Source organism: Microbacterium sp. UBA3486, assembly GCF_002377845.1.
GTDB classification, from domain to species: domain Bacteria; phylum Actinomycetota; class Actinomycetes; order Actinomycetales; family Microbacteriaceae; genus Microbacterium; species Microbacterium maritypicum_A.
The window spans coordinates 115,344-157,539 of the sequence record NZ_DFQP01000083.1 but is presented as its reverse complement, the minus strand read 5'-3'; the positions used below and the strand labels follow the sequence as shown (position 1 = coordinate 157,539).

The 42,196-nt window shown below is 67.6% G+C and carries 42 protein-coding genes, 1 other RNA gene and 1 pseudogene (1 of these 44 running past the window's edge); 31 read left to right on the top strand and 13 right to left on the bottom strand.

The genetic code is table 11. The annotated features are described in order from the left end of the window. Positions 1 to 1,172: iron uptake transporter deferrochelatase/peroxidase subunit (gene efeB, locus B2869_RS12720; protein WP_292767157.1), on the top strand; the 1,172-nt coding region annotated here is incomplete at its 5' end. Positions 1,173 to 1,176: 4 nt separating this feature from the next. Here the strand turns inward: efeB and B2869_RS12715 are convergent. Continuing rightward, positions 1,177 to 2,052, bottom strand: a complete 876-nt coding sequence (locus B2869_RS12715; protein WP_292767154.1) for a serine hydrolase domain-containing protein — start codon at positions 2,050 to 2,052, stop codon at positions 1,177 to 1,179. A 10-nt stretch (positions 2,053 to 2,062) separates the two neighbouring features. Continuing rightward, complete coding sequence (locus B2869_RS12710; protein WP_292767151.1) at positions 2,063 to 3,205, bottom strand: acyltransferase family protein; 1,143 nt, start codon at positions 3,203 to 3,205, stop codon at positions 2,063 to 2,065. Between the two features lie 110 nt (positions 3,206 to 3,315). Here B2869_RS12710 and B2869_RS12705 point away from each other — a divergent pair, with 110 nt between their 5' ends. Genes B2869_RS12705 through B2869_RS12695 form a run of 3 tightly spaced genes read left to right on the top strand, consistent with a single transcriptional unit; the run spans position 3,316 to position 6,592 of the window. Then, positions 3,316 to 4,542: an LLM class flavin-dependent oxidoreductase gene (locus B2869_RS12705; protein ID WP_029265542.1), complete on the top strand. Its 1,227-nt coding sequence runs from the start codon at positions 3,316 to 3,318 to the stop codon at positions 4,540 to 4,542. A 1-nt stretch (position 4,543) separates the two neighbouring features. Then, positions 4,544 to 5,188 (top strand): FMN reductase, encoded by a 645-nt coding sequence (locus tag B2869_RS12700; RefSeq protein ID WP_292767147.1) that lies wholly within the window; start codon positions 4,544 to 4,546, stop codon positions 5,186 to 5,188. 51 nt (positions 5,189 to 5,239) lie between these two features. Further along, the gene (locus B2869_RS12695) at positions 5,240 to 6,592 is read left to right on the top strand and encodes an FAD-binding oxidoreductase (protein ID WP_292767144.1); all 1,353 of its coding nucleotides are present in this window, start codon (positions 5,240 to 5,242) and stop codon (positions 6,590 to 6,592) included. A gap of 3 nt (positions 6,593 to 6,595) precedes the next feature. Here the strand turns inward: B2869_RS12695 and B2869_RS12690 are convergent, their stop codons facing one another. Both B2869_RS12690 and B2869_RS12685 read right to left on the bottom strand, forming a co-directional pair. Further along, on the bottom strand, positions 6,596 to 7,285 hold the full coding sequence (locus B2869_RS12690; RefSeq protein ID WP_136023728.1) for a response regulator: 690 nt from the start codon (positions 7,283 to 7,285) through the stop codon (positions 6,596 to 6,598). Beyond that, the gene (locus B2869_RS12685; RefSeq protein ID WP_292767139.1) at positions 7,282 to 8,562 is read right to left on the bottom strand and encodes a sensor histidine kinase; all 1,281 of its coding nucleotides are present in this window, start codon (positions 8,560 to 8,562) and stop codon (positions 7,282 to 7,284) included. Before B2869_RS12685 ends, B2869_RS12690 begins: the two co-directional genes overlap by 4 nt. 145 nt (positions 8,563 to 8,707) lie before the next feature. On the opposite strand from B2869_RS12685, the gene B2869_RS12680 reads away from it, so the two are divergent. Continuing rightward, the gene (locus B2869_RS12680; RefSeq protein WP_292767135.1) at positions 8,708 to 10,147 is read left to right on the top strand and encodes a cation:dicarboxylate symporter family transporter; all 1,440 of its coding nucleotides are present in this window, start codon (positions 8,708 to 8,710) and stop codon (positions 10,145 to 10,147) included. 71 nt (positions 10,148 to 10,218) lie between these two features. On the opposite strand, the gene B2869_RS12675 is transcribed toward B2869_RS12680, so the two are convergent. Together B2869_RS12675 and B2869_RS12670 are read right to left on the bottom strand one after the other, a co-directional pair. After that, positions 10,219 to 10,395: a DUF5302 domain-containing protein gene (locus B2869_RS12675; protein WP_017830923.1), complete on the bottom strand. Its 177-nt coding sequence runs from the start codon at positions 10,393 to 10,395 to the stop codon at positions 10,219 to 10,221. Between the two features lie 31 nt (positions 10,396 to 10,426). After that, positions 10,427 to 11,011 carry a DedA family protein gene (locus B2869_RS12670; RefSeq protein ID WP_292767130.1) on the bottom strand — a complete coding sequence of 195 codons (585 nt, stop codon included), beginning with the start codon at positions 11,009 to 11,011 and terminating at the stop codon, positions 10,427 to 10,429. A 140-nt stretch (positions 11,012 to 11,151) separates the two neighbouring features. On the opposite strand from B2869_RS12670, the gene B2869_RS12665 reads away from it, so the two are divergent. Beyond that, a complete protein-coding gene (locus tag B2869_RS12665) occupies positions 11,152 to 13,092 on the top strand; it encodes a GDSL-type esterase/lipase family protein (protein WP_292767127.1) in 1,941 nt (646 codons plus the stop codon). 47 nt (positions 13,093 to 13,139) lie between these two features. On the opposite strand, the gene B2869_RS12660 is transcribed toward B2869_RS12665, so the two are convergent. Beyond that, entirely contained in the window at positions 13,140 to 14,450 is a 1,311-nt protein-coding gene (locus B2869_RS12660; protein WP_292767124.1) for a UDP-glucose dehydrogenase family protein, read from the bottom strand. Positions 14,451 to 14,810: 360 nt separating this feature from the next. Between B2869_RS12660 and B2869_RS12655 the strand changes: the two genes are divergently transcribed. The 5 genes from B2869_RS12655 (at position 14,811) to B2869_RS12635 (ending at position 20,270) form a co-directional block, all read left to right on the top strand. After that, on the top strand, positions 14,811 to 17,087 hold the full coding sequence (locus B2869_RS12655) for a polyribonucleotide nucleotidyltransferase (RefSeq protein ID WP_021198619.1): 2,277 nt from the start codon (positions 14,811 to 14,813) through the stop codon (positions 17,085 to 17,087). 219 nt (positions 17,088 to 17,306) lie between these two features. Then, positions 17,307 to 18,335: an aldo/keto reductase gene (locus tag B2869_RS12650; RefSeq protein WP_029265534.1), complete on the top strand. Its 1,029-nt coding sequence runs from the start codon at positions 17,307 to 17,309 to the stop codon at positions 18,333 to 18,335. A gap of 69 nt (positions 18,336 to 18,404) precedes the next feature. Further along, a complete protein-coding gene (locus B2869_RS12645; protein ID WP_021198621.1) occupies positions 18,405 to 19,007 on the top strand; it encodes a histidine phosphatase family protein in 603 nt (200 codons plus the stop codon). Positions 19,008 to 19,089: 82 nt separating this feature from the next. Continuing rightward, on the top strand, positions 19,090 to 19,830 hold the full coding sequence (gene dapB, locus B2869_RS12640; RefSeq protein WP_021198622.1) for a 4-hydroxy-tetrahydrodipicolinate reductase: 741 nt from the start codon (positions 19,090 to 19,092) through the stop codon (positions 19,828 to 19,830). Next, positions 19,830 to 20,270, top strand: coding sequence for a hypothetical protein (locus tag B2869_RS12635; protein ID WP_021198623.1), 441 nt, complete (start codon positions 19,830 to 19,832; stop codon positions 20,268 to 20,270). The genes dapB and B2869_RS12635 overlap by 1 nt, the downstream gene beginning before the upstream one ends. An 8-nt stretch (positions 20,271 to 20,278) precedes the next feature. Here B2869_RS12635 and B2869_RS12630 read toward each other — a convergent pair whose 3' ends face one another. The 3 genes from B2869_RS12630 to B2869_RS12620 form a co-directional block, all read right to left on the bottom strand. Then, positions 20,279 to 20,704: an OsmC family peroxiredoxin gene (locus B2869_RS12630; RefSeq protein ID WP_021198624.1), complete on the bottom strand. Its 426-nt coding sequence runs from the start codon at positions 20,702 to 20,704 to the stop codon at positions 20,279 to 20,281. A gap of 81 nt (positions 20,705 to 20,785) precedes the next feature. Next, positions 20,786 to 21,364, bottom strand: coding sequence for a DUF4395 family protein (locus B2869_RS12625; RefSeq protein WP_292767108.1), 579 nt, complete (start codon positions 21,362 to 21,364; stop codon positions 20,786 to 20,788). A 21-nt stretch (positions 21,365 to 21,385) separates the two neighbouring features. Beyond that, on the bottom strand, positions 21,386 to 21,799 hold the full coding sequence (locus tag B2869_RS12620) for a thioredoxin family protein (RefSeq protein ID WP_021198626.1): 414 nt from the start codon (positions 21,797 to 21,799) through the stop codon (positions 21,386 to 21,388). Between the two features lie 118 nt (positions 21,800 to 21,917). On the opposite strand from B2869_RS12620, the pseudogene B2869_RS12615 reads away from it, so the two are divergent. The 3 genes and pseudogenes from B2869_RS12615 to B2869_RS12605 all read left to right on the top strand — a co-directional run bounded on the left by B2869_RS12615 (position 21,918) and on the right by B2869_RS12605 (position 23,917). After that, positions 21,918 to 22,683, top strand: a pseudogene (locus B2869_RS12615) (thymidylate synthase). Then, positions 22,680 to 23,156 (top strand): dihydrofolate reductase, encoded by a 477-nt coding sequence (locus tag B2869_RS12610; RefSeq protein ID WP_292767105.1) that lies wholly within the window; start codon positions 22,680 to 22,682, stop codon positions 23,154 to 23,156. The pseudogene B2869_RS12615 and the gene B2869_RS12610 overlap by 4 nt, the downstream one beginning before the upstream one ends. After that, the gene (locus B2869_RS12605) at positions 23,156 to 23,917 is read left to right on the top strand and encodes an SDR family NAD(P)-dependent oxidoreductase (protein ID WP_292767102.1); all 762 of its coding nucleotides are present in this window, start codon (positions 23,156 to 23,158) and stop codon (positions 23,915 to 23,917) included. Before B2869_RS12610 ends, B2869_RS12605 begins: the two co-directional genes overlap by 1 nt. A gap of 28 nt (positions 23,918 to 23,945) precedes the next feature. On the opposite strand, the gene B2869_RS12600 is transcribed toward B2869_RS12605, so the two are convergent. Further along, complete coding sequence (locus tag B2869_RS12600) at positions 23,946 to 24,512, bottom strand: NUDIX domain-containing protein (RefSeq protein ID WP_292767099.1); 567 nt, start codon at positions 24,510 to 24,512, stop codon at positions 23,946 to 23,948. A gap of 77 nt (positions 24,513 to 24,589) precedes the next feature. Between B2869_RS12600 and dapA the strand changes: the two genes are divergently transcribed. From dapA to dapF, 14 genes are all read left to right on the top strand, one after another. Next, the gene (gene dapA / locus B2869_RS12595; protein ID WP_029259018.1) at positions 24,590 to 25,567 is read left to right on the top strand and encodes a 4-hydroxy-tetrahydrodipicolinate synthase; all 978 of its coding nucleotides are present in this window, start codon (positions 24,590 to 24,592) and stop codon (positions 25,565 to 25,567) included. Positions 25,568 to 25,620: 53 nt separating this feature from the next. Next, the gene (locus B2869_RS12590; protein WP_021198632.1) at positions 25,621 to 27,297 is read left to right on the top strand and encodes a ribonuclease J; all 1,677 of its coding nucleotides are present in this window, start codon (positions 25,621 to 25,623) and stop codon (positions 27,295 to 27,297) included. A gap of 72 nt (positions 27,298 to 27,369) precedes the next feature. Continuing rightward, a complete protein-coding gene (locus tag B2869_RS12585; protein ID WP_031206761.1) occupies positions 27,370 to 27,864 on the top strand; it encodes a GNAT family N-acetyltransferase in 495 nt (164 codons plus the stop codon). Positions 27,865 to 27,936: 72 nt separating this feature from the next. Then, on the top strand, positions 27,937 to 30,672 hold the full coding sequence (locus B2869_RS12580) for a DNA translocase FtsK (RefSeq protein ID WP_136023725.1): 2,736 nt from the start codon (positions 27,937 to 27,939) through the stop codon (positions 30,670 to 30,672). Then, complete coding sequence (gene pgsA / locus B2869_RS12575) at positions 30,672 to 31,247, top strand: CDP-diacylglycerol--glycerol-3-phosphate 3-phosphatidyltransferase (protein WP_292767090.1); 576 nt, start codon at positions 30,672 to 30,674, stop codon at positions 31,245 to 31,247. The genes B2869_RS12580 and pgsA overlap by 1 nt, the downstream gene beginning before the upstream one ends. After that, a complete protein-coding gene (locus B2869_RS12570) occupies positions 31,244 to 31,729 on the top strand; it encodes a CinA family protein (RefSeq protein WP_292767087.1) in 486 nt (161 codons plus the stop codon). Before pgsA ends, B2869_RS12570 begins: the two co-directional genes overlap by 4 nt. Before the next feature lie 141 nt (positions 31,730 to 31,870). Then, positions 31,871 to 32,179, top strand: a complete 309-nt coding sequence (locus B2869_RS12565; protein ID WP_017830901.1) for a helix-turn-helix domain-containing protein — start codon at positions 31,871 to 31,873, stop codon at positions 32,177 to 32,179. Positions 32,180 to 32,197: 18 nt separating this feature from the next. Further along, a complete protein-coding gene (locus tag B2869_RS12560) occupies positions 32,198 to 32,422 on the top strand; it encodes a DUF3046 domain-containing protein (protein WP_021198637.1) in 225 nt (74 codons plus the stop codon). 269 nt (positions 32,423 to 32,691) lie between these two features. Further along, positions 32,692 to 33,741, top strand: a complete 1,050-nt coding sequence (gene recA / locus B2869_RS12555) for a recombinase RecA (protein WP_021198638.1) — start codon at positions 32,692 to 32,694, stop codon at positions 33,739 to 33,741. Continuing rightward, positions 33,741 to 34,610, top strand: a complete 870-nt coding sequence (locus B2869_RS12550; protein WP_292767080.1) for a regulatory protein RecX — start codon at positions 33,741 to 33,743, stop codon at positions 34,608 to 34,610. Before recA ends, B2869_RS12550 begins: the two co-directional genes overlap by 1 nt. 49 nt (positions 34,611 to 34,659) lie before the next feature. Beyond that, positions 34,660 to 36,207, top strand: a complete 1,548-nt coding sequence (gene miaB / locus B2869_RS12545; protein ID WP_292767077.1) for a tRNA (N6-isopentenyl adenosine(37)-C2)-methylthiotransferase MiaB — start codon at positions 34,660 to 34,662, stop codon at positions 36,205 to 36,207. 26 nt (positions 36,208 to 36,233) lie between these two features. Further along, positions 36,234 to 37,145 (top strand): tRNA (adenosine(37)-N6)-dimethylallyltransferase MiaA, encoded by a 912-nt coding sequence (gene miaA / locus B2869_RS12540; protein ID WP_292767166.1) that lies wholly within the window; start codon positions 36,234 to 36,236, stop codon positions 37,143 to 37,145. A gap of 34 nt (positions 37,146 to 37,179) precedes the next feature. Next, positions 37,180 to 37,728, top strand: coding sequence for a dihydrofolate reductase family protein (locus B2869_RS12535; RefSeq protein WP_292767074.1), 549 nt, complete (start codon positions 37,180 to 37,182; stop codon positions 37,726 to 37,728). Positions 37,729 to 37,737: 9 nt separating this feature from the next. After that, positions 37,738 to 38,610 (top strand): diaminopimelate epimerase, encoded by an 873-nt coding sequence (gene dapF / locus B2869_RS12530; protein ID WP_292767071.1) that lies wholly within the window; start codon positions 37,738 to 37,740, stop codon positions 38,608 to 38,610. 37 nt (positions 38,611 to 38,647) lie between these two features. Here dapF and B2869_RS12525 read toward each other — a convergent pair whose 3' ends face one another. Further along, on the bottom strand, positions 38,648 to 39,289 hold the full coding sequence (locus tag B2869_RS12525) for a class I SAM-dependent methyltransferase (RefSeq protein ID WP_021198644.1): 642 nt from the start codon (positions 39,287 to 39,289) through the stop codon (positions 38,648 to 38,650). A gap of 68 nt (positions 39,290 to 39,357) precedes the next feature. Between B2869_RS12525 and hflX the strand changes: the two genes are divergently transcribed. Continuing rightward, complete coding sequence (hflX, locus tag B2869_RS12520) at positions 39,358 to 40,869, top strand: GTPase HflX (protein WP_029259029.1); 1,512 nt, start codon at positions 39,358 to 39,360, stop codon at positions 40,867 to 40,869. Positions 40,870 to 40,875: 6 nt separating this feature from the next. Here the strand turns inward: hflX and B2869_RS12515 are convergent, their stop codons facing one another. Further along, positions 40,876 to 41,541 (bottom strand): SIMPL domain-containing protein, encoded by a 666-nt coding sequence (locus B2869_RS12515; RefSeq protein ID WP_292767065.1) that lies wholly within the window; start codon positions 41,539 to 41,541, stop codon positions 40,876 to 40,878. Positions 41,542 to 41,682: 141 nt separating this feature from the next. Between B2869_RS12515 and ssrA the strand changes: the two genes are divergently transcribed. Both ssrA and B2869_RS12505 read left to right on the top strand, forming a co-directional pair. Then, positions 41,683 to 42,052, top strand: a transfer-messenger RNA (tmRNA) gene (gene ssrA, locus B2869_RS12510). A gap of 114 nt (positions 42,053 to 42,166) precedes the next feature. After that, positions 42,167 to 42,196 carry the 5' portion of an HAD-IC family P-type ATPase gene (locus tag B2869_RS12505; RefSeq protein ID WP_292767062.1) on the top strand. It continues 2,841 nt past the right edge of the window, so the window shows 30 of its 2,871 coding nt (coding positions 1-30); its start codon is at positions 42,167 to 42,169; its stop codon lies off the right edge, out of view.

The window sequence follows — 42,196 nt, the reverse complement described above, 5'->3', positions numbered from 1 at the left end:
CCGGTGCGGGTCTCGCCGGCGGCGTCGCGCTCGGGCGGGCGCGTGCGGCGGAGGACGCGCATTCCGCATACGCGTTCTTCGGCGATCACCAGGCAGGCATCACCACTCCGGTGCAGGACCATCTGCATTTCGCCAGCTTCGACATGATGCCGCGCACGGATCGCGACGACCTCATCTCGTTGCTGCAGGACTGGTCGTACGCGGCCTCCCGCATGGCGCAGGGCCTCGAAGTCAGTGCGACGGGTGCGGTCGGTGGGCCGGCCGAAGCGCCGCCGGACGACACGGGGGAGGCGCTGGGGCTTCCCGCCGCCGGGCTCACGATCACGTTCGGCTTCGGGCCGGGGCTCTTCGAGAACGAGGACGGCGACCGCTACGGGATCGCCGCGCGGCGCCCCCCGGGGCTGGAACGGCTCCCGGCGTTCCTCGGTGACGATCTCGATCCGCAGACCTCTCACGGCGACCTGTGCATCCAAGCCTGCGCCGACGACCCGCAGGTGGCGGTGCATGCGATCCGCAACCTCAGCCGCATCGCCTTCGGCCGGGCTCGGCTGCGCTGGTCGCAGCTGGGATTCGGCAAGACGTCGCGCACGACGGCGACGCAGGCGACGCCGCGCAATCTCTTCGGGTTCAAGGACGGCACCGCGAACATCCTGGCCGATGACACCGAGGCGCTCGGCGATCACGTCTGGGTATCGGAGAAGGACGACCCGGCGTGGCTGGCCGGCGGGTCCTACCTCGTGGCCAGGAAGATCGCGATGCTCATCGAGACCTGGGACCGCGTGCGCCTGTCGGAGCAGGACACCATCATCGGTCGGGACAAGGGCGAGGGTGCACCGCTCTCCGGCGGAGACGAGTTCACGGCACCGGACTTCCACAGCAAGGCGATCGACGCGAACAGCCACGTGAGTCTCGCGCATCCGGAGAAGAACGACGGCATCCGCATCCTCCGCCGCGGCTACAACTACGTCGATGGGAACAACACGCTCGGACGCCTCGATGCCGGGCTCTTCTTCCTGTCGTACCAGCGCGATCCTGCACAGTTCATCTCGCTGCAGCGTCGGTTGTCGACAGATCTCATGAACGAGTACATCCGCCACGTCGGTTCGGGCATCTGGGCGGTGCCGGCGGGGGTGAAGCCGGGGTCCTTCGTGGGGGCCGGGCTGTTCGCCTGAGCGGTCACGGCTCGTGTGTGCTCGTGAGCGCCTCCACCGCGAACGCGGCGATGGCATCGGCGCCGAAGTGATCGTCTGCCGTGATCGTGACCACCGCGTCGTCGAGGAAGATGAGCAGCTGGCCGTAGGCGCCGTGAAGTCTCCACGCCGGCCCCGGCCCGCCCCATCCTGCAAGGGCGTAGCGATCGTAGTCCGCGCTCTCGCCGGCGACCCGCCATTCCGTGTGCATCGCGTCGATCCATCCTGGGGCGATCAGCTGTCGGCCCTCCCACACCCCGCGATCTCTGATCAGGAGTCCGAGACGGGAGAGCTCTTCGGTGCGCAGAGAGAGCCCGCCTCCGGCGACGATGCGACCCTGAGGGCTGCGCTCCCACTCCACGTCGATGATGCCGAGCGGGTCGAAGAGACGGGGGACGAGATAGTCGCCGATGTCTCCGACTAGCGCGGCCAGCGCCGTCATCGCGGTGTACGTGCTCGCGTTCGAGTACTGGAACGACCGTCCGCCCGACGGGCGTCGCAGGAACTCGCGGGCGAGGTCCGGCCAGTCCGTCATCAGAGTCTCCGACCAGGGCAGATCGATCCCGCTGGTCATCGAAAGCAGGTGCCGCAGCGTGACGTCCTCGACGCCAGCTCCCAGCTCGAAGTCGGGGAGGTACCTGCCGACGGGCATGTCGAGCGACACCGCACCCTCGTCGGTGGCCAGTCCCGCAGCCAGAACGCAGACGCCTTTCGCGACGGAGTGCACGTCCTCCCGCACGTCGTCGGTCCAGCGGTGGTCGGCGGTCTCGGTGGCGACGCGGACGTGCAGCCCGTGAGCGCCGAACCCCGTCTCCTCGATACGTTCGACGATGCGGTCTCGAACGGTCTGTGCGCGGCTCACACCTTCGAGGTTATCGTCCGGTCTGGCGCGGGCGCCGCGAGCCCGTCGGGTCGTTCCGGCGCCCCTCCTTGGAGGCCAGCGCCGGGTCGGCGAAGAGCCACCCTGGGCGGGGTTCCACCAGCGGGCGGAAGACCCACCTGACCGGCTTCGTCGCCAGCGCGAGGGCGATCAGCACTGACGCCACGGTGACGAGGGGGAGCCAGATCCAGGTCGGCTCGAGGCTCTGCAGGATTCCGCTCTCGCGGAAGGGGTACAGCACGAACGAATGCAGGAGGAACACGTACATCGTGTACTGGCCGAATGCCGTCCACCAGTGGGCGCCCCGTGGGATGAGGGCGAAGAAGGCGGCGCTGAGCACGACGGCGAGCAACATCAGGAGTATCCGCACCCCGCCGGCCCACCACTGCTCCCCGCCCAGGTCGGCATAGGAGTCCTCGTAGAAGAGCCAGTGCCGCAGGTCGGACGCCTGCCACAGCGGAAGCCAGTTCCAGGCCGCAAAGCCGGCCAGAGCGAAGATCGCGACGGCGCCGCCCCGGATCCACCAGGGGCGGAAGTCGAGGAGGCGGAACCTGTCGACGATGTCGTGCTCGCGCAGCCACCAGCCCAGCGTGAAGAAGGGAAGGAGCCCCAGGGTGCGGGACAGCGAGAACGTGCTGTCGACGTTCGGCAGGTATCCCACGCCGACCGAGATGATCACGGTCCACAGCAGTGGCCACCGAAGCAGTGCGAGGTACGGGAGCACGAGTCGGAAGATCCCGAGCGCGAGGAGGAACCACAGCGTCCAGCTCGGTTTCGTGATGTTCGGATCGACCTGGCCCTCGACCAGCCATTTGGTGAGTGTCCACAGCGTCTCGAAGATGACGTAGGGGAGCAGGATGTCCGTGACCACCCTGGCCATCTGCGTCTTGGAGGGCGAGCCGGACTTCGAGAAGTAGCCGGAGATGATGGCGAACGCCGGCATATGGAACGCGTACAACGCGAGGTAGAACGCGAAGGCGATGTCGGAGTCGTACGTCAGGCGCTGGATCGCGTGACCGAGCACGACGAGCACGATGCAGACGTAGCGCGCGTTGTCCCAGAACGGCACACGTCTCCGCCTGCGGGGAACCGATCCTGTGGTGGGCCCTGAGATGTCGGCGCCGGCACTGCTCATCGTTCGAGGCTACAGGCCGGGAATAAAGTTGAAGTGAGCGCGTTGACACAGATACATTCAAATGAATAGAACGGGATGCGAGTCGTCCGGTTCGGAGACACGGAGCAATCATGAGCGAGCAGTCAGGCGCGCAGGCGATGCAGTTCGGCATCATGTCGGTCAGCGACATCACCCGCGATCCCACCACCGGGATCACCCCCAGTGAGCAGGAGCGCATCAAGGCGACCACGGCGATCGCCGTACACGCCGAAGAGGTCGGACTCGACGTCTTCGCGATCGGTGAGCACCACAACCCGCCGTTCTGGTCCTCCAGCCCCACGACCTTCCTCGCGGCGCTTGCTGCGCAGACCGAGCGCCTGATCGTCTCCACGTCGACGACGCTCATCACCACGAACGATCCCGTGCGCATCGCCGAGGAGTACGCGATGCTGCAGCATGTCTCGGACGGCCGCATGGACCTCATGCTCGGTCGTGGCAACACCGGTCCGGTGTATCCCTGGTTCGGTCAGGACATCCGTCAGGGACTCCCGCTCGCGATCGAGAACTACGCCCTGCTGCACAAGCTGTGGCGTGAGGACGTCGTCGACTGGGAGGGCAAGTTCCGCACGCCGCTGCAGGGCTTCACGTCGACTCCGCGCCCCCTCGACGGGATCGCGCCGTTCGTATGGCACGGATCCATCCGCACCCCGGAGATCGCCGAACAGGCCGCGTACTACGGTGACGGCTTCTTCGCGAACAACATCTTCTGGCCCAAGGAGCACTACCAGCGCCTCATCGAGCTGTACCGCCAGCGCTTCGAGCACTACGGCCACGGCACACGGGAACAGGCGATCGTCGGTCTGGGCGGACAGGTGTTCATGGCCGCGAAGTCGCAGGACGCGGTGGACCAGTTCCGTCCGTACTTCGACAACGCGCCCGTCTACGGTCACGGTCCGAGCATGGAGGACTTCACCGAGATGACTCCGCTGACGGTGGGTTCCCCGCAGCAGGTGATCGACCGGTACGCCGCGATGCGCGAGCACTACGGTGACTACCAGCGGCAACTCTTCCTGATCGATCACGCGGGTCTGCCGCTCAAGACGGTGCTGGAGCAGCTCGACATCCTCGGTTCCGAGGTCGTGCCGGTGCTCCGCAAGGAGCTCGCGAAAGACCGCCCCGCCGCCGTGCCCGACGCGCCGACCCACGCGGCACGCGTCAGGGCCGAGTTCGGCGACGGTCCGACCCGTCAGGCGCGCCCCGGTGCCAACCGCGGTGACAACCTGACAGGCGATTCGCCCTACCAGGACAGCCCGGCCCCCGCAGGCGCAGCCTTCGGGCTCGGCCGCACGGAGGCGTGACATGGCCGTGCGTCGTATCGCCGTGGTCTCCGCCGGCCTGTCGAACCCGTCGTCCACGCGGATGCTCGCGGACCGACTCGCGGCCGAGACCGTGAAAGCCCTCGCCGAGCACGACATCGAAGCGAGCGTCGACGTGATCGAGCTGCGGGACTATGCGCACGACATCACGAACAACCTGCTCACCGGGTTCGCGCCGCCGGCCCTGGAGACGGCGATCAACACGGTGGTCTCCGCCGACGCGCTGATCGCGGTGACACCGATCTTCTCGACGAGCTACTCGGGGTTGTTCAAGTCCTTCATCGACGTGCTCGACCCGGATGCCCTCACCGGCACGCCTGTGCTGATCGGTGCGAACGCCGGCACCGCGCGGCATTCGCTGGCGATCGACTACGCGATCCGCCCGCTCTTCGCCTATCTGCATGCGGAGCCCGTCTCGACCGGGGTGTTCGCGGCATCGAGCGACTGGGGTGGGGCGGGAGACGACGTCGCGCCGCTCGCCAAGCGCGTCGAGAAGGGGGCCAGGGAGTTGGCGGAGGCGATCGCCCGACGCGAGGCGGCCGCCGTCGCCGACCCGTACGATCCGGCGACGTACCTGGGAGAGGGGCGTTCCTTCGGCCACATGCTCGGCGGTCTCGCGGGCGAGTGAGCGGCGCATGATGCCATCGACGATGTCCGAGGGATATCGTACGGTGGCGTCATGCCCACACACCCCGCGCTCGTCGCGCTCCAGGAACGACTCACCGGCACCTTCCTCCTCCCCGAAGACGACGCTTACGATGCAGCGCGACAGCCGTGGAATCTCGCGATCGAGCAGCGGCCGGATGCGGTGGCGATACCTGCCGACGTCGACGACCTCCGTGCACTGCTGAGTGCGGCACGCGAGTCCGGCACGCCGCTCGCGATCCAGCCGAGTGGTCATGGCGCCTCCGGATCCCTGGCCGGCACCGTGCTCGTGCGCATGGGTGCTTTCGACGATCTGGAGGTCGACCTCGAAAGCGGCATCGTCAGAGTGGGTACCGGCGTGCGCTGGGGAGCTGTCGTCGAGGCACTCGAAGGCACGGGGTGGGTCGCTCCTGCCGGAACCAGTCCCGTGGTGAGCGTCGCGGGGTACACACTGGGCGGCGGACACTCGTGGTTCAGCCGTACGGCGGGTCTCGGGTCCGACAACCTGCGCGCGGCGTGGGTGCTGCGCACCGACGGCACGCACGAGCGCGTCGACGACGACACCGATGCCGACCTCATGTGGGCGCTGCGGGGCGCCGGCGGCCTCGTCGGGATCGTGACCGCGACCGAGATCGATCTGGTGCGGGCACCCGCCGTCTGGGGGGCGAACCTCACCTTCGACGTCGCTGATGCCCCAGCGGTGGTCCGTGCCGTCCGCGACCTCGCAGCCTCGGCTCCGTCGACGCTCAACGTCTTCCTCAACTCGATGCGCATGCCGGACTCCCCGCAGCTTCCGGAGGAGATCAGGGGAAGGAGCTTCCTCACGGTCCAGGCGCTGTCGGCCGACGGGCCGCAGGAGGAGCTGATCGACACCATACGGCGGGCAGGGACGGTGCGCAGGGAGTTCACCGGGCCGACGTCGCCGGCGGCACTCGCGGCCGCCTCGAACGAGCCGACGGATCCCACGCCGGGGCGTGGGGCATCGATGGCGCTCAGCGTGCTCGACGATGCGACCATCGACGCCCTCCTCGAATTCCGGGAGCTGCCGGAGCAGTGGCCGATCATGGGCATCGACATCCGTATGCTCGGCGGTGCTCTCGATGCACCGCGGCGTGAGGGCTTCGCCTCGCTCGAATCCGTGGGCTGGCTGTTGCACGCGCTCGTGCCGGTGATCCCGGGAGTGCCCGCAGAACCGGGAGAGATGAGTCTCGAGGCCTTCCGAGAGCTGCTGGGACCGAACGAGGCATCGCAGACCGTGGCGACCTTCCTCGAACCGGAACAGACCCTCGAGCGCTGCGGGTCCGACGACGAGATCGCCCGGCTTCGTGATCTGCGTGCGCGCTTCGATCCGCACGCGGTGCTGCACGACGGACGGCTGCCGCGCTGACGGTCAGGTCCCCGGGCCGGGTCGCCTCTTCCAGTCGTACTCGGTCTCCGGCCGTCCGCGGGTCCCGTATCGCGCAGACCGCGTGAGCACGCCTTCGGCGACCAGGTGCTCCAGGTAGCGACGCACGGCGACCCGCGACATGCCGAGACGCTCGGCGGCCTCGCTCGCCGAGAGCGGCCCGTCGGTGCGCAACTCGGCGGTGACCCTGTCGAGCGAGGCCGCCGAGAGCCCCTTGGGGAGGGGGATCGTCGCGGTGGAGCGCCCGAGCAGGGCGTCGATTTCCGCCTGCGTCGCTTCGCCCTCGGTGCTCCGCGCCTGTTCACGGTGCGCACGGTACTGCTCCATCCGCTCGCGGAACACCGCGAAGGGGAACGGCTTGATCAGATACTGGAAGACACCGAGTGCGGCCATCTGTCGAACGGCGTCGGCGTCGCGGACGCCGGTGATGGCGATCACATCCACGGCCGCGGATCGCCCGCGAAGCGTGCGGAGCACGTCGATGCCGGAGCCGTCCGGCATCGTGATGTCGAGCAGAACCAGGTCGAAAGCATCGGGGCGCTCGAGCACGGCCCTCATGGCGGCTCGAGCCCCCGTGCACTCGCCGGCGACGACGAACCCGTCGAGGCGGGCCATGTAGTCGCGATGCAGTTCGAGGGTCAGAGCATCGTCATCGACGATGAGTGTGCGGATCATGCCGGAGACCTCCGTGGCCCTGCTGCGGGGAGGACGACCCGGAACGTCGTCGGATCGTCGCTCACGGTCACGGAACCGCCGGCGCCGGTGACCACGGAATGGACGAGCGCGAGCCCGACGCCGCGACCCTGCGCGTCGGCGGGCTTCGTGGAGTAGCCCTGGTCGAAGATACGCTCCCGCAGGGAAGGCGGGATGCCGGGGCCGCTGTCCGAGACCTCGAGCATGATCCCGGCACCGTGCGGGCGGAGCGAGACCTGAACCCAGCGGTCGTCGGACTCAGCGGCCGCGTCCATGGCGTTGTCCACGAGATTGCCGAGCACCGAGACGGCGTCCACCGGGGACAGCGGTGTGCGAGGTGTGTCGGGTTCGATGCGCACCCGCCAATCGATGCCGCGTTCCTTGGCCTGGGAGGCTTTGCCGAGAAGGAGAGCACCCACGGCGGGATCCCCGTGTCGTCGTGCGGTCACCTGGTCGACGAGCGACTGGCTCTGTCGAGAAGTCTCGGTGAGGATCTCGATCGCCTCGTCCCGGCGCCCGAGTTCGAGCAGAGCGACGGCGGCGTGCATCCGATTCCCGTGCTCGTGGGTCTGCGCGCGCAGGGCTTCGCCCAGAGTGCGGATCGATTCGTAGGAAGAGACCGCGTCGCGCACCTGACCGGGCGGCAGATCGCCCGCGATGCGGCGGGTCACGCGTCGGGCGATCACGGCACCGCTGGCACCGAGGGCGACGAGGCCGATCGTGATGCCGAGGGTGAGAGGCAGGCGGCGGATCAGGGTGTCGGTGATCGACTCTGTCGTCACGCCGGCCGAGACCCAGCCGATCAGCGCGCCGTCCGTCGTCGTCACCGGCGCGATGGTGCGCACCGAAGGGCCGAGAGTGCCGGTGAACTCCTCGGTGAGTGGAATGGGCGACGACGGGATCGTTCCCAGGTAGTGTCCGCCGATCTGGTCGGTGTCGGGGTGCGTGATCCGCGTGCCGTCCGGCGTCATGACCGTGATGAAGTCGAGTCCTGCACTGGCGATCACCGCGAGCGAATAGGGCTCGAGCACCGGGGTCGCGGAGCCTGGATCATCCCCGCGCAGGCCGTCGACCACCAGGGGCGAGGAGGCGAACGCGGCGGCGGTGGCCGCCGTCACCCGTTCGGCCTCGGCGCGGATCGACCGCTGCGCCTCGACCACCAGGTAGACGGCCACCAGCGCGCCGATCACGACGGCCGCGACGAGCAGCACCGCGAAGACTCGGGATGCGGCGCTGCGTGCGCGGGAGGTATGCGCCATCGCTTCCTCCGATCGTCGATGCTCCGGTGCCGTGACCAATACGACCACAACTCGCCTCCGTGCGCGAAGTCGGAGACCGTGAGATCTGATCGGCGGCGACGCAGCCGCCCACCAGACGAAGACGTCGATGATCGAGGAGGACGCGATGGCGCTCACAACAGGATTCTCACTGCCGAAATTCAATTGGCGGCGAGGGAAGCAATCGTGGGACCGGCACACCTGGCTGTATGTGTCCGTGCTGCTGGCGGTCGTCCTCGGCGCCGTCGTCGGTCTCGTGTGGCCGGAGGTCGGCCAGGCGTTCGAGCCGCTGGGCAAGGGGTTCGTCGCTCTGATCAAGATGATGATCGCGCCGATCATCTTCTGCACGATCGTCGTCGGGGTGGGATCGATCGCCAAGGCGGCCACCGTCGGCAAGATCGGCGGACTGGCGCTGTTGTATTTCATGATCATGTCGACCTTCGCACTCGCGATCGGCCTCGTCGTCGGCAACATCATCCACCCCGGTGCCGGTCTCGACATGGCCTCCTCGACCTACGATGCGGTCGAGACCGAGGCCAAGACCACGCAGGAGTTCATCCTCGGCATCATCCCGACGACGTTCTTCTCGGCCTTCACGGGGGAGAGCGTGCTGCAGGTGCTGTTCATCGCGCTGCTCGTCGGCTTCGCCCTGCAGGGGCTCGGCGATCGCGGTGCCCCGATCATGGAGGCTGTCAAGCAACTGCAGAAACTGGTCTTCCGCATCCTCGGCATGATCCTGTGGCTTGCGCCTCTCGGAGCCTTCGGCGCCATCGCCGCGGTGGTGGGCAAGACCGGTGTCGCCGCCATCTGGAGCCTCGGAACGCTGATGGTCGCGTTCTACATCACCTGCATCCTGTTCATCGTCGTGATCCTCGGAGTGCTGCTGTGGACGGTCACGCGGGTGAACATCTTCACCCTCATGAAATACCTCGCCAGGGAGTACCTGCTCATCGTCGGCACCTCGTCGTCGGAGTCAGCGCTGCCTCGACTGATCGCGAAGATGGAGTTCGTCGGCGTCTCCAAGCCTGTCGTCGGCATCACCGTACCGACCGGATACTCGTTTAACCTCGACGGCACGGCCATCTACCTGACCATGGCCTCGCTGTTCATCGCCACCGGTATGGGGCAGCCGATGACGATCGGCGAGCAGATCGGCCTGCTGGTGTTCATGATCATCGCCAGCAAGGGTGCAGCGGGTGTCACCGGTGCCGGTCTCGCCACCCTCGCCGGTGGTCTCCAGGCCTACCGCCCCGATCTGGTGGACGGTGTCGGCGTGATCGTCGGCATCGACCGGTTCATGTCCGAGGGCCGCGCGCTCACGAACTTCACCGGCAACGCGGTGGCGACGCTCCTGATCGGCACCTGGACGAAGCAGATCGACCGCGACCGTGTGCGGCGCGTACTCAGCGGCGAGCTGCCGTTCGACGAGTCCCTGCTCGACGGCGTCGACGCCCACGGAAACGCGGACGCTCCGCAGGCTGCGGACATGCAGGAGCTGCGTGAGGCGGCGGTCACCGAGATGGCGGCGAAGGAGGAGCGGGCCAGGCTTCGCGCCGATCGCGCCTGACGCGAGATCGCGCACGACGAGAGGGTGAGGGATGCGGGAGGCCGGCCGAGCCGGCTCCCGCATCCGCGCGGTCAACCGCTCTTGCGTCGGAACTCGCGCCGGGTCTGCGGGGCGTTCGCACTGTGCACGGCGGAGTCGCCGTCGAGGTGTGCCTCGCCCTGCCGGTGGTGCGCGTTCTTCTTCTCGAGCGCTTCCTTGAACTTGCGCTTCATCTCCTCGGACGAGGAGGCGCCTTCTTCGGTGCTCATGCCCCGAGCCTAGAGCAACCGGTCCGGCCGGTCATCCTCTGGTGCGGCGCACGCACAGGTCGATCACCGCTCCGAGTCCGATCGCGAGCACGATCGACACCGGCACCGCGACAAGGGGGCTGCCGGGAAGGATCGCCGCAACGGCTGCACCGACCGCCGCCTGGTAGAGCGCCCACCCGGTCGCGGCCAGGGCGACGAGAGCGAGATAGCGGGGAGGATGGATGCGCGATGCTCCGGCGACCAGGTTGATCGCCAGGCGCGCGAACGGCACGAACCGGGCGGTGAACAGCACCGTCGCCATCCCGCCGTCCAAGCGGCGTCGGGCCCACACCAGAGCCTGCTGCACACGGGGCATCCTCATCCACCGCCAGCGCTCGGTTCCCACCGAACGCCCGATGAGGTAGCAGCAGGCGTCTCCGACGGCCGCGGCGACGGCGGCGCAGATGACCACGGCCCAGAGCGGCGGGGAACCCGTGGTCACGGCGACGGCGCCGAGCGCCGTCACCGCGACCTCACCCGGCACGACGACGAAGAAGGCATCGCCGACGACGAGCAGACTCATCACCGCCAGGCTCCACGGGCTGGCGAGCGATGCGGTCAGCAGATCCGTCGGCACGTCGCCCACTGTGCCCGCGACGGGTGAACGGGAACCAAAGACCGGATAGCCGGTGACCCGTTCTCCAGCATCCGGTGAACATCTGGTGCAGGGGAGCGTCTCCGGCGCATGGAGCTCCCGAGTCCCGTCATCCTGGTGCTGTGAGAGTAGCGATCGTCACGGAATCCTTCCTTCCGCACATGAACGGCGTCACCGGCTCGGTGCTGCAGATCCTGCGGCACCTCGAGCGGCGAGGGCATGAGGCACATGTCGTCGCCCCCGCTGCGGTCGGCGTCCCCGCCGAGGTGAGCGGGGCACGCATCGACGCGATTCCGAGCCTCGCGCTGCCGGGGTACCGTCATGTGCGGGTGGGTACGTCGAGCGCTCGCCGGGTCGCGTCCTCACTCGCGCGCTTCCAGCCCGATGTCGTGCACCTCGCCTCCCCGTTCGCTCTGGGATGGCGGGGGGTGCTCGCAGCCGAACGCCTCGACCTGCCTGCCGTCGCCGCCTACCAGACCGATGTCGCCGCATACACCCAGCGCTACCGGATCGCGGCGACCACCGGCATCGCCCAGACTCACATCGCCCGCTTGCACAGGCGCGCGACCCTGACCCTGGCGCCTTCGGCTGACTCGGCCGGGCAGCTCGCCGCGCTCGGCATCGATCGCGTCCGGCGGTGGGGGAGAGGTGTCGATGCCGAACGCTTCCAGCCCGCGCGGCGCCAGTATGCGCTCCGCTCCGAGTGGGGCGCCGACGTCGTGATCGGCTATGTGGGACGCCTCGCTCCTGAGAAGCAGGTCGAAGACCTCGCCGCGCTCCGCGACATCCCGGGCACGCGACTGGTGATCGTCGGAGAGGGACCCAGCAGGGCACGGCTGCAGGGCCTGCTCCCCGACGCCCTGTTCCTCGGCCACCTCGACGGCGGTGAGTTGGCCGCGGCGATGGCGTCGTTCGACCTCTTCGTGCACCCGGGCGAGAGTGAGACCTTCGGGCAGACCCTGCAGGAAGCGCACGCGAGTGGCGTTCCCGTCGTAGCCACGGGGCGTGGCGGCCCGCTCGACCTCGTACGCATGGGAATCGACGGTTGGCTCTATCGGCCGGGCGACCTCGACGATCTGCGGATGCGCGTGGCCGATCTCGCCGGAGATGCGCGCAAGCGACGCGCGTTCGGCGATGCGGGGCGCGAAGCCGTGCAGGAGCGCAGCTGGGAGAGCGTGTGCGATCAGCTCCTCGGCCACTTCGACGAGGCTCGGATGCTGCAGAGGGCCGATTCCGGGGCGCGCTCCCGCCGCGTCGTGCGACCGGAACCGTCCGCGCCGGTCACCGCCCGTCGATGGCACCGCTACGTCGCTCTCGGCGACTCCCTGACGGAAGGACTGTGCGACCCGGCACCCGACGGTGCCCTCCGCGGGTGGGCCGACCGCCTCGCCCTGCTGCTCGCCGCCAGAGGAGGCCTGCACTACGCGAACCTGGCGGTCCGGTCCAAGCGCGTGCGCGACCTCACCGGCCAGCAACTGACGCGAGCACTCGAACTGCGCCCCGACCTCGCGTCGATCCTGATCGGGGCGAACGACCTCGTGAAGCGCCGTGTCGACGTCACAGCGCTCGCCGCGGAGCTCGAGGGGGCGGTGCGACAGCTGCGGGGGATCGGTGCCGACGTGCTTCTGGTGACGCCGTTCCTTCCCGGGCGCCGCGCGGCATCGCTCTACACGAGGAGGTTCTCCGCCTTCGCGACCGCATTGACCGGTATCGCGGCTCGCACCGGAGCGATCCTGATCGACACGGACCTGTATCCCTCATTGGGCGAGCGCCCGAACTGGGGCGAAGACCTGGTGCACCTCAGCAGTCGAGGGCACCGTTTCCTCGCCTATCGCGCCGGCGAGATGCTCGGAGTGCCCGATGCGGACACACTGGGAGTGCTCGATGCCGCGATGCACGAGCATGAGCCCATCGGCGCGGGGGTATGGTGGCGCCGTCACGCGCTGCCCTGGGTCTGGCGTCGGCTGCACGGGCGGGCGGCGGGCGACGGGCGGCTCGCGAAGCACGACGACTACGTCTACCTCGGTCGCTCGTCCGCAGCGAGGACGGCCTTCGTCCGCTGACCTCGTGCTCCGGTGGACTGTTCGGTGCCGCCCCTGCCGTGGGTGCCTCAACGCCGCCCCATGCCGTGGTACTGCCAACCGGCAGCACGCCAGGAGAGGGAGTCGAGACAGTTCCGTCCGTCGATGATGATCCGTCCCCGCACGAGTGCGCCGGCGTGCTCGGGCGAGAGGTCGCGCCGGTACTCGTCCCATTCGGTGACGACGACGACGGCGTCGGCCTCCCGCAGCGCCTCGTCGCGGTCACGCGCGTAGCCGAGCTGAGGGTGCGCAGCCGCGGCGTTGTCGACGGCAGCCGGGTCGGTCACGACGACATCCGCGCCCAGCCCGCGCAGTCGCACGGCAACGTCCAGGGCCGGTGAATCGCGGATGTCGTCGCTGAACGGTTTGAAGGCGGCGCCCAGCACGGCGATCCGCCGGCCGAACACGAGCCCGCCCAGCGCGTCGACCGCGAGCTGCACCGCCCGATCACGGCGACGGAGGTTGATGCTGTCGACCTCGCGCAGGAACCCGACCGCTTCGCCGCGTCCCAGCTCTTCGGCCCGTGCGGCGAACGCGCGGATGTCCTTGGGAAGGCACCCTCCGCCGAAGCCGATGCCCGCGCCGAGGTAGCGTCGGCCGATGCGGGTGTCATGCCCGAGCGCGTCGGCGAGCAGGGCCACATCGGCACCGGAGGCCTCGGCGATCTCGGCCATCGCGTTGATGAACGAGATCTTGGTGGCCAGGAACGCGTTCGCCGCGCCCTTGACCAGCTCGGCCGTCGCGAGATCCGTGACGAGGAAGGGCGTCCCCGCGTCGAGGGCCGGCGCGTACACCTCTCGCAGGACTCCGACCGCGCGCTGACCCGCCGCATCGGCCTCGGCGCCGACCACGAGGCGGTCCGGGGTCAGAGTGTCGTGCACGGCCCAGCCTTCGCGCAGGAACTCGGGGTTCCACACGAGCGTCGCTCCCGTGACGGCGATGCGCCCGGCGACCGCGACGGCTGTACCGACCGGCACGGTGGATTTGCCCGCGACGACGTCGCCGACGCGCAGATGGGGGAGCAGCCCGTCGACTGCCGCATCGACGTGACGCAGATCCGCGGCATGCCCACCCGGCATCTGCGGAGTGCCGACGGCGAGGAAGTGCACGTCCGCACCCGCGGCGTCCGCCATCCGGTCGCTGAATCGGAGCCGCCCCGAGCGCAGGCCATCCGCCAGCAGCTCCGGCAGCCGTGGCTCGAAGAACGGTGCGGTGCCGGAAGCGAGGGCCGCGATCTTCTGCGCGTCGACGTCGATGCCGATCACGTCGTGTCCGATGGAGGCCATGGCGGCGGCGTGCACGGCACCGAGGTAGCCGCAGCCGATCACTGACAAGCGCATGGACTCCACCACAGCGGACGCCCGTCGCTTCGCGGAGTCCGCACGGTGAACGGGCTGTGGACGCGAGATGTCGGATCCGCGATGCGCGACGAGACGCAGGATTCGAGGTCAGCGCTGGTAGGGTGGATGAGGTTGACGTGTGTCAACCGCACAATTTCATATCGACTCATGGAGCGATCGGCGGAGAAGCTGGTCCCCTGTGGTGGGTTCCTCGGCGGATGTCGGGTGGCTTTCTACTGGTGGCCAGCGCAGGCGAGATTCGCGGGAGTGCCCGCGCGCCCGAACCCCTCTGTTCCGCTCCTTTGAACACGCTCGCGCGTCACATGGATTCGCGAGTCTAAACAAAGAAGGAGAGACCTCTTGGAAGGTCCTGAAATCACCGCCACCGAGGCCGTTCTCGACAACGGCCGCTTCGGCACCCGCACCATCCGCTTCGAGACCGGCCGCCTCGCGCAGCAGGCTCAGGGCGCCGTCGCCGCGTACCTCGACGGCGAGACCATGCTCCTCTCGGCCACCAGCGCAGGCAAGCACCCGCGCGAGGGCTTCGACTTCTTCCCGCTGACGGTCGATGTCGAGGAGCGTTCCTACGCTGCCGGCAAGATCCCCGGTTCGTTCTTCCGCCGCGAGGGCCGCCCCTCCACCGAGGCGATCCTGGTCTGCCGTCTGATCGACCGCCCGCTGCGTCCGTCGTTCGTCGACGGCCTGCGCAACGAGGTCCAGATCGTCATCACCGTCCTGTCGATCGCACCGGGCGAGTTCTACGACGCTCTCGCGATCAACGCCGCTTCCGCGTCGACGCAGATCTCGGGTCTGCCGTTCTCGGGTCCCGTCGCCGGTGTGCGCCTCGCGTTCATCCCCGGCCAGGGCGAGCACGCCGACCAGTGGGTCGCGTTCCCGACCGCCGAGCAGGTCTCGGAGGCCGTGTTCGACCTGATCGTCGCCGGTCGCGTCGTGACCAAGGCCGATGGCACGGAAGACGTCGCCATCATGATGGTCGAGGCCGAGGCCACCGAGCACAGCTGGAACCTGATCAAGGCCGGCGCCACCAAGCCGAACGAGGATGTCGTGGCCCAGGGCCTCGAGGCCTCGAAGCCCTTCATCGCGCAGCTCGTCAAGGCTCAGGCTGAACTCGCAGCGACCGCCTCGAAGGAGCCGGGCGTGTACCCGGTCTTCCCCGCGTACAGCGACGAGGTCTACAGCTTCGTCTCGGAGCGCGCATTCGCCGAACTCAGCGACGTGTACCAGATCGCGGACAAGGTCGAGCGTCAGACCGCTGACGATGCGATCAAGGACCGCGTCAAGGCAGAGCTGATCGAGGCCACCGAGGCGGGTTCGCTCCCGGCCGCGGCGCCGCTCGAGTTCTCCGCCGCGTACAAGTCCGTCACGAAGAAGATCGTGCGCGGACGCATCCTCACCGAGGGCGCCCGCATCGACGGTCGTGGTCTGGCGGACATCCGTCCGCTCGACGCCGAGGTGCAGGTCATCCCGCGCGTGCACGGCTCCGCGATCTTCCAGCGCGGCGAGACCCAGATCCTCGGTGTCACCACGCTGAACATGCTCAAGATGGAGCAGCAGATCGACTCGCTGTCGCCTGTGACGAGCAAGCGCTACATGCACCACTACAACTTCCCGCCCTACTCGACCGGTGAGACCGGCCGTGTCGGTTCGCCGAAGCGTCGCGAGATCGGGCACGGCTTCCTGGCCGAGCGCGCCCTTGTGCCGGTGCTGCCGAGCCGCGAGGAGTTCCCGTACGCGATCCGTCAGGTCTCCGAGGCGCTGAGCTCCAACGGCTCCACCTCGATGGGCTCGGTCTGCGCGTCGACCCTGTCGCTGCTGAACGCGGGTGTGCCGCTGCGCGCCCCCGTCGCCGGCATCGCGATGGGCCTCGTCTCCGACGAGGTCGACGGCGAGACCCGCTACGCGGCTCTGACCGACATCCTGGGTGCGGAAGACGCTCTCGGTGACATGGACTTCAAGGTCGCCGGTACCAGCGAGTTCGTCACGGCGATCCAGCTCGACACGAAGCTCGACGGCATCCCGTCGTCTGTGCTCGCCGGCGCGCTGACCCAGGCCCGTGAGGCTCGTCTGACGATCCTCAACGTCCTGAACGCCGCGATCGACGCTCCGGACGAGATGGCGCCCACCGCGCCTCGCGTCATCAGCGTGCAGATCCCGGTCGACAAGATCGGCGAGCTGATCGGCCCGAAGGGCAAGACGATCAACGCGATCCAGGACGAGACCGGTGCGCAGATCTCCATCGAGGAGGACGGCACCGTCTACATCGGCGCGACCGACGGCCCCTCGGCCGAGGCCGCCCGCGCCCAGGTCAACGCGATCGCCAACCCCACGAACCCGGAGGTCGGGGAGCAGTTCCTCGGCACCGTCGTGAAGATCGCCACCTTCGGTGCGTTCGTCTCGCTGCTCCCGGGCAAGGATGGCCTCCTGCACGTCACCGAGGTGCGCAAGCTCGCCGGTGGCAAGCGGGTCGAGAACGTCGACGACGTGCTCTCGGTCGGCCAGAAGATCCTCGTGAAGATCACGAAGATCGACGACCGCGGCAAGCTCTCGCTCGAGCCTGTCCTGGACGACGCTCCTGCCGCTGACGCAGCACCCGCCGAGGACGCTGCAGCCGAGTAAGCGCAGCGTTCCAACGGAACCCGGGTCTCTCCGTCAGGGAGGGGCCCGGGTTCTGCGCTGTCACGGTGTGACCAAATCGTTATCGGGCGTTTCCGCGCCGTTCCCCGGATTGGTCAGGACGTTCGCTGAATTCGCTTACCCTCGAAGTACGCACCGGGGGGTGCAGATCGAGCAGGTACGCAGGTCGGCACGCACCGATCGACGCGGGGGTGAGAGAGTATGCGGTTGTTCAGCGTAGGCGCAGGAGCGTCTGAGGAACGTGCCCAGCAGGGCGTCGCCGAGCATCCCTCTGCGCCCATCCCGATCGTCGGGCCAGGGATAGGGGAGACGATCCGAACCGCTCTCGGCGAGACCGGCTACGAGACGTTCCCGTTGATGCTGGGAGCTGCGGAGTTCGGCTGGAACGTCGACCTCGAGACCAGCCACGGCATCCTCGACCGCTACGTGGAGTTCGGCGGAAACGCGATCCACACGGCTGACGGCTTCTCCGGGGGTCGCAGCGAGCACATCATCGGGCAGTGGCTGCGTTCACGCGGCCAGCGCGACCGCAGCATCGTGAGTGTGCGCATCGGTGCCCACGCCGACAACCCCGGTCTGGGCTCGGTCAATCTCGTCCGCGCGGTGGAGGGGTCCCTGACGCGTCTCGACGTCGATCGCATCGATGTCGTCTACCTCGACGCCACCCTCGATGCGACCACGAACCTCGAAGACACGTTGGCGACCGTCGAATGGTTGACGGAGGCCGGAAAGATCGGTGCGCTCGGTGCGTTCGGGTTCGCGCCGGAGCGGCTCGTCGAGGCACGCATCCTCGCGTCGGCCGGCTACCCGCGCATCAAGGTGATCGATGCGCCTTACAACCTCGTCCGTCGTCAGCCGTTCGAGGGTGATCTCCGGCTCGTCGCGGGTGCGCAGAACCTCGCTGTCACGCCATCGCACGCGCTCGAGCACGGCTTCCTCTCCGGGCGCCACCGCAGCAAGGCGCTCACCTCGCGCGGCGTGCGGGGCGAGCAGCTGCGAGGGCACCTCAACCGCCGGGGAATCAAGATCCTGCGCGCTCTCGATCAGGTCGCCGAAGAGGTGAGCGCTCCGGTCGCGGCGGTATCCGTGGCTTGGTTGCTCGCCCAGCGCACGGTCGCCGCTCCGATCGTCAACGCCTTCGCCAGCGATCACGTCGATGAGCTCATGCAGGGAGCGGGCGTCTCGCTTTCGCGCAGCCAGGTCGCCGAGCTCACCCGGGCGGGAAACTGAGTATCCCTTCACCCGTGACATAGGGTGGAAGGGAGGCCCGGCGGATGCTGGCGATGAAGCGAGCGAGTTGTGACGCACTACATATATCTGGTCAGACACGGTGAACATCAGGATGCCGAGCATGGTCTCGCCGACGGACCCCTCTCGCCGAGAGGCCAGCGTCAGGCGGAACTGATCGCCGACCGTCTGTCGGGGCTTCCTCTCGATGCCGTCTGGCATTCGCCGTTGCTGCGTGCGAACGAGACGGCGCGAGCGATCGCGGCACGCCTTCCGTCGGTCGACCCCGAGCCGACCGCACTGCTCTTCGATTGCGTTCCCACGGGGATGACCGAGGAGACTCCTTCGGTGTTCGAGCCGTTCTTCGGATCCGTCACCGAGGCGGAGATCGAGGCGGGGCGGGCGCAGATGTCGGATGCCGTGAACGAGTTCCTGGTGCGCAAGACCGGCGATGTGCACGAGGTGCTCATCACCCACAACTTCGTGATCTCCTGGTTCGTCCGCGAGGTGCTCTCCGCCCCCGAGTGGCGGTGGATGACCCTCAACCAGTCGCACTGCGGTCTGACGGTGATCGCGCAGAAGCAAGGGCGACCATGGACGCTGCTCACGCACAACGACACCGGCCACCTTCCGGTGGAGCTGCGGACCGGGATCCCCGACGCGCTCCTGGTCTGAGCCACCTGCGCAGGCGCAAGATGGTGCGTCCGGCCCGCGCGCCCCGGGCCGGACGGCGTCACCCGCGAAATAGACTGGACGCATGACCACGCAGGTAGCACTCGTCGGCGGAACCGGGAAGCTCGGAACGATCATCGGTGCGGTGATCGACGAGCTCGAGGGGTTCGAGGTGAGCCGGGTGCTGACCTCATCCAGTGATCTGTCCGAACTCGACGGCGCCGACCTCGTGGTCGACGCGTCGACGCCGCAGGTCAGCATCGACGTCGTGCGCGCCGCCGTCGAGCGCGGCATCAACGTGCTGGTCGCGACCTCCGGCTGGTCGGCTGAGCGCATCGCTCTGGTGCGTCCTCTCGTCGAAGCGGCGGGCACCGGCGCGGTGTTCATCCCCAACTTCTCGCTGGGATCCGTTCTGGGTTCGGCGCTGGCCGCCGCGGCTGCGCCCTTCTTCGGCTCGGCCGAGATCATCGAAGCCCATCGTGAGACCAAGATCGACTCGCCGAGTGGAACCGCTGTGCGCACCGCGGAACTGATCGCCGCCGCCCGTGCCGAACAGGGGCCGGTCAGTGCACCGCACGCTGACCAGCGCGCCCGCGGGCAGCAGGTCGGCAGCGTGCCCATCCATTCGCTGCGTCGTCCCGGTGTCGTCGCCAAACAGGAGGTCATCCTCTCCGGTCCCGGCGAATCGCTCACGTTCACGCACGACACGATCGATTCGGCGCTCGCCTATGCCCCCGGCATCCGGCTCTCTGTGCCGTTCGCGGTGCAGGCCACGGGTGTGTTCGTGGGTCTCGAGCACATGATCGACATCGGCATCCGGTCGTGATGTCGCGCATCGGCGTCGCGCTGATGGCCGCGGCGCTTCTGGTCTACCTCGCGGTGGCGATCTGGCTCGCCGTGATGTTCATCTCGGTCGGCACACCCGTGTCGATCGGCATGGGGATCACGCTCCTCGTTCTGGCGCCGATCGGAGCCTGGGCGCTCATCCGCGAGATGATGTTCGGATTCGGTGCCGACCGCCTCGGGCGACTTCTCGATGCGGAAGGCGGGATGCCGCCGGTCGAGACCGAACTGACCCCCAGCGGCAGGATCGCCCGCGCCGACGCGGATCCGCTCATCGCGCGGTACGCGGCCGAAGCGGATGCGGCAGGCGAGGACTGGCGGGCGCGCTACCGGTTGGGCGTGGTGCAGGATGCGGCGGGCCGCCGCAAGGACGCCAGGGCCAGCATTCGCGAGGCCATCCGTCTCGCGCCGCGCCGACCCTGACGACACACTCAGGCGAGCGTGGCCTCGAGGGTGATCTCGATTCCGGCGAGCGCCTGCGACACCGGGCAACCGGTCTTGGCGCCGTTCGCGATCTCCTGGAACGCCTCTGGCGTCAGGTTCGGGACCGTCGCGTTGACGTTGAGGTGGCTGCCGGTGATGCCGACGCCGGGCTTGAAGGTGACCGAGGCCGTCGTGTTCACGCGCTCCGGCGGGGTGCCGTTCTCGGCGAGCGCGTGCGAGAGCGCCATGCTGAAGCAGGAGGCGTGGGCGGCGGCGATGAGCTCTTCCGGGGTAGTCGTCGTGTCGCTGCCTTCGCTGCGGGCCTTCCAGTTGATCGGGAAGGTGCCGAGGTTCGACGACGAGAACGCGACGGTGCCGGATCCCTCCATGAGCGATCCGGTCCAGGTGCTGGCGGCTTCGCTGGTGACGGGCATGATTCCTCCGGTTCTCGAGCTGCGGGCGCAGCGTCGACTCGTGGTCAGCCTAGCGAGCGTGCTGCCCACGCGGAACCGCGGTCAGGCGGGGGTGGCTTCGCGACCGACGACGCCCGCGCGCTGCAGCAGGAGGTAGAGCTGGCAGCCCAGGCAGAAGGCGAAGGCGGCGTTGAGGAACGCGGCGATGAATGCCGCGGACGTCGCGATCGGCAGCGCCCACGGAACACCCAGGAGGTGCAGGACGAGGCCGACCCCCACGACGAAGAGCCCGACGCCCTGCGAGAATCGCGGCGGCCGCGGGTCTTCGAGCTCTGTCGGAGCGGCGAGGCGCGGACGGATCGCTGAGCGGAACAGCGTGCCCCAGGGGGCCGTCTGCGGAGACACCGATCCCCAGAGGAACAGGAGAGCGATGACGACCGTGAGGAGGAACCCCGGGTCGAGAGCGCGCTGCAGGAGCGTGGCCGAGGAGATCGCCCACCCGGACGGAACGAAGCTGGCGTCGGCGAGGGGCTGGTAGGCGAACCAACCGAACGAGGCGATTCCGGTCCGGAGAGTCGAGATCCCGATCAGGGCCAGGAACGTCGCCACCAGCAGCAGGACCGCGGTGATGGCGGCGGCGAAGCGGGGGCCTCGGGGGTCGATGCCTGCGGGGGTGCTCATGGGGCGCTCCGGTCTTCCGGCTCAGACGGCGGTGAGGGCTTCGGTGAGGGCGTGCCTGGTCGGCACTCCGTGGAATCTGGCGCGGACGGCACCGGCACCGTCGACCACGAAGGTCGTGGGCGTCTGGAGCACCTTGTAGCGCGCGGAGAGATCGGGCCGGTGCGTCAGATCGACCTCCACATGGGCGAGACCGTCGTGGTCGTCGGCATACGAACCGAGCAGACGTCTCACCTGTGGGCACCGCGCGCACATCTCGGTGCTGAACTGCACGAGAGTCGCGCGGGACCCGAGCTCCGAGGTGACCGCGTCCGCCGGATCGAAGCGGAGAGCACCGCCGTCCCGCCGTCGTCCGTCTCGCCGGCGCAGCACGACGCCGATGCCCGTCGCGAGCACGAGGAGTGCTGCGGCGATACCGAGGGCGAGCGCGGGCGACATGGGTCGAGGATATGTCGTGTCGAAGCGGGATCGGGTCGATGTTTCCGACGATGACGGAGGGCCCACGCGCGGAAGCGGTTCCGCCCGAGGAGGCGAGCGTGACGGTATCGTGGCTGTCATGAGCGCAGCCGTCCCGACTCCTTATGAAGACCTGCTCCGCGACGTCCTGGAGACCGGCACGCATAAGTCCGATCGCACCGGGACGGGGACGACGAGCGTCTTCGGGCGTCAGATCCGCTTCGATCTGTCGAAGGGCTTCCCCCTCATCACCACCAAGCGCGTGCACTTCAAATCCATCGCGTACGAGCTCCTCTGGTTCCTGCAGGGTGATTCCAACGTCGGGTGGCTCCGCGAGAACGGGGTCACGATCTGGGACGAGTGGGCCGATGAATCCGGCGACCTCGGCCCGGTCTACGGGGTGCAGTGGCGTTCGTGGCCGACGCCGGACGGGGGGAGCATCGACCAGCTGTCCGACGTGATCGAGCAGATCCGACGCTCGCCCGACTCCCGTCGGCTCATCGTGTCTGCCTGGAACCCGGCCGACATCCCGGACATGGCGCTCGCGCCCTGTCACGCGCTGTTCCAGTTCTACGTCGCCGACGGCAAGCTCNNCGTTCAACATCGCCTCCTACGCCTTGCTGACCATGATGATCGCCCAGCAGGTGGGTCTCGAGCCCGGAGACTTCGTCTGGACGGGCGGAGACTGCCACGTCTACGACAATCACGTCGATCAGGTGCGGGAGCAGCTCAGCCGTGAGCCCTACCCCTACCCGACGCTGCGTTTCGCGCGGAAGCCCGAATCGATTCTCGACTACCGCTATGAGGACTTCCTCGTGGAGGACTATCAGCACCACGCGCCGATCAGGGCGGCGGTGGCGGTATGACCTGGGTCGGGTTGATCTGGGCCGAGGCGCACGGAGGGGTCATCGGTGCCGAGGGTGGCATGCCCTGGCACGTGCCCGAAGACCTGGCGCACTTCAAGGAGGTCACCCTCGGCGCTCCCGTGGTGATGGGGCGCAAGACCTGGGACTCGCTGCCCGAGCGATTCCGCCCGCTCTCCGGACGGGACAACATCGTGGTGACCCGGCAGCAGGACTGGTCCGAAGAGGGCGCGCGGCGTGCATCCACCGTCGCCGAGGCCGTTCGCGGACTCGACAGGGTCTGGATCATCGGTGGGGCGGAGATCTTCCGACAGGTGATCGGCGACGCCGATCGGCTGGAGGTCACCGAGATCGATCTCGACGTCGCTGGCGACGCCTACGCACCGGCGAAGACCGGGTGGCGCCTCATCGACGAGGGGGAGTGGCTCACGTCGCGCACGGGAGTGCGGTACCGCTTCCTGGGATACGAGCGCTGATGCCCACCGCACTGATCACCGGAGCCAGCGCCGGACTGGGCGCCGAGTTCGCGCGTCAGCTCGCGCGGCGACGTGCCGACCTCGTCCTGGTGGCGAGATCAGAGGACGCGCTGGAGACGCTGGGCGCCGAACTGCGGAGCGAATACGGGGTCGCGGTCGAGATCATCCCCGCCGACCTGGCGGATGAGGCCGGCGTGGAGAAGGTCGCCGCGCGCCTGCGCGACACGGCGGACCCCATCGACCTCTTGGTGAACAACGCCGGGTTCGGTCTTCCCCTGCAGTTCGCCGACAACGACATCGACGATGAGGTGCGTCATCTCCGTGTACATGTGGAGGCGTCGATGCGGCTCATGCACGCGGCACTGCAGTCCATGCGTGGTCGTGGCGGTCGCATCATCAATGTGGCTTCCGTGGCCGGCTTCATCTCCCGGTCGACGTACTCCGCCTGCAAGGCCTGGCTCATCGGATTCAGCCGCTGGGCGAATGCCGAGTACACGCGTGATCGCGTCTCCGTCACGGCGTTGTGCCCCGGGTTCACGCACACCTCCTTCCACGAGCGCATGGGGCTCGCGGTGGGCCAGGAGGGCGTTCCCGGCATCATGTGGTTGAACGCGCGGGACGTCGTCCGCGTCGGCCTGCGCGATGCCGCCCGTGGCAGGTCGGTCTCGGTGCCGTCCCTGCGGTACAGGGTGATCGTGGCGCTGACACGCCTCCTGCCGAGCACGCTCACCTCCCGCGTGGCGCGCCGCGGCCGCGTCTGACCGGCAGCCGTCATCTGATCGGCAGCGGTCAGTGGAACCTGCCGAGCAGGATCCCCGCTTTGGCGATCGCCGCGATGGTCTCCCCGTCGGTGATGTCGCCGTCGGCGATCATGCGCAGCACGTGCGCGAAGGGGACCCACGAGACGGCCTGGATGCCTTCTTCGGTCTGGCTCTCGGCGGCGTCGCTCCCGTTCTCGTCGTCGTCCTCAGCGACCGGGCGCAGATCGCGTGCGAGGAAGACGTGTTCGGGCGCCTCGGCGATCCCGTTCAGAGCGTGCATGGTGCCCAGGGCCGTCCACTCACCGGCTTCGAATCCGGTCTCCTCCCGGAGCTCGCGTCTCGCCGCGAGCAGGGGGTCTTCCCCGTCGCTGCCGCCAGCGGGGACCTCGATGGTCGTCCCCACGGTGTAGCGGTCGATCGTGACGAGACACACACGGTCTTCCTCGTCCACGGCGACGATGAAGACCGCCGGGTGCTGCATGGTGACGACACCATAGATGCCGTCCGCGCCCGCGGGGCCCGTGACCTGGTCCTCCCGCACACGGATCCACGCGTTCTCGTACTTCGTCTCGGTGCCTCGTGTGACCCATGTCATGCTTCGAGCGTAGAACGGAGACGTCATGCGCGTCACCGCGTCCGCATGAGCGGCAGCCGAACCGATACGCTGGGTCTATGACGCACTCGGGCAACCCATTCGGACAGGTTCTCGTCGCGCTCGTCACTCCGATGACGGCCGACGGCGAAGTCGACTGGCCCGCCGTCGAGAAGCACATCGATGACGTGATCACCGCGGGAGCGGACGGCATCGTCGTGACGGGAACGACAGGTGAGACCTCGACCCTGACGGACCCCGAGAAGCTCAAGCTCGTGGAGGTCGGCAAGTCCGTCTCCGCAGGCCGCGCCAAGATCATCACCGGCGGCGGCTCGAACGAGACCGCCCACGCGATCGAGCTCTACAAAGCCAGTGAGAAGGCCGGCGCCGACGGCATCATGATCGTCACGCCGTACTACAACAAGCCGACGCAGGCCGGCATCCTCACGCACTTCCGTCTGGTCGCCGACGCGACCGATCTCCCGGTGATCCTCTACGACATCCCCGGGCGCACGGGTGTGCCGATCAAGTACGAGACGATCCTGCGTCTCGCGAAGCACCCGAATATCCTCGCCGTGAAAGACGCCAAGGGCGACTTCTCCGAGGTGAGCCGCGTGCTGAACCAGACCGATCTGATGTACTTCTCCGGCGATGACGCGAACGTGCTGCCGCACCTCGCGATCGGCGCGACCGGTCTCATCGGCGTGACGGCGAACGTCGCAGCGGCGCCGTACCGCACGATAATCGACGCGGTGAACGCCGGCGACCTCGCCACGGCGACCGCCGAGCACAAGCGCCTCGAACCGCTCGTCCGCGCGGTGATGACGCATGTTCCCGGAACCGTTGCGGCCAAGTACATCCTGCACGGACTCGGTCGCATCTCGAGCCCGCGCGTTCGCCTTCCCCTGGTCGGTCCCGAGGAATGGGAGGCCGCGCTCATCGAGGATGAGCTCGACCTCGTGCAGAACGTTCCCGGAGCCGATTTCTCGAACTTCCGACCCGACCGCAACGCGGCTGCGGGTGGTGCCCTGCCGAAGGTGCACGGCACGACGCGCTGAGTCGCGTCGCCATGAACGAACGGACGCGCGGAGTGTCCGACTGAGGAGACAGCATGTCCATTCCCCTGGTAGAACCGACCGCTCTCGACGAAGGGACGCTGCGGGTCATCCCGATCGGCGGACTCGGCGAGATCGGTCGTAACATGACCATGTTCGAGTACGACGGGAAGATCCTGATCGTCGACTGCGGTGTGCTCTTCCCCGAGGAGCACCAGCCCGGTGTCGATCTGATCCTTCCCGACTTCGAGCCCATCCGCGACCGGCTCGACGACATCGTCGGCGTGGTGCTCACGCACGGTCATGAAGACCACATCGGCGCGGTTCCGTATCTGCTCCGGCTCAAGAGCGACATCCCCCTGATCGGCTCGGGCCTCACCCTCGCATTGGTCGAGGCGAAGCTCAAAGAGCATCGGATCAAGGCCTTCACGCTCACGGTGAAAGAGGGGCAGCAGGAGCGGGTCGGTCCGTTCGACCTCGAGTTCGTCGCCGTCAACCACTCGATCCCCGATGCACTGGCCGTCGCCATCCGCACACCCGCAGGCATGGTGCTCGCCACCGGTGACTTCAAGATGGACCAGCTGCCGCTGGACGGTCGGATCACCGACCTGCGTGCGTTCGCCCGCCTCGGTGAAGAGGGCGTGGACCTGTTCCTCGTCGACTCGACGAACGCCGACGTCCCCGGCTTCACCCCGACGGAGCGCTCCATCGGTCCCGTGCTCGACCAGGTGATCGCGAAGGCGCCCCGTCGCGTCATCGTCGCGAGCTTCTCCAGCCACGTCCACCGCGTGCAGCAGGTGATCGACGCCGCGCACGCCAACGGCCGCCGTGTCGCGTTCCTCGGCCGCAGCATGGTCCGCAACATGACCATCGCCGAGCAGCTCGGCTACCTCAAGGTGCCGGACGGGGTGCTGATCGACTTCAAGAAGGCGCGCGACCTGCCGGACGAGCAGATCGTCTACATGTCGACAGGCTCCCAGGGCGAGCCGATGGCCGTGCTCAGCCGCATGGCGAACATGGACCACGCGATCGAGATCAGCGAGGGTGACACCGTCATCCTCGCCTCCAGCCTCATCCCCGGCAACGAGAACGCCGTGTACCGCGTCATCGACGGACTGACCAAGCTCGGCGCGAACGTCGTGCACAAGGCGAATGCGAAGGTGCACGTCTCCGGGCACGCCGCCGCCGGTGAGCTGATCTACTGCTACAACATCCTGAGGCCGAAGAACGTCCTCCCCGTGCACGGCGAGTATCGGCACCTGATCGCTAATGCCAAGCTCGCGCAGGACACCGGTATCTCCGAGGAGAACACGATCATCGCCTCGAACGGCACCGTGATCGACCTCAAGGACGGCGTCGCGAAGGTCACCGGGCAGCTCGACCTCGGATTCGTTTACGTCGACGGCTCCACCGTCGGAGAGATCACCGATGCCGACCTCAAGGATCGCCGCATCCTCGGCGAGGAAGGCTTCATCTCCGTGATCGTGGTCGTGGACGCCGGCACCGGACGCATCATCTCCGGTCCCGAGATCCACGCGCGCGGTGTCGCCGAGGACGACTCGGTGTTCGACGACGTCACGCCGAAGATCGTCGCTGCGCTCAAGGAGGCGTCGGGCAACGGCGTCCGCGACACCCACGCACTGTCGCAGGTCGTGCGACGCACGATCGGTCGCTGGGTGAACCAGCGGCTCCGTCGCCGTCCGATGATCGTGCCGCTCGTCATCGAGGCATGACGACAGGCGAGTCGTCTCGCACTCACGGGTGAGCGTCATCCCGATGTAACACCGACGTCCTATGCTCGCGTCATGTACAGGGGCTTCTCCCTTCGCAGGGCGGCGCAGACGGATGCGATGTTCCTCGGCGACATGCTCGTCGAGGCCGCCAATTGGCGCGCCGGGGGAGTGCGTCCCCGTCATGAGGTGCTGACGTCGCCCGACCATCGGCGTTACCTCGCGGGCTGGAAGCGCATGGCGGACGACGGACTGGTCGCGGCCGGCGACGACGGCACCCCGGTGGGTGCGGCCTGGTACCGGGTGCTCCCGCAGAACGATCCCGGGTTCGGTTTCATCGGCGTCGCGGTCCCGGAGCTGATCATCGGTGTGCACCCGCTCTGGCGTGCCCGAGGCGTCGGGCGGGCGCTGCTGCGCGGCGTCGTGCACCTGGCGGGCTCGCAGGGGCATGCCCGGATCAGCCTGAGCGTGGAACGGGACAACTTCGCGCGCAACCTGTATCGAGCCGAGGGTTTTGCCGTGGTGAGTCAGGGCGCGACCCGCGACACGATGGCTCGCGGCACGGCGTGATCGCGCCCCTCGGATCCATGGAAAGCCGCGTCATTACGCGGAGATGTCGGCTGTTGGACGTAACGTGAGAGCATGGCCAGGAGTACCACGAAGACAGAGAGCGCGTCGACCAGCGCACCGTCGCGCCCCAAGCGGCAGACGGCTCCCAAGGCCCAGCCCGCTCGCAAGGCGCAGCCCGCTCCCAAGAAGTACATCGACGAGGCAGACAAGCCGCCGGTCGCCGTCCGGGCCTGGGTCGGGCTGGCGCACGGGGTCGGCGGACTCTTCCGCGCGTTCGGCCCCGAGACTCTCGAGAAAGACGATCGTCGCGACGGTTTTCCCTTCCTCCTCGTGCTCCTCGCCGTGCTCGGAGCGGTCAACGAGTGGTTCTTCATCGGCAACGAGGTCGCTGCGAACATCAGCGCGTATTCGGTCGGAGGGCTGATCGGGCGCGTCGCATTCGTGATGCCCGTTCTGCTGCTCCTGCTCGCCGGATGGCTCTTCCGCCACCCCTCGTCGGTTCACGACAACGGCCGCATCGGAATCGGTTTCGGGTTGTTCGTCCTGACGCTCGCCGGCTTCTGCCACGTCGCGGGCGACGGCCCACAGCCCAAGGAGGGCATGCTCGCACTGAGCGAGTCCGGCGGACTCTTCGGATGGATGCTCGGCCAGCCGCTCAGCTACCTCACCGACATCCCCGCGTACATCGTGCTGTCGCTGCTGGCGGCGCTCAGCATCCTCATCCTCACCAAGACTCCGCCGAACCGCATCGGCGCCCGTCTCGGCGATCTCTACGCCTGGATGTTCGATGCCGAGCGTCCGGAGAAGTCGACCAAAGACTCCGCGGCGATCGACGACGCCGACAAGGTCGACGATCCCGACGTGCTGCCGTGGTGGCGTCGCAACAAGACCGGCCGCGAAGAGGACCCCGACGAAGGCACGCTCGGCTCCGACGACATCACCGCGCTGCTCACGACGTCCGACCCGACTCCCGCCTATGACCAGGCCGTCGTCGTCGAGAACCCGTACGACGCCGCCACCGAGGTGCTGTCCGACGTGAGGTCCGTCGCCGATTCGCTCGCGGAGCAGCAGACCACGGCGCTGCTCGACGACTCGTCCGACACCGGAGAGGCGCCGGAGCTTCCCGGCCTCGACGGCTTCGGCACCGAGGGGCCAGGCGACCGCGGGCCGCAGGCGCCCGTGACGCCGTACATCCTGCCCTCTCCCGGCCTTCTGGTCGAGGGGCCGCCTCCGGTGATGCGCTCCGAGGCCACCGACAAGGTGATCGAGCAGATCACCAGTGTGCTGTCGCAGTTCAAGGTGGATGCGAAGGTCACCGGCTTCTCGCGCGGCCCGACGGTCACCCAGTACGAGGTCGAGGTCGGCCACGGCGTCAAGGTCGAGAAGATCCTTCAGCTGAGCAACAACTTCGCCTACGCGGTCGCCTCGAACGACGTCCGCATCCTCTCGCCGATCCCGGGCAAGAGCGCGATCGGCATCGAGATCCCCAACGCCGACAAGGAGATGGTCGCGCTCGGCGACGTGCTGCGTTCGCCCGCCGCGCAGAAGAGCACGCATCCGATGACGATCGGCGTCGGCAAGGACGTCGGCGGCAACATCGTCATCGCGAACCTCGCGAAGATGCCGCACCTCCTGGTAGCAGGTTCCACCGGCTCCGGTAAGTCGAGCTTCGTGAACTCCATGATCACCAGCCTGCTGATGCGGGCGCGGCCCGCCGATGTGCGCATGGTCCTCATCGACCCGAAGCGCGTGGAGCTCACCAGCTACGCCGGTGTCCCGCACCTGATCACGCCCATCATCACGAACCCCAAGAAGGCGGCCGAAGCGCTGCAGTGGGTCGTGAAGGAGATGGACATGAGGTACGACGACCTCGCGTCTTTCGGCTTCCGTCATATCGACGACTTCAACCGTGCCGTGCGCGCCGGGGAGGTCGAGCTGCCGGTGGGCAGCGAGCGCGTTCTGAAGCCGTACCCGTACCTTCTGGTCGTGGTCGACGAGCTCGCCGACCTCATGATGGTCGCCCCTCGCGACGTGGAGGACTCGATCGTGCGCATCACGCAGCTCGCGCGAGCCTCCGGCATCCACCTCGTCCTCGCGACCCAGCGGCCGAGCGTCGACGTCGTCACCGGACTCATCAAGGCGAACGTCCCGTCTCGGCTGGCCTTCGCTGTCACCAGTGTCACCGACAGCCGCGTCATCCTCGACAGCCCCGGGGCGGACAAGCTCATCGGTCAGGGTGACGCGCTGTTCTCGCCGATGGGCTCGTCGAAGCCGTTCCGTCTGCAGGGCGCGTGGGTCGACGAGAAGGAGATCGACGCGGTCGTCAAGCACGTCACCCGCCAGGCTCGTCCGGACTATCGTCCCGACGTGCAGGAGGCGATGGAGCCGACCAAGAAGAAGGAAGTCGACGAAGACATCGGCGACGACCTGGAACTGCTGCTCGCGGCTGCCGAGCTCATCGTCTCGTCGCAGTTCGGATCGACCTCGATGCTCCAGCGCAAGCTGCGGGTCGGCTTCGCGAAGGCCGGTCGCCTCATGGACCTGCTGGAGTCACGCGAGATCGTCGGCCCGTCCGAGGGCTCCAAGGCGCGCGACGTGCTGGCCACGGCCGAGCAGCTCCCACAGGTGATGGCCAAGCTGCGCGGTGACGACGTTCCGACGTCGCCGCCCGCTTCCGCCGCCCCTGTCGCTCCGCCGGTGCCACCCCTGCCCCAGACGCACGATCCGATCGCTGCCCAGTATGAGGGGCTTCCCGAGGTGGAGGCCGAGGGCGACGAAGACGCCTGGGGCCTGACGGGACGCGACTGATGGCCATCCCGCGGCAGCTGCCCAACGCCATCACCGTCGCGCGCATCCCGCTGGCGGTCGTCTTCTTCGTCCTGTTGCTGCTGGGCGGAACCTACGGCCTCGCCGAGCCCGGCCTCCGGTGGGCGGCCGCGGTCATCTTCATCGTGGGGATCTCCACGGACTGGGTCGACGGCTACCTCGCGCGCAAGTACGACATCGTCAGCGATTTCGGCAAGCTCTGGGATCCCATCGCCGACAAGATGCTCACGGGGGCCGGGTTCATCGGACTCGCCATCCTCGGCGAGGTCGGCTGGTGGATCGTCGCCGTCATCCTCGTGCGCGAGTGGGGGATCACGATCCACCGGCTCATGGTCGCCAGCGAGCATGTCGTCGCTGCGGCCTGGATGGGCAAGATCAAGACGGCGTTCCAAGGTGTGGCGCTCGGCTGGGCGTTGCTTCCGCTGCACTATTTCGTCGGTCTCGACGCATGGACGTTGATCACCTTCATCCTCATGCTCATCGTCCTGGTGCTCACGGTCGCGAGCGGTATCGACTACATCGTTGCGCAGGTCCGCGGCTCGCGCCGGAAGTCGTGAGCGACGCGGCTGCTGCCGTCCTCGCGGCGCTGGGTCGACGGGGATGGACGCTCGGAGTCGCGGAGTCGCTGACCGGCGGCGCCCTGTGCGCCGACCTGGTCTCGGTTCCCGGCGCGTCCACAGTGCTGCTCGGCGGGGTGGTGGCGTACGCGACGCCGGTGAAGGCGTCGGTGTTGGACGTCGACGCGGACCTTCTCGCCGTGCACGGGCCGGTGCATCCGCAGGTCGCGCTGCAGATGGCAGACGGAGTGAGGAGTGTCGTGCGCGTCGGCGGCTCGCCGGCCGATGTCGGGGTGTCTACGACGGGAATCGCCGGTCCGGATTCCCCCGACGGGCAACCGGTCGGCACGGTGCACATCGGCGTGGTGACGCCGGCGGCGATGAGGACGACGGCCTTCCGTTTCCTCGGAGATCGCGACTCGATCCGCGCGCAGACGGTCGCGGCAGCGCTCGAAGAACTGTGCGCGATGCTGGCGGAATAGCAGGACCGCCGGGGTGGTTGTCTCTGATGTGCTCACACTTAAACCACAGAGTGCAGGGGTAGATTCTGTGCATGCCAGGGGTACTAGACTGGCTGTCTCATCGGGGGAGACCTCGAACGATCACATGGGGAGGAGGTTCCGATGATTCTTGTACGACAGGAAATCGGCGATGTGCTGAGGGACTTCCGCCTGCAGAAGGGGCGCACGCTCCGGCAGGTCGCAAGCAAGGCGTCGGTTGCGCTCGGCTACCTCAGCGAGGTCGAGCGTGGGCAGAAGGAGGCGTCGAGCGAGATCCTCGCTTCCGTCGCCGACGCGCTCGACGTTCCCATTTCGACGATCATGCGCGAGGTCGGAGACCGCATCTCGGTGCTCGAGGGCATCCAGGTCTTTCCGGACGTCGTTCCCGACGACCTCGTCGCGTCGATCGAACCTCAGCTTTCGCTGCACTGATCCCCGGTCGGGGAAGCCATGCGTCGTAGCGAGTTCCTCCGCGCCGTCGAGACCGAGTTCCAGGCACGCGCGTCCTCTCTGGTGAACGACCTGACGCTCAGCGCTGTCGGCGGTCGAACAGCGCTCGAGGCGCTGGCCGAGGGAACACCGCCACGCGATATCTGGTTGGCGCTGTGCGTCGAGATGGATGTTCCGGAGAACAGGCGACATGGCGTCGGTCGGCAGGAGCCGCGCGGACGCTGAGTCGTTCGTCGATCTCCGATGCCTACGGGACACGACCTGAGATTCACGGCGTGTCGTCGAAGATCTGTTCGAAGCGGGCGTAGTCTTCTGCACAAGTGGTTCAGGGAATCTGTTCTGCACGGTATGTGAGCTCTCCGCGTCGATGTCGGTGGCCTCTCCTACGGTGGAAAACAAGCCGAAGAGCCATTACGCCTTGTCGGAGAGTTTCTCCCAACCGGGAGAGCCGCGACAGCCTACAGGCGGCATCACGCGCGCAGAAGGAGCACATCATGCCATCACCCGCCGACCGCGAGAAGTCCCTCGAGACCGCCCTCGCCCAGATCGATCGCCAGTTCGGAAAGGGCTCGGTCATGCGGCTGGGCAGCGATGAGCGCGCCCCCGTGGCGGTCATCCCCACCGGCTCCATTGCCCTCGACGTCGCTCTCGGCGTCGGAGGCCTCCCGCGTGGTCGAATCGTCGAGATCTACGGACCGGAGTCCTCGGGTAAGACGACCCTCACCCTGCATGCGATCGCGAACGCTCAGCGCGCAGGTGGCATCGCCGCGTTCATCGACGCGGAACATGCGCTCGACCCCGACTACGCTGCGAAGCTCGGCGTCGACATCGATGCGCTCCTGGTGTCGCAGCCCGACACCGGTGAGCAGGCCCTCGAGATCGCCGACATGCTCGTGCGCTCGGGAGCCATCGACCTCATCGTCATCGACTCCGTGGCGGCGCTCGTGCCTCGCGCCGAGATCGAGGGCGAGATGGGCGACTCGCACGTCGGTCTGCAGGCGCGACTCATGTCGCAGGCGCTGCGTAAGCTCACCGGTGGCCTGAACCAGACCAACACGACGATGATCTTCATCAACCAGCTTCGCGAGAAGATCGGCGTCTTCTTCGGTTCGCCCGAGACGACCGCCGGTGGTAAGGCGCTGAAGTTCTACGCCTCGGTGCGCATGGATATCCGTCGTATCGAGACCCTCAAGGACGGAACCGACGCCGTCGGAAACCGCACCAGGGTCAAGGTGGTCAAGAACAAGATGGCACCGCCGTTCAAGCAGGCCGAGTTCGACATCCTCTACGGCGTCGGCATCTCCCGTGAGGGCAGCCTGATCGACTTCGGCGTCGAGCACGCCATCGTGAAGAAGTCGGGCTCGTGGTACACCTACGACGGTGACCAGTTGGGCCAGGGCAAAGAGAACGCGCGTACCTTCCTGTTGAACAACCCTGATATCGCGCTGGCGATCGAGACGCAGATCAAGCAGAAGCTCGGTATCGGCGGCCCCGCTTCGGTACCGGCAGCTGCAGACGAGCTCGCTGAGCGTCGTCCGGCCTGATGAACGACACGCGTGGGGGCGATCCCGACCGGATCGCCCCCATCATCCCCCTCTTCGGCGGCGGGTCGAAGAAGCAAACGCACACGCCGCCGCCTCGCCTGGCGGAAGGCGACGACCAGTCGACGGACGATCCCCGCGCCAGCGACGCGGCGGTCTGGCGCACGACCTGGGATGCCCCTCCGGACAGTGCCTCGCACATCGACGCGTCCGACGCGGGTACTCCCAGCGATCGTCATCCCGCGCGGGGGATCAGGGGCAGTTCCGCCACAGCGTCGACGCGCCCGACGAAGTCCGCTCCTCACCTTCGCGTACTCGGCGGCGGAAAGAGCGACGATGCCGGCGCCGACGAGAAGGCATCGCCGGACGAGGTGCGTGTGGCCGCGGAGGAGTCTCTCGTCCGTAAGCTGCGGGCGCGATCGTTGTCCATCTCGGAGGCCCGACAGGTCCTGCGAGGCGTCGGCCTCGACGGTGGGGTCGTCGACGACGTGATCGATGACTTCTCCCGCCGCGGCTATCTCGACGACGCCGCCCTCGCCGCCGTGCTGGTGACATCGGGCGTCGAGCGGAAGGGACAGGGACGGGTCGCGTTGTCTCGCGCACTCGCGCAGCGCGGCATTCCGCGCGATGTGATCGACGGCGCTCTCGACGAGTTGCCGGACGACGATGAAGATCGCGCGCTCGAGTTCGCTCGCGGCAAGGCGCGGTCGATGAGTCGGCTCGATCACGACACGGCTCTGCGGCGGCTGGTGGGCCAGCTCTCACGACGCGGCTACAACGGAGCCGTGGCGATGAAAGCCGCAAAGGCTGCGCTGCGGGAGAACTCCTTCGGAGGTTCCACGTCCGGGGTCCGATTCGTCGACTCGGACTGACGCCAGGACGCCGCGACAGCTCAGAAACGGCTCGTACAATGGGGAGATCATGACTATCCCGCGCAGCGAACCGACGATCATCGGCGCGTCGTCGGCAGCCGTCGACGACGACGGACGACAGCGATCGTATGAAGTGCGCACCTTCGGGTGCCAGATGAACGTGCACGACTCCGAGCGGCTCTCGGGCTCGTTGGAGAGCGCCGGCTATGTGAGAGCCGTTGACGGTGACGAGGCCGACGTGGTGATCATCAACACCTGCGCCGTCCGCGACAACGCGGCAGGCAAGCTGTACGGCACCCTCGGGCACCTCGCTTCCGTCAAGCGTCGCAAAGAAGGCATGCAGATCGCCGTCGGCGGCTGCCTGGCACAGATGGACAAGCAGGCCGTGCTCGACAAGGCACCCTGGGTCGACGTGGTGTTCGGCACGCATAACATGGGCTCACTGCCGGGTCTGCTCGAGCGCGCGCGACACAACGGCGATGCCGAGCTCGAGATCCTCGAGTCGCTCGAGGTCTTCCCCTCGACGCTGCCGACCAAGCGCGACTCGGCGCACAGCGGCTGGGTCTCGATCTCGGTCGGCTGCAACAACACCTGCACCTTCTGCATCGTTCCGAGCCTGCGCGGCAAAGAGAAGGATCGTCGCCCCGGCGACATCCTGAACGAGATCCGTCTCCTAGTCGAAGACGGCGCGATCGAGGTCACGCTTCTCGGCCAGAACGTCAACTCCTACGGGGTCGAGTTCGGTGACCGTCAGGCCTTCGGCAAGCTCCTGCGCGCGGCCGGCGACATCGAGGGGCTGGAACGGATCCGGTTCACGAGCCCCCACCCCGCGGCGTTCACCGATGACGTGATCGACGCCATGGCCGAGACGCCGAACGTGATGCCGCAGTTGCACATGCCGCTCCAGTCGGGGAGCGACCGCATCCTCAAGGCGATGCGCCGCTCCTACCGGAGTGAGCGTTTCCTCGGGATCCTCGAGCGGGTTCGTGCCCGCATCCCGAACGCCGCCATCACCACGGACATCATCGTCGGGTTCCCCGGTGAGACCGAAGGCGACTTCGAGGACACGATGCGGGTGGTCGAACAGGCGCGCTTCTCGAGCGCGTTCACCTTCCAGTACTCGATCCGCGAGGGCACACCCGCGGCGACGATGGAGGATCAGGTCCCCAAGGAGATCGTGCAGGCCCGCTACAACCGCCTGATCGCTCTGCAGGAACGCATCTCGCTGGAGGAGAACCAGAAGCAGGTCGGCCGTGAGATCGACGTGCTGGTCTCGACCGGCGAAGGCAAGAAGGACACCGAGACACACCGCCTCACGGGACGCGCCGAAGACAACAGGTTGGTGCACTTCGAGGTGACCCCGGGGTCCGAGCTGCCTCGCCCCGGAGACGTGGTCACGGTGACCGTGACGCACGGCGCCCCGTTCCATCTGCTCGCCGACGATCCGACGGGTGCGCCCCTGAAGATCCGTCGGACCCGCGGCGGCGACGCGTGGGATCGATCGCAGTCGGAATCGTGCGCAGTCCCCGCCCCGGTCGGCGACGGTGCACCGAAGGCCGTGTCGCTCGGTCTGCCCACGCTGCGTGTGGGCGTGTGACCGGACGGGATGCGACCGGACGGAACGTGCCGGGGCCACGTCTCTGGGCGATCGTCGGGGCGACCGGCACCGGTAAGAGCGATCTCGCGATCGAGCTGGCCGAGACGCTGCGTGCGGAGGGAAATCCCGCCGAGGTCGTGAATGCCGATGCCATGCAGCTCTATCGCGGGATGGACGTCGGCACCGCGAAAGTCTCGATGACGGAACGCCGGGGCATCCCGCACCACCTCTTCGACGTACTCGATGTCGACGAAGATGCGGCTGTCGCGTGGTACCAGCCGAGAGCTCGTGAGGCGATCGAAGAGATCCACCGCGGGGGAGGAGACGCGATCCTCGTCGGCGGGTCCGGTCTCTATGTATCGAGTGTCGTCTACGACTTCCGATTCCCTCCGCGCGACCCGGAACTGCGGGATCGTCTCGAACAAGAGCTCGAGACCCGAGGGGCCGCGCATCTGCTCGAACGTCTGCGAACTCTCGACCCGGAAGCGGCTGCTCGCGTCGATCCACAGAATCCGCGCCGCATCATCCGTGCGCTCGAGGTCCTCGAGCAGGGGAGCGAGACGCACGGTGCCTCGCTTCCGGAGAAGCCGGTCCTGTGGCATCCGCATACTCGTCTCATCGGTCTGCATGTGGACCGCCCCTCTCTCGTGGAGCGGCTGGATTCCAGAGTCGAGCGCATGTGGAAGGGCGGCCTCCTCGCCGAAGTCGAGGATCTTCGTGCGCACGGGCTCGAGCGTGGAGGGACGGCTCCTCGCGCGATCGGGTACGCGCAGGCCCTGGCCCAGCTCGACGGCGGCCTCACGGAGCGTGAGGCGATCGCACAGACCCAGGCGCTCACGAGACGCTATGCGCGACGCCAGGTGTCCTGGTTCAAGCGGTATCCCGACCTGGAGTGGTGGGAGGCTCCGGTGCGGGCCGTGACGCTTCTCCACGCCTGATCTCGATGTCGGAGGGTGCTGCGAAGCTGGCCGGATGACGACGCACTTCTACACGGCCTCCAGTCTCGACGGGTTCATCGCCACCGAGGAGCACTCATTGGACTGGTTGCTCACACAGGACATCGACCAAGACGGACCGATGGCGTACACGGGTTTCGAGCGGAACATCGGCGCCCTGGCGATGGGGTCCTCCACCTACGAGTGGGTGATGCGCCATGAAGAGGGCCGCTGGGGGTACAGCCAGCCCACGTGGGTGTTCACCCACCGTCGACTCGACCTCCCGAAGGATGGCGATGTCCGACTGACGCAGGCCGACATCCGCACGGTGCATGCGGAGATGGCGCAGGCGGCGGGTGGGAAGGACCTCTGGGTCGTGGGCGGCGGAGACCTGGCGGGTCAGTTCGCCGACGCCGGGCTGCTCGATGAGGTGTGGGTGCAATACGCACCCGTCACCCTCGGCTCGGGAGCCCCGTTGCTTCCGCGCAGACTCGACCTCGAGTTGATCGAGGTGGCGCGAAACCGGAACTTCCTCTGCGGTCGGTACCGGCTCGCGCGGGGCGGAGAAGTCCGCGACGATCTCTAGACTGGACCCATGGTCGCATTCACCAAGGGGCACGGCACGGGCAACGACTTCATCATCATCGCTGACCCGGACGGTGAGCTCGACCTCACCGTCGAGCAGGTCGCCGTGCTCTGCGATCGTCACTTCGGCATCGGTGCAGACGGAATCCTCCGCGTGGTGAGGTCGTCGGCGATTCCCGACGGTGCGGCTGCACTCGACGAAGAGCCGCAGGCGGAATGGTTCATGGACTACCGCAATGCCGACGGATCGGTCGCCGAGATGTGCGGGAACGGCGTCCGCGTGTTCGCCCACTATCTCGTGCGCTCCGGTCTTGCGGCGATCGAACCCGGCTCGACCTTGCCGATCGGCACGCGGGCGGGAGTGCGCGATGTCACCCGAAGCGCCACGGGATATCAGGTCGACCTCGGCCGGTGGAAGCTCTCCGGGGATGACCCGCTCGTTCGCGTCGACGGCTTGTCTGTCACCCGTCCAGGTCTCGGAATCGACGTCGGGAATCCGCACGTCGTGGTGGCGCTCGCGTCGGAGGCTGAGCTCGCGTCCCTCGAGCTGCACCGTGCGCCCGACCTCGACCCGCTGCTGCCCGCGGGAGCCAACATCGAGTTCGTCGTACCCGGCGAACCGCTCGTGCGCGACGGTATCGGACATGTGAGCATGCGTGTCTATGAGCGCGGGGTAGGAGAGACCCTGAGCTGCGGCACGGGCGTCGCGGCGACGGCCCTGGCAGTGCGCTATTGGGCGGGCGAGAACGCCCCGAGCAACTGGCAGGTCGAGGTGCCCGGGGGTACGCTCGGCGTTCGAATGTTCCCGGCGGAAGACGGTGAGCACGTCGCTCTCTCCGGGCCGGCTCAGCTCGTGTTCCAAGGCGAGGTCGACCTCGCCTGAGGTCCTGACCGTCGGCTTCGGCAGGCCCGCATCGGCCTCATCCGAGAATGATCGGCTCCGTCGGCGGGTTTCCGTGCTTGCGCACTTTCAGGATGCGGTAGCCCTTGCCCGTAGCGGTGCGGAAGACGCTGTAGCCGGGCTGGAAGGTCGATCCGATCCACCGCTGGAGCGAATCCGCACCGAGATTGCGCTGCACGACCAGCCAGGCATCGCTGCGCTCGTCGAGGCGCGGGATCCATCGCTCCAGAAGGCCGTGGAGTTCGTTCTTCCCGACGCGGATCGGCGGATTCGATCGGATCGTACGGAATGAGACGTGCTCGGGAACATCGTCGGGCAGGGATGCGTTGACATTGGTGAGCCCGAGAGCTGCGGCGTTGCGACGCACCAGATCGAGGGCACGCTCATTCACGTCGACGGCCCATACCGTCGCATGGGGAGCGGCCAGGGCCATCGACAATGTCACCGGACCCCAACCGCTGCCGAGGTCGAGAAGATCGCCGCCCGGGGGTACCGGGGGCATGTTGGCGAGGAGCACTGCAGTGCCGGCGTCGAGACGATCCGGGCTGAAGACCCCACCGGCGGTGGTGACTTCGAGCTCTCGACCCGCGAGTGATACGCGGATCTTACGCAGATTCTCGGGGCTTGCCGGGGCCGCAGTGAAGTAGTGATCTGACCCCATACGGTGAGCGTACCGGACAGCGCGGGCTAAGGTTAAGGCTCGCAACAAATCCCAGAGACAAGGAACGGATGACGGAGACCACCACACCCTCCACCGACGACCACACGGTCGATCGTGTACTCGCGAACGCGGAGAAGCGCTCGGACGTCCACCTCTTCGGCGCCGCACAGGCGCTGCAGGACGAATCGACGGCATCGCACGCGAGTACGGACGGCGCGCAGTGGGATCTCGAAGACCGACATGCTCTTCGACGCGTCGGTGGACTCTCGACAGAGCTCGAGGATGTCACCGAGGTCGAGTACCGGCAGTTGCGACTCGAGAACGTCGTACTGGTGGGCGTCTACCCCCAGGGGGCGCAGGAAGATGCCGAGAACTCGCTGCGGGAACTCGCCGCTCTGGCGGAGACCGCCGGCGCCGTCGTGCTCGACGGTGTCCTGCAGCGCCGCCCGCACCCCGACGCCGCGACATACCTCGGCCGCGGAAAGGCCCAGGAGCTCAAAGACATCGTCGCCGCTGTCGGGGCCGACACCGTGATCGCCGACACCGAGCTCGCGCCGAGCCAACGACGCGCTCTCGAGGACGTCGTCAAGGTCAAGGTCATCGACCGCACCACGGTGATCCTCGACATCTTCAGCCAGCACGCGAAGAGCCGAGAAGGTAAGGCCCAGGTCGAGCTCGCCCAGCTCGAGTATCTGCTGCCTCGTCTTCGCGGTTGGGGTGACTCGATGAGTCGCCAAGCCGGTGGTCAGGTCGGCGCCGGCGGCGCAGGCATGGGCTCGCGTGGTCCCGGTGAAACCAAGATCGAACTCGATCGCCGACGGATCCGCACGAAGATGGCTCTGCTTCGACGCCAGATCCGAGACTTCGGCCCTGCCCGCGACGCCAAGCGCGCCGAGCGCAAGCGGAACACGATTCCTTCCGTCGCGATCGCCGGATACACGAACGCCGGCAAGTCGAGTCTGCTCAATGCGCTGACCAGCGCTGGCGTCCTGGTCGAGAATGCCCTGTTCGCGACGCTGGATGCGACTGTGCGTCGTACGGAGACCGAAGACGGGCGTGTCTACACGCTCACGGACACCGTCGGGTTCGTGCGCAATCTCCCGCATCAGCTCGTCGAAGCGTTCCGGTCTACGCTGGAAGAGGTCGGCGAGGCCGACGTCGTGCTCCACGTCGTCGACGGTTCGCATCCCGACCCGGCAGGTCAGCTGCAGACCGTGCGCGACGTGCTCGGGGATGTCGGCGTCCGCGACCTTCCGGAGATCGTCGTCTTCAACAAGGCCGATCTGATCGCGGAGGACGAGAGGCTCGTGCTCCGTGGCCTTCAGCCGCACGCCCACTTCGTGTCGTCGCGGTCGGGCGAGGGAATCGCGGAACTGCGCGCAGCCGTCGAAGAAGCGCTCCCGAAGCCCGCCGTCGAGGTGCATGCCGTGATTCCGTATGACCGCGGCGATCTCGTGGCAGCGATCCACGAGTCGGGCATGCTCCTCTCCGTGGACCATCGAGAGGATGGCACCGCGGTGCATGCACGCGTGTCAGAGCGTCTCGCCGCGGAACTGGCGCCTTTCACCGCCCACGGCTGAACGCGACTATCGCGCGAGGAACCGCGCCTCCACCGTTGCGGAGATGACGATCTCCTCGGGCTCGTACTCCATGGCGGGTGCCGAGTCGGCGGCGAACGCCACGCCTCCACGCGCTTTGAGCATCGGAGCCCCGGGTGACGGCTGTCCGCTGGAGATGAGGCCGGTATCGGCGATCTCCAGCGGCGTGACCACACCGAGGCCGAGCGCGCCCGCGTAAGCCTCGGCTCGGGTCACGGCGACACCGACAGCGTCCGCCGCCACATCGCGCTCGATCCGCGTGCGCGTCTCGGGCGTGAGGTGCCAGTCCACCCCACCGATCTCGACGCCGTCCCAGGGGGAGATGTCGGAGACCCAGAGCGAGAGCTGGGAGGCTTCCGCGAACGTGGCGGTGTAGTCGATGCTGGCGTAGTAGACGGGGGCGAGGCGCTTGCCCTCGCTGCTCCAGGGGCGTTCGGCGCGCACCGAGAGCCGCTTGCTGGTCCAGTCGACGACGCTGCCGGCGTCTGCGCGCTCGGTGATGCTCGCGCGCACAGGCTCGGCGAGCCGCATCACGTTCTCGACGACCGTGGTGCGCTCGGGGCCCTCGGTGCGCACGCCGACACGGATGGTGGCGCGCTCAGGCGCGACTCGCGCTTCATGCTCGCCGCGGACGGTGACGGTGACTTCGCTCATGGGGTGACTCTACGCCAGCGGCTGGACCCGCCGTGGAATGGCGTGGCGGCGGAGAACGTTGTAGTCTGTGATGCTCGGGTGTTCCTCACCCGGGATGGTAATTCCACAGTGTGACAGCGGCTCCTTCGAGAGAAGGACCACGGGGCTGATCGGTTTCGACAGCGCCTGTGAATCCACGAGAAGCGGGCCGAGGATGCAGAGTTATCTCGTAAACGCTCTCTGCAAAAAAATAGTTGCCGAAACCAAGCGCAACGACTTCGCCCTCGCTGCATAAGCGAGCCCGATAGTCCGTCAGGCCGTATGTGATTCCGATACGGATCCTGGCGTCATCTAGGAATCTTGCTGCGTGATGGCGTCTGGACGTCACGTGGGACTCTTCCCAGGCTGGGCTCGTCGACTTAGGTGTCTGTGACAAAGGTCGGAGCCGAGCAGAACGTCTTCACAGACTGCGCCCGGAGAAGGCGTGGAGACTCAGCGTTGGACGGGGGTTCGATTCCCCCCAGCTCCACCATGTCGCTGTCACACAGGAATGAGGCCCGCCTCCCCAGTGATCACTAGGGAGGCGGGTCTTTTCATGTCCGCTCAGACGCCTGGGTACCGACGTCGTGGACCTATATTGAAGTCTGTGGACACGACCCCCGCAGACGTCTCAACC

Bases quoted from the DNA above. Each gene is read 5' to 3' on its own strand.
- B2869_RS12710 (WP_292767151.1), bottom strand. From the start codon at position 3,205: ATGAGCAGTGCCGGCGCCGACATCTCAGGGCCCACCACAGGATCGGTT.
- B2869_RS12705 (WP_029265542.1), top strand. From the start codon at position 3,316: ATGAGCGAGCAGTCAGGCGCGCAGGCGATGCAGTTCGGCATCATGTCG.
- B2869_RS12700 (WP_292767147.1), top strand. From the start codon at position 4,544: ATGGCCGTGCGTCGTATCGCCGTGGTCTCCGCCGGCCTGTCGAACCCG.
- B2869_RS12695 (WP_292767144.1), top strand. From the start codon at position 5,240: ATGCCCACACACCCCGCGCTCGTCGCGCTCCAGGAACGACTCACCGGC.
- B2869_RS12690 (WP_136023728.1), bottom strand. From the start codon at position 7,285: ATGATCCGCACACTCATCGTCGATGACGATGCTCTGACCCTCGAACTG.
- B2869_RS12685 (WP_292767139.1), bottom strand. From the start codon at position 8,562: ATGGCGCATACCTCCCGCGCACGCAGCGCCGCATCCCGAGTCTTCGCG.
- B2869_RS12680 (WP_292767135.1), top strand. From the start codon at position 8,708: ATGGCGCTCACAACAGGATTCTCACTGCCGAAATTCAATTGGCGGCGA.
- B2869_RS12675 (WP_017830923.1), bottom strand. From the start codon at position 10,395: ATGAGCACCGAAGAAGGCGCCTCCTCGTCCGAGGAGATGAAGCGCAAG.
- B2869_RS12660 (WP_292767124.1), bottom strand. From the start codon at position 14,450: ATGCGCTTGTCAGTGATCGGCTGCGGCTACCTCGGTGCCGTGCACGCC.
- B2869_RS12650 (WP_029265534.1), top strand. From the start codon at position 17,307: ATGCGGTTGTTCAGCGTAGGCGCAGGAGCGTCTGAGGAACGTGCCCAG.
- dapB (WP_021198622.1), top strand. From the start codon at position 19,090: ATGACCACGCAGGTAGCACTCGTCGGCGGAACCGGGAAGCTCGGAACG.
- B2869_RS12635 (WP_021198623.1), top strand. From the start codon at position 19,830: ATGTCGCGCATCGGCGTCGCGCTGATGGCCGCGGCGCTTCTGGTCTAC.
- B2869_RS12630 (WP_021198624.1), bottom strand. From the start codon at position 20,704: ATGCCCGTCACCAGCGAAGCCGCCAGCACCTGGACCGGATCGCTCATG.
- B2869_RS12625 (WP_292767108.1), bottom strand. From the start codon at position 21,364: ATGAGCACCCCCGCAGGCATCGACCCCCGAGGCCCCCGCTTCGCCGCC.
- B2869_RS12620 (WP_021198626.1), bottom strand. From the start codon at position 21,799: ATGTCGCCCGCGCTCGCCCTCGGTATCGCCGCAGCACTCCTCGTGCTC.
- B2869_RS12610 (WP_292767105.1), top strand. From the start codon at position 22,680: ATGACCTGGGTCGGGTTGATCTGGGCCGAGGCGCACGGAGGGGTCATC.
- B2869_RS12605 (WP_292767102.1), top strand. From the start codon at position 23,156: ATGCCCACCGCACTGATCACCGGAGCCAGCGCCGGACTGGGCGCCGAG.
- B2869_RS12600 (WP_292767099.1), bottom strand. From the start codon at position 24,512: ATGACATGGGTCACACGAGGCACCGAGACGAAGTACGAGAACGCGTGG.
- dapA (WP_029259018.1), top strand. From the start codon at position 24,590: ATGACGCACTCGGGCAACCCATTCGGACAGGTTCTCGTCGCGCTCGTC.
- B2869_RS12590 (WP_021198632.1), top strand. From the start codon at position 25,621: ATGTCCATTCCCCTGGTAGAACCGACCGCTCTCGACGAAGGGACGCTG.
- B2869_RS12585 (WP_031206761.1), top strand. From the start codon at position 27,370: ATGTACAGGGGCTTCTCCCTTCGCAGGGCGGCGCAGACGGATGCGATG.
- B2869_RS12580 (WP_136023725.1), top strand. From the start codon at position 27,937: ATGGCCAGGAGTACCACGAAGACAGAGAGCGCGTCGACCAGCGCACCG.
- pgsA (WP_292767090.1), top strand. From the start codon at position 30,672: ATGGCCATCCCGCGGCAGCTGCCCAACGCCATCACCGTCGCGCGCATC.
- B2869_RS12565 (WP_017830901.1), top strand. From the start codon at position 31,871: ATGATTCTTGTACGACAGGAAATCGGCGATGTGCTGAGGGACTTCCGC.
- B2869_RS12560 (WP_021198637.1), top strand. From the start codon at position 32,198: ATGCGTCGTAGCGAGTTCCTCCGCGCCGTCGAGACCGAGTTCCAGGCA.
- recA (WP_021198638.1), top strand. From the start codon at position 32,692: ATGCCATCACCCGCCGACCGCGAGAAGTCCCTCGAGACCGCCCTCGCC.
- B2869_RS12550 (WP_292767080.1), top strand. From the start codon at position 33,741: ATGAACGACACGCGTGGGGGCGATCCCGACCGGATCGCCCCCATCATC.
- miaB (WP_292767077.1), top strand. From the start codon at position 34,660: ATGACTATCCCGCGCAGCGAACCGACGATCATCGGCGCGTCGTCGGCA.
- B2869_RS12535 (WP_292767074.1), top strand. From the start codon at position 37,180: ATGACGACGCACTTCTACACGGCCTCCAGTCTCGACGGGTTCATCGCC.
- dapF (WP_292767071.1), top strand. From the start codon at position 37,738: ATGGTCGCATTCACCAAGGGGCACGGCACGGGCAACGACTTCATCATC.
- B2869_RS12525 (WP_021198644.1), bottom strand. From the start codon at position 39,289: ATGGGGTCAGATCACTACTTCACTGCGGCCCCGGCAAGCCCCGAGAAT.
- hflX (WP_029259029.1), top strand. From the start codon at position 39,358: ATGACGGAGACCACCACACCCTCCACCGACGACCACACGGTCGATCGT.
- B2869_RS12515 (WP_292767065.1), bottom strand. From the start codon at position 41,541: ATGAGCGAAGTCACCGTCACCGTCCGCGGCGAGCATGAAGCGCGAGTC.